Source organism: Mycobacterium shunyiense, assembly GCF_058270075.1.
Window position 1 is genome coordinate 1 of the sequence record NZ_JBZDPU010000026.1, and the last position, 53,741, is coordinate 53,741.

Below are 53,741 nucleotides of genomic sequence, written 5' to 3' on the forward strand. Positions count from 1 at the left end.
TGGGCACACCGCCAAACCACGCCCGACACCACGGCCGCTTGACAACTTACGGTCCTGGGATGTCTAGCCACCTGCCGAGCTCGATCGCTGGATAGTTCCGATGGCTCGAGGGCGTTCCCACGAGAAAGACAGGTCATTCGACATGTCTTCAGTGCGGCCCTCAGGAGGAACAGTATGAGTTTGGACAGCAGTGCACGGGTGGGCAGTCCGGTCGACGAGTTGGTTCCGTCGCGCTACGCGGTACAGGTCGGGGACATCGAGGTTCTGGTGATCAGCGACGGAGTGCTGCCCATTACGACCTCGACGTTGGCCACCAACGCCGACCCGACCGACCTGGCAGTCTGGCTGGGTGACAATTTCCTGCCGCCCGAGGTGATCGACTGGCCACTGAACATCGTGGTCGTCCGTAGTGGCGATCGGACCATCCTCGTCGACGCCGGGCTCGGCCTGGAGTTCCCGGACTTCCCCCGGGCCGGCCAGACGGTCCAGCGACTGGAGGCTGCCGGTGTGGATCTCGGTTCGGTGACCGACGTCGTGCTCACCCACATGCACATGGACCACGTGGGTGGACTGATCACCGAAGGAGTGAAGGAACGGCTGCGGCCCGATCTGCGGATCCACGCCGCGGCTGCCGAGGCCGAGTTCTGGGAGAAGCCTGATTTCTCCCGCACTGTCATGCCGCAGCCGATACCGGATGTGCTCCGGCGGGTCGCCTCGCAGTTCTTGGACGACTACCGGGGCCAGCTACGCACATTCGAGACGGAATACGAGGTGGCACCGGGCGTACTCGTCACCCGCACCGGCGGTCATACCCCCGGTCACAGTGTGGTCCGTCTGGATTCCGGCGGCGAGAAACTGACATTCGCCGGCGACGCGGTGTTCGCCCCCGGGTTCGACAACCCCGAGTGGCAGAACGGATTCGAACACGACCCCGAAGAGGCGGCCCGCGTCCGAATCGACCTGCTGCGCGAGTTGGCAGCGACCGGAGAAGCACTGGTGGCCACCCACCTGCCGTTCCCGTCCGTGTGCCACGTGGCGACCGCCGGCGACGTCTTCCGGTGTGTCCCTGCCGCCTGGGATTACTGATCGAGTCACCGGCTACCGGTCGTGATCGGCCGGCGTTCTCCACGGAGAGCGCCGGCCATCCACGTTCCGGACGGCGTGTACCGCTGCCTGCCAATTTTTGACATGCACGTCAAACTTCAAGGCGGCGTTGAAGTTTCTGTCAGCGAAGTCGCAGTTTCCACCCGCAGCAGGTGCGGAACTGCGAGCATGGCCGTAACGGCGCGACGTCGGCAAACGTCGAACCGCCGTGTTCAGCCGGAACGAAGGAGCGGAAGATGCGTTCGTTGATGACTTCTGAGGTGCGATGCCTGCTGACGAGATCAGCGGTGGCGGCAATCTCGGGGATTGCAGTGCTGGGCGCGGTCACTCCGGTGTCGGTCGCCTCGGCAGCACCCCGCACACCCGCCGCTCTCGATTCCCCCAACAACCCGGATGATCCGGCGTGCGCCACCGAGGGATGGAATCCCGCCTGCTGGGGAGGCATGTACGACCAGACGCCAGACGACGGGATACCAGGAGACAACGCCGCGGAGGGAGGCATTCCGGCCCCGGCAATGGTGCCGAACGTCGACGGGTCGATGAGCCCGCCCGGCACGCCCGGAGCCATCTAGTCGCATCACACGTCGTACAACTTCCTGCGGTATGCCGCCAGTGACCGCGGTCCCAGCGCTTCGACCAAAAACCTTTGCGGCAGTGGCACTCCCATCAGGAAGGAGCGGCCCTCTTCGGGGGAGGCGTAATCCAGCACCAGACCGCCGAGGAGGACGCCCCACCGTGGATGCTTGGCCAAGAACGACGCTCCCCGCTTGACTGCGATTCCCCACTCCCTCGGTGTCAGATACTCGACGATCACCGGCAACGCGTCACGTTCTTCATCGTCCAGGTGGACCAAGACCAGTTCGGACAGCTGGGCGAAGGCCTCCCTCATCCGGGCCGTCGTCGATCGCTGCACGAACTTCGTCCACGCCACACGAGCTGCTTGCACCTCCTCCAGCGCCGTTGCGATCTGCCCGTGCTGCGCTTGCATCCGCTCGATGTCCGATTTCCGATCCAACGCCCTGGCCGAGACGATCGGCCAGACCAGCTCGTCCTCGGCCGCGTGGTGGTGATGCAGTGCTTCTGTCATGAATTGCAGGTGCCTACCGACTACCCGCGCACGACGGTTGTCGCCGGGCTGCACCCTGGCGATCAGCCACGACAGGTCATCGAGCTCGCGACGAAACACGCGGTGGACGAGCAACATATCCAAGTCGTTGACCGGCATCGCAAGCTCCCTTCGATGAACGGCGTCAACCATTCAGGGCCAGCATGCGCCGGGCGCCGGGCGCCGCCACGAGTATGTGGCTACCCCACATTCTCAGTTCAGTAGTTTCTGAATTCAGGAACTGATGTACTGTTGGCCCATGGAGACGCTGACGCAGGTGGCGGTGCTGGCCCGGTTCGGTCATGCCCTGTCGGATCAGACCCGGTCCAAGATCCTGCTCGCACTCAAGGACGCCCCGGGATATCCGGCCGACCTGGCCGAGGCGGCGGGCGTCTCTCGGCAGAGCATGTCCAATCACCTTGCCTGCCTTCGTGGTTGCGGACTGGTCGTGGCTGTCCCGGAAGGCCGGCGAACCCGCTATGAACTCGCGGATCCCAAACTCGCCCACGCACTGAACGATCTGCTGAACGTGGTGCTGGCCGGCGACCCCGAGCAGTGCCCCGACGCGGCTTCGGATGGTTGCTGCTGATGGCAGCCGATGCCCCGGTTCCCGCTCCCCCGCCCCCCGCGAGACGGGCGTTGCTCCACCGGCGGATCCGATGGTTCGTCGCCGCAACCATCACCTACAACGTGATCGAGGCGATCGTCGCGATCGGCGAGGGCACCAGAGTGTCGTCGACCGCACTGATCGGCTTCGGACTCGACTCCGTGATCGAGGTGTCCTCGGCTGCCGCCGTCGCCTGGCAGTTCTCCGGCCCGGAACCGGAGGCACGCGAGAAGACCGCACTGCGGATCATTGCGGTGTCGTTCTTCGCACTCGCGGGCTACGTCACCATCGAATCGATCCGATCGCTCAGCGGGGCAGCCGAAGCCGGACATTCGGCGATCGGCATCGGATTGACCACCGCCAGCCTGGTCATCATGCCGCTGCTGTCCTGGGCCCAGCGCCGCACCGGCCGTGAACTCGGTTCCCGCTCAGCCGTGGCCGACTCCAAGCAGACGCTGCTGTGCACCTATCTGTCCGCGGTGGTCCTCGCCGGACTGGTCCTCAACAGCCTGCTCGGCTGGAGCTGGGCCGATCCGATCGCCGCACTCATACTCGCCGGCGTTGCCGTCAACGAAGGACGCGAGGCCTGGCGCGGCGAAACCTGCTGTGGAGACCGATAACCGAGGAGATGAACATGGCCGTGACCGCATTGATTCTCTACCTGATCTTCGCGGTATTGGGATTCGGTTGGCGTAGTTGGGTCCAGTACCGACACACGGGGTCGACGGGATTTCGTGGCATCGACGGACGGCCGGGCTCGCTGGAATGGTTGGCCGGTGTCGGCTTCATCCTGTCGATCATCGTCGGCGTGGCCGCGCCGGTGCTGCAATATCTCGGACTGACCGCACCGATCGCCTTCCTGCAGGCTTCATGGATCCAGTCGCTGGGTACGGTGCTCGCCGTTGCCGGAATCGTCGCCACCGTCTACGCCCAACTGGACATGGGTGAATCCTGGCGTATCGGGGTCGATCCCAGCGAGACAACAACACTCGTGCGCAACGGAGTATTCGGATTGGTCCGCAACCCTATCTTCACCGCCATGCTGGTCTTCGCCGGCGGCGTCACGCTGATGACACCGAACCCAGTGGCGCTCTTGGCTTTCGTCGTGTTGTCGACCACCGTCGAACTGCAGGTCCGTGTCGTGGAAGAGCCCTACCTGAGGCGGACCCACGGTGAGGCCCATCGTGACTACTGCGTCGCCGTCGGACGATTCGTGCCCGGTGTGGGACGCGATGGGGGCCGCCAGGAGCCGATCACACGTTCACGTTGAAACCCAGGTCGATATCGCAGGCGGCCTGTCCGCCACGAATACCCCAGTTCTGCAGCGGGCTGTCGCGTACGAGGATGGTGACATGGTTCGGTGGGATGCCCAGCGCCTCCAGACGATTGACGATCTGCCGGTAGAGATCTCGTTTGGCGTCCACTGACCGACCAGAAAAACAGTCGATCGTCACCAAGGTGTACAGCTCCGGTTGCGCCAGGCCCGGTGAATGCGAGAACCGATGCGGCTCATGGGCTATCAGGCGTACATGCTTGTCGCTCGCCGGGATCTGGAAGGCGACCACAAGTGCGTCGTGCACGGCGTCGATGATCGCCACCTCTTCGGACTGGCAGTAGGGCCGCCGTACCTCGATGAGTGTGCTGGGCATCCGGGAATCGTCACACACGGCCCGCGACGCGGTCATCCGAATTTCTCGGTCCACCTCACCTGCACTGACAGCCGACACAGCAGTGGGCCCCAGCCCGGAAACATCCGGCTGGGGCCCACTGACTGCTTCTGCGCTATGCCTGGACCTGCCCGAGGGTGACGTCGACGGTGCGCGAAGCGCCCGACGGGTCCTCGTAGGTCAGGGTCACGGTGTCCCCCGGCGCCTTGGATCGCACGGCAGCGACCAGGGCATCGGCACCGTCGATCACCTGATTGTCGACCTTGGTGATCACCGCACCATCGGGCAGACCGGCCACGGCTGCCGGACCCCCGGCGACCACACCGGCGACTGCTGCGCCGTTCGAATCGTTACCGGAGAGCTGGACACCCAGCGAGGCGTGCTGGACAGTTCCGGTCGAAACCAGTTCGTCGGCGATGCGTTTGGCCTGATCCACCGGGATCGCGAAGCCCAGACCGATCGAACCGGCCTGTCCACCGCCCTGCGAACCCTGGCCGCCGCCCAACGATGCGATCGCCGAGTTGACCCCGATCAGGTCACCGTTCATGTCGACCAGTGCACCGCCCGAGTTACCCGGATTGATCGCAGCGTCGGTCTGGATGGCGCTCATCACCGAGTGTTGGCCGCTCTGCTCATCGCCGGTGGCAACGGGACGATCGAGCGCGCTGATGATGCCGGTGGTCACCGTCCCCTGCAGGCCCAACGGCGAGCCCACGGCGACGACATTCTGCCCCACCTTCAGATCCTTCGAGGAACCGATGGCAATCGGCGTCAGCCCGGACACGTTCTGCGCTTTCACCACCGCGATGTCGTCGTCGGGGTCTGTCCCGACGACGGTGAACGGCACCGTGCGTCCATCCGACATGGTGACAGTCGCCCGCATCGCGCCACCGGCCCGACCAGAATTCCTGGCCGACGGTCCATCCGGCGAATACTGGTCGTCACCGGGGAACTGTCCACCCGGGTACATCCCACGCGGCAAGCCGGGGAATTGCCCGCCCGGCGACTCCTCGGCAGCCAACGGCCCCTGGCTACCGGTGCCGCGGGCGGCGGCCGCCACGACATGGTTGTTGGTGAGGATCAGGCCGTCCTCGCTGAGGACGATTCCGGATCCCTCCTCACGTCCCTGCCCGGTCTCTATCTGCAGCTTCACCACGCTGGGCAGCACCTTGGCGGAAACCTGTTCGACCGACCCGGCAGGTGCGGATGCCTTCGGCTGCACCGGAACGGATCCGGCGGCAGGCGATGGGATGCGGGCGTGGTCAGCGGCCGGCGCCTGCGCGACAGTCGCGGGCTTTCCGGACTGGTCCACCACGGCGACCGCTGCGACGGCACCGGTGGCCATCGCCACCGCGGCCGTGCCGGCAACCAGTACACCGACGCGGGACTTCTTCTTTGGCTGCGAAACGTCTTGCACCGGAGGGGCATCGAAACTGTTGGTCATCTCGGGATGCAGGCCATACGGCGGGGACGGATGCTGATATCCGGTCCGGCTCCACGGGCTTGAAGTTGTATTTCTTTGATCTGCCGCCTGTTTGGCGTCCCACTGAGGGTTACTACTCTGCGGTGACATCCCAGACCATTGATTCATTCGTGATGCTTCTTCCTTTGCGACACCGACATACATGCGCCGTGCCGGCGCCTACCTAGATGGTGCAGTGCGCTACTGAGGCTTTGCTGAGAGTTGGCTCGGTGCTGCCCAAGACTTTCTCGAAGCGTGAAAGCACTAGTGCCGCAGGAAGGCCCCCAGCCGAGCGGTGGCCAGCACCTGCTCGGCTTTGAATTGCTCGAATGCGCCGACTCGGGTGAACCCGATCCGGTCGGCGAGGCGGAGCGCCGCGAGATTTGCCCGGATATTGGCCTCAGCCCAGCGGATTGAGCACCAAGGTGCACAACCGCGGCAGGTTCCTCAGGGGGATCCAGACCATCACCTGACGACAGGCCCCCGAGGCCTGGCCGACCGGGCCGCCACACACCGGCCAGGCGCCAAGGCCTTGGGTCTGCATCACGTTGCGTGCCACCCGGATCTGCTCCTCGCGACTCGCCGCGGCGGGCGACCCGATTCCCCCGTTCGAGGACCATGTGGCCGGGGTGAACTGCAACCCTCCGTAGAAGCCGTTGCCGGTGTCCGCCGCCCAATTTCCGCCCGATTCGCACTGAGCCATCGCGTCCCAGTTCGGTTCGGCGCCGGCGTTCGGAACTGCGACGACTAATTGAGCCAGGGCGATCGCACCGACGAACCCGAATACGGTGACGACCTTGCGCACGCGCATGTCGATCCCTTCATGGCGGTGTGCACTGCGTGCACGCCGGTAATGGCGGGGCGACAGACCATTTTCAGCCCATCGTGATACAGAGTTTACCGATGGGGCGAAAGTAAAATACCCGTGCTAGAGAGTCTAATTATCTTCTTTGAGTTTATTTAATAGTTATGGGCCGTGTGTGGCCGATGGGAACAACCCGATCCCCCTTTCTGACCCTGAAACCGCAGTTCACACGCATCTCCGTGCAAGATCGGCAGCCCGCGCGGGTTCGCGTTCCGCCTCACAGAGTTGGCCATCGGCGGTGTGAAATTTGCAACCCATTGTGAATTCAGTTTCCAATGCGATAGCAGTGAAAGAATTGAATTCTGTTGCAAATGTGACTGATGGGATTGATGTGGCTGTTGTTACATCGCGGTGGCTGCGACGGCAGCAGGCCGCAGCCGGGCGATGATGCCGTCGAGGTCGACAGCGAACATGTCGGGGCGGAAGACGTGGCCCCCAGGCACCTCGTGCGCTTCGTACGGGATCCCGGCGTGGTCCAGCAGCCCCCGGAACTCGCGCTGGCCGGCGAGCACCTCCGTCTCGTTGGCGCTGTCGAACCAGTTGATCGGGTCCGGACTGGTGCCCGCGACGAGGAACACCCGCTTGTTGCGGTAGCTCTCGATCCGCTCGACCGGGTTGTCGGCGCTGACCCTGGCCTGGTCCCAGAGCGGCGCGCCGTACACCGTTCCACCGGCCAGATCCAGAACCGCCGACGTGATGTTCGCCCAGTGCACGACGAGGCCGAAATCGCGGCGCAGGCTCGCCGGGCCCGAATGGGCACTGACCGAGGCGAAGTGGCCGTAGTACTTGGCCGCGTACTTCAGCGCACCGAAGCCGCCCATCGAGAATCCGCCGACCGCTCGGCCGTCGTACTCGGCGTACGTCCGGAAGTTCGCCTCGATCCAGGGCAACAGCTGGGCGATATGGAACGTCTCCCAGTTTCGCGGTCCCACGAATGAAGTGACCGGGTTGGAGTACCAGCCGGCATGCCCACCGTCGGGCATCACGACGATGATCGGCTTTCCGGCGGTCCAGTCACGGATGCCCATGAAGTCGAACGAGCGGAAATCGTCGTTGCCGCCGTGGAACATGTAGAGCACCGGATAGGTCCGCCCGCTGGTGTGGTAATCGTCGGGAAGCAGGACGTTGACGCCGGGGTTCCAACCGATGGCCGCGGTCTGGAATCGGTAGTACCACAGGCGAGGATCGTTCTCGTTGCGATCCACGATCCGCAGACCGAAGCCGTCGCCGCGCCCGGTGAATATCACCAGCGTCTGCCCGGGGCTGATCGCGCCGGGGTCGGAGATGCCGTTCACGCCGGCGATCGGTGGATAGAACGTAGCGTCCCCGTAGAAGCGTGATGCCAACGCCGACAACGTATCTCCCGGAGCAACCTGGTACTTCCTGAGTTCCGGGATGATCAGTTGCCGGCCGGGATCGATACCGGCATCCGGGGCGATGCCATTGGCGGCGGCGATCAACCGCGACAGATCGGCCTGCCCATAGAAGCGCGACGCCAGAGCAGGCAACGTATCCCCCGCGGCCACGGTGTATCGCGCATAGTCGGGAAAGAGCAGCCGTTGCCCCACTTGGATGACGTTGGGATCCGGCACCCCGCTGGCCGCGGCGATCAGTCGGTACCGCTCGGCATCCCCGTAGAACCGCAATGCCAACGCTGACAGCGTTTCCCCCGGCACCACCGTATGAATCCTGACCATGGTTCCCCTCCTTCAGTCGCAACTAGCTCTGGTCCTGGCGCTTGTCGTAACGACGCCGGTTGCCCTGATGTCAACAAGTCTAGGCCCGCGGCCGACAGCGTGAAATGGTTGACTTCTAAGGCATTACGAGTTCCCGGCACGCATACTCACGTACGCTGCCCACGTGTACGTCGACGTGATGACCGTTCCCCAGCCGCTGTCTCGAATAGGTGACCTTGCCCGCCGTACCAAGTCCGCCGGATTCTCCGGACTCCTGCTCACCGAGACGGGCCGGACCGCGTATCTCAACGCGGCAGTCGCCTCGCAGTCCGCACCGGGCCTAGAGCTGTCGACCGGTGTGGCCGTTGCCTTTCCGCGAAGCCCGTTTGTCACGGCGGCGTCGGCGTGGGAGCTCCAGGAAGCCACCGGCGGCAAATTCCGGCTCGGTATCGGAACCCAGGTACGCACGCATGTCGTGCGCCGCTACGGAATGGCCTTCGAACAGCCGGGTCCGCGCCTGCGCGACTACGTCTTGGCGGTCAAGGCATGCTTCGCTGCTTTCCGCACCGGCAAGCTCGAGCATCACGGCGAGTTCTACGATCTCGACTTCATCACTCCGCAGTGGAACCCCGGGCCGATCGATGCTCCCGATCCCAAAGTCGACATCGCCGCGGTGAATCCGTGGATGCTTCGCATGGCCAGTGAAGTCGCCGACGGCGTGCACGTCCATCCGATCGGTGAGCCCGGCTACATCGCGCGGCACGTACTTCCCAACCTGGCCGCCGGTGCGGCCAGGGCCGGCCGCTGCGCCGCCGACATCGCCAAGATCATCCCCGTCATGACGATCGTCGGCGACAGCGACGAGGAACGCGCAAACGAGCGCGAGTTCGTGCGGACCAGCATGAGCTTCTACGGGAGCACACCGAACTACGCCTTCATCTGGGACGAGGCCGGCTTCGAGGGCACGACCGCCCGACTTCGGGAGAAGCAGAAAGCCGGTGATATCGCCGGCATGGCAGCCCAGATCACCGATGAGCACATTGCCGCCTTCGCCACCGAATCCACGTGGGATGGACTGGCGGATGCGTTGACCGCCAAATACGGAGGAATCGCCACCCGCCTCGTGCTCTACAACGCGCTCAGCGGGCCCGGACGGCTCGAGCGGTACGGCGAGATCGCCAAGCGGTTGTCGGCAGGATGATGCGCCGAGCCAACCTCGTAGCACTCTGCTACGCTTGTTTCAGAGTGCTACCAAGGAGGTTCTCATGACCGAGACCGCAGATCGGGTGACGCGTTTCGCCGCAGACCTCGTCGACAGTGCGGCCGCAGAAGGTGCACGTCAGAGCCGGTCGGCCAAGCAGCAACTCGACCACTGGGCGCGGGTGGGTCGCGCTGTGTCGAGCCGGCACAGCGCCGCCCGTCGGAAGGTCGAGGCCGCCCTGGCGGGCGATATCCCGCTTCGGGAGCTGACCGCCGAAGAAGGCGCGGTGTTCGACGCCGAGATCGCGGCCTCCATCGAGGAGAGTTTGGCCCGCGCCGACTACGGTGCGACGCTGGCCGCCCGCGGCATCACCACGGTCGCGCTCGACGAGCATGGCGACATCGTGCAGTACCAACCGGACGGCAGCACCACGGTGCTGACGTCGCAGCAGTGATCCCGACTCACGCTGACCCGGGCCATACCGTCGCGCAGTGAAGCGTCTCGATCTCGTCGTCGGATGTAACGGCGCCGGCAAGTCCACCTTCGTCGAACTCACCCTCTCCCGTCTGCTTCCGGGCAGCCCCTTCGTCAACGCGGACGAGATCGCCAAGCGTCGCTGGCCCGCGGATCCGGCCCCGCACTCCTATGAGGCCGCGCTGGTCGCCGCCAAAACCCGGACCAAGCTCATCGAACTCGGCGAGTCCTTCATCGCCGAGACAGTGTTCTCCCATCCCTCCAAACTCGAACTCGTCGACGACGCGCAGGCCGCCGGGTACACCGTGATCCTGCATTGCATCCTGATACCCGAAGAACTGGCGGTGCAGCGAGTGCACCACCGCGTGCAGGCGGGCGGCCACCATGTCCCCGAGGCGAAGATTCGTGAACGCTACCAACGGCTTTGGGATCTCGTCGCAATCGCCGCGACGCGGGTGGACTCGGCAACGTTCTACGACAACAGCGCGGTCACCGGCCCGCGGATCGTCGCTCAGATCGCCGGCGGGTTCGTCGTCGGATCACCCATCTGGCCGACGTGGACGCCGCCGACGCTCAATGCCCGATGGAACCGGTAGCGACCTCAGCTCGAGTCCACGGCTGCGAGGTGCTGGGTTGCCGAGAGTTCCAGCACCTGGCGGTTATGAAAGCGGTCGTCCTCGTACAAAGTAGTGATGCTGCCTGCTTTCCCCGCGAAGTTGACGTAGCCGACCGACGCCAGGGGCATCTTGATCCACGCCGCGATCACGAACGTCAGCGCAAATCCGTGTGTGACGATCACCTGATGGCTCACGTCCGCGGCGGTGATCGCCTCCATGGCCGCATAGATCCGGCGTGCGAACTCCTCTTTGGTTTCTGCGCCTCGGAGGCCTTCGCGGTGGGCCAGCCGATCGCCGCGCGCCGGCGGGGCGACGAACCGTTCATCGAGCCAGCGCTGCGGACGTCCTTCGGCTTCTCCGTATGACTTCTCCCGAAGTCGCGGATCCAAAACTTCGGCCGTGTGGAAGGTTTCGGCGATCACAGCGGCAGTTCGCTGCGCCCGCAGCAAGTCCGAGGACACGACTTTCACCGTGGTCGTCCCGGGAACTCGTGCCCGCAACGCCTCCGCGAGGGTGTGAGCGTCTCGCAATCCCTTCGCGGTCAAGTCCGAGTCGAACCATCCCCCGACCAGCCCATCGACGTGATGTGTGGCTTCGGGATGGGCGATCACATAGAGCTTCCGGCTCATCCTCCGACCGTATCGAAACGACCTACCGGCCGGCTCAGGCCCCCTCGAGGCGCGTCCGGACGTCGCGCATCCGCTGGGCCAGTGTCTCTTCATCGATGACATGTCTGGCCACCAGGGAATGCGTAAGTGCGACAAGCTGGTTCTCTGGATACGGCAGCGTCACGTAGACCTCTTGTACCAGCCGGTCCTCGTCGGTTCGACGAGTGAGCAGCGGCAGTGTGACCCCTTCGTGGTCAAGTGCGTCGCACATCCCGTCCAGACTCGACTTCCAGGGCGGAACCGGGTTGGAGACGCCATACTTCTGCGCCATGCGGGGCCACGACTGCCCCCGACCGACCAGCTGTTCCAACGTCCGGACCCTCACTGCGGTGACGTCATCGTCGTCGGTCATGCGCTGCCCTCAGTACCCCTCAGCCGGGCGGACGGCAGGATGCACCGGCCGGGGCGCGTTCGCGGTCACCCCGGGCTTGGGTAGGGCGACACCGATCATGCAGTCGCGGGTGACGATCTCGGCAAGTTGCTCCTCGGTCCAGTCCTCGGTTCCGGCGGGCCGGACCGGCAGCACCAGGAATCGACGTTTGGAATTGGAATCCTCGACACGGATTTCGACATCGTCGGGCAGGAAAAGCCCGAACTCACCGAGAACCTGACGGGGCCAACGCACAATTCGGCGTCGATAGTTGGGTGTCCGGTACCACTCGGGAGAATTCCCGAGCAACGGCCGTGGATAACACGAACACAATGTGCAGACGATCACGTGGTGCAAACTCGGCGTGTTCTCCAGTACTTCCAGAGCCGTGAAGTCACTGGGTGTACCGAAACCGGTCGGGTGCAACCAGTCGATCCCCACTTCCCGACTGGCGGCAATGGGATCTCTGAGCACCAACTGCTTGTAATCCGGATCGACCCAAGCCTTCGCGACGAGTCGCGAGCCCGGCGCCGGGCCGATCTGCTCGACGAACTCGGTGTAGTGCCGGTGGTCTTCCGCGGTGAAGAGGCCCTTCTCGATCGCCAATTCGCGGAGCGCGATTTCCAGGACCTCGAAATCGGTCACTTCCTCGACCATGGGTGCCGCGTGCCGTTCCGGTGCTTCGTGATGCGTGTGCGCCGCGTCGTCGTGCGTCATGTCGGTTTCCTGTTCGTTCCGTCGAATGAGCGGTCTAACCGAGCGGCCGTAACCACAGTTCGGAGATCTCGGCCTGAAGGGTGTCGCCCTCGGCGCCCGCATACGGATCCCACACGTCGGTCATGTTGAAGCGCACGATGTAGAACCACTGAGGCTTCTGCTCTTCACGGTCGAATGCCTCGTCCTCGGGGACCAGACTTTCGTAGGACACCTCGGCGATGGTCCCCGGTTTCCCGCGCAGGTACTCCTGGGTGCGCGTGTAGAAGATGGTCGGGAGATCCCGCACCTGCACCCGATCACCGACGGCGAATCGAGGAGCGCCGGCCTGGCCGGCGAACCGCTGGGGGTCGCCCTTGCCGAGCGCCTCGATGTGATGGCGGTTCCTGGAGACGGCCGGTGGATCGCCCACCCCGCGCGGTGCGGCCGACAGGGCGTCGGCAGCACCGGTGGCAACCCGTGCGCGCACCTCGTCGACGCGCTCGAGCAACTCGCGAAGCGTGATGTGATCCTTCTCGACGAGGCACCGGGCGATAGCCCACACCCAACGGCCGTAATAGGGAAAGCCGTGATAGATCGTCCGGCCGACATCGACGTTTCCGAGCCGCCGTCGTTCTTCGGACGTCCAGATGCCACGCCAGCCGAGAACCTCACACGTGACGAACGTATTGAGTTCCCACGCCTCTTCCTGCTTCTCCTCGAAGATCGCCGGCGCGTCGGGATCGCCGCCGACATCGTGCGGATTCTTCATGAAGGCGCTGAACAGAGTCCGATCGATCTGATCCGGATAGGGCCAGTCCTGCAACCGATGCAATGCCGGACGCAACTGGCTGACAAAATCACCCATGGAATTGTTGGCCATAATCCGTGTCCTCGGATGGATAAACGGTCTGCCTGCGGCGACGCTATCACGGGCAAACGCCACCCGATGCCTATCGGAGAATCTTTGCTCCTCCCGGCAGCGGGTATTTGAATTTTCACGATGAAGACGGGATTGGGCGGCGGTACTTTGTCCACCGAGGCGTCGTCATGCGGCTATCGGCAGGCATAACCCCGCGCCGCTGTAGCGTGGCGCGCATGAACTCCTTTCGTGTGCCCTCCACCGTTGCGCTCGTGGCCTGTGCCGCTTCGTTGACCATGACGCTTGCCGCATGCGGCTCCGACACGGACACTTCTGCGTCGTCGGCCTCGACGAGCACGCCCTCGGTCGCTGAGGTACTCACCCCCTCGATCGCCGAGACGGCAACCGAAGCCAGCACCTGCCCCACGGCAGCACCCCAGAACGCCGGCGCCCCCGAATGGACGGTGTCCGGGGCGACCGGCAGTGTCGCGGTGACCGGGTCCACCGACACGGCCGCACCTGTGGTGAAGGTGACCGGACCGTTCAGCGTGGCCGAAACCCAGGTACACACCCTGAAGGCGGGCGACGGGCCGGTCGTCGCACCCTCGGCGAACGTTTCGGTCTGCTACATGGGTGTCAACGGGCGCGACGGTTCGGTGTTCGACAGCAGCTACGAACGCGGCGAACCGGTCGACTTCCCCCTCAACGGTGTTGTGCCCGGCTTCCAGAAGGCCATCTCCGGGCAGAAGGTCGGGTCCACGGTGGCCGTCGCGATGACCTCTGCCGACGGCTACCCGCAGGGACAGCCCGCCGCGGGTATCCAGCCGGGTGACTCGCTGATCTTCGCGATCAAGATCCTCGACGCCCAGGGCTGACTCACACCGCCCGGCCGGGGCCCGGGCAGGCTTGCGACAATGCCTCCATGGTCGAGCGGAGCATCTGGATGCAGAAGGTCGCAGCCGATCCCGGGCATTCGGATTGGTACGTCGAACGATTTCGTGCCATGGAGCGCGCCGGTCAGGACCTGGCAGGCGAGGCACGTCTGGTGGACGCGATGGCATCGCGCAATGCCCGCATCCTCGACGCCGGCTGCGGCCCCGGCCGGGTGGGTGGATACCTCGCCGAGGCCGGGCATCAGGTGGTCGGCGTCGATGTCGACCCGGTACTGATCGAGGCGGCCGAGAACGACCATCCCGGTCCGCGTTGGCTCGTCGGCGATCTCGCCGAGCTCGACCTGCCGGCGCGCGGCATCGCCGACCCGTTCGACATCATCGTGTCGGCGGGCAACGTGATGACCTTCCTCGCCCCGAGCACCCGGGTTCAGGTTCTGACGCGGCTGCGCGCGCATCTCGCCGACGACGGCCGCGCGGTGATCGGATTCGGGGCAGGTCGCGACTACGAGTTCGGTCAGTTCTTCGACGATGTGGTGGCGGCCGGGTTCACCACCGACCTGTTGTTGTCCACCTGGGATCTCCGCCCGTTCACCGATAACTCAGACTTCCTGGTGGCCGTCCTGCGCCGCGGCTAGCCGGAACCGTTCGGGCTGAAGTTGAAATTAGCTATCGCAGTGGACAATCCGGTGCCGATCGGGCCCGACGTGTCGTACAGGCACGCGCTGGCCGTGGCCACGCCCTCGGCACTGGTGTGGGTCACCGCCGCCATGCCGATGTAGGGGCCCACCGGCAACCTGCTGAGGGCCAATGTGTAGTCGGCATTGATGAAAGCCAAACCGGCCGAACTGAAATTGCACATCGAGCTGGTGACGTCGACCGCCAGCGCTGCGCGCACGAACGGCGTGAGCTCTTCGCCGTCGACCAGCTGACGGACTTCGCGCAGCCACGCGTACCGAGGCCCACACTGCTGCCACGGGAACCCCTCACCCGACCAGTCCGGGTCCGGTCCATGCGCCCGGATGAACATGGGCACGGTGTCGTCGAATTCCGCCGGTTCCACGGGTAACGGCGGAAGCTCGATCGCGGTGGTCCAGAAGTCGCCGTCCGGTTGGGCGCCGCGTCTCAGATACAGCGCCGAAGCCCGGGCCACCACGTCACCGTCCTGGGTCATCACCGCATCGACCGCTTGCATCCGCGAGCCCGCTCGCACCACCGACGCAGAGACACGAACCGCGGCGCTGGCGACCCGACGCAGTATCTCCACGGTGAATCGCGCCGGTTGCAGATCCGCGTCGCTGACGAGTTCTTCCACGGCCCGGGCCAGCAGACCGCCGACCACCTGACCGCCCAGCGTCGGCCCCCATCCCCCGTGGGCGATCTCGTTGGGCACGAACCCGTCGTCAGTGCTCACAAAGTACGGCGTCATCGCAGTGCGCTCCACACGTACACCTCTCGTCCGGCCATCCGACCGCTACGGACTCTATTACAGAGTTGACTACAGTTGGCGTGACGATATGGGTTGCCGGGTCAGAGGTCGAACACCGACCGCCGCCGAGTGGCCATATATGACACGCAGACCAGTGATTCGCGTGCCATAAGCGGCCGCCGGCATGAGGGACCAGGTCAGCCCTCGGCCACGAACCCAGGCCGGCTATTGCCACCACCGCCCCATCGTTCTACTATCGGTTGTAGTAGACGACTTGGGGTCCTATGACGGCACCGACAATCGTTCAGACACAACGCTTTCTGCGCCTGACGGCCTACACGTTCCTGCTCGGCTGGGGCCTGCATGTGATCGACCACCTGCTCCGGGGAATGTCGGCGTCACCGATGTTCGTCATGGCCGGCGGCATGATTCAGGGCGTGATCGTCATCATCGCGATCGCCATGACCCTGCGCGGACATCCCCGGGCGCCCGACCTCGCGATCTTCACCGGTGTCGGCAGCGCCGTCATATTCACCTACGCACACCTGCTACCGAATTTCTGGCCGGACTTCCAGGACAGCTATCTCAGCGGTCCTCGCCTCAACGTCACCTGGTTCTCCTGGGTGACAGCACTTTCCGAGATCGGTACCGGCCTGTTGTTCGCCTACGCGGGTATGCGGGCCAAGCGGGCCGCGGCATAGGTGCGATTCTGCGGGTAACGTCGGCCGATGGGATTGGTGTACTCCAGCATCGTCGACGCCCCGCAGGAAGAAATCTTCGCCTGGCACGGCCGCCCCGGCGCGTTCACCAGGCTGTCACCGCCGTGGCAAGCCATGACGCTCAGATCCGAGGCGACCTCGCTGCGTGACGGCCGCGCCGAACTCGCACTGCCCGGCGGTCTGCGGTGGGTGGCTCAGCACCAGGCTGACGGCTATGACCCACCCCGGCGCTTCGTCGACGAGATCGCCCGCGGCGGGCCCGCCTCGCTACCCGCCGCGTTGGCAGTGCACTGGAAGCACATTCATGAGTTCGACGCGATCGATGCGGCCCACACCCGGATGACCGACCGCGTCGAGACGCCGGTGCCCGGTCACTTCCTTCGCCCGATGTTCGTCTACCGTCACCGCCAACTCGCCGACGACCTCGCCGCCCACCAAAGGGCCCACGCACAAGGCCTGGCGCCGCTGACGATCGCGGTCACCGGGGCGTCCGGACTGGTGGGGTCGGCGTTGACCGCTTTCCTGAGCACCGGCGGCCACCGGGTCATCCGGCTGGTGCGCCGCGCAACAACCAAACCTGATGAGCGGCAATGGGACCCGGACAACCCTGACCCCCAGCTGTTCGACGGCGTGGACGCCGTCATCCACCTGGCCGGCGCGTCGATCGCAGGCCGGTTCACCGAAGGACACCGCCGCGCGATCCGCGACAGCCGCATCGAGCCCACCCGCCGGCTCGCGGAACTGATCGCCGACACCGACCCCGGTCCACAAGTGGTCGTCAGTGCCTCGGCGGTCGGTTTCTATGGATACGACCGCGGCGACGAGGTTCTCACCGAGGCCAGCGAGCGCGGCGACGGCTTCCTCGCCGATGTGGTGGCCGACTGGGAGGGCGCCCTGGCCCCGGCGCAACGATCAGGCACCCGCGTGGTGCGCATCCGCACCGGAATCGTCCAGTCCCCGAGCGGCGGCACGTTACGGCTGCTGCGTCCGCTGTTCGCCGCCGGACTCGGCGGCCGCATCGGCGACGGGCAGCAGTGGTTGCCCTGGATCGGTATCGACGACCTGGTCGACATCTATCACCGCGCGTTGTGGGACGAGCAGCTGTCGGGCCCGGTCAACGCGGTGGCACCGGAGCCGGTGCGCAACGCCGAATACACCAACACGCTCGGCCACGTTCTGCGCCGACCGACGATTCTGCCGGTGCCCACCCTGGGACCACGGCTACTGCTGGGCGACCAAGGTGCCCGCGAACTCGCCTGCGCCAGCCAGCGGGCGGTTCCCGCGGCCCTGACGGCCGCCGACCACAGCTTCCGCCATCCGCGCCTGGAGCAGGCACTGGGCCACGTACTGGGACGCCCGGCTACGGCGTAGGAGCCGCCGGCGGCGCAGCAGGTTGGCGCCCGGGCGAGTTGTACTCGTATCCCGGCGGCGGTGGGCCGTTGAGCGAGTAGTACCCGGGTGGCAGCGCCGGGCCCGCGGGTGCGCTACCCGGAGCAGGAGCGGTGACCGGCGTCTCGGAGCCGGGAGCGTTGATCGACACGTAACCAGGCGGCAGCGGCGGCGCCGGGCCGGCGCCGGGAGGCGGTGCGACCCCTTCGGGTGCTCCCCCACCGCCCTGGAAGCCGCCCGGGTCATGGGCCTGATGCCAGAGATCCCTGAGCGTGCCGACCGGGCCGCCGCCGTACTGGCCCGAGCCGTACACCGGGTTGGCGATCTCGGGCACCTGCGGCGGACCGGCCGGTGCCGGCGGCGGGGGCGCTGCCAGGGCGGGATCCGCCGGTGCGGGCGCTGGATCAGGCACGACGGGGTCCGCTGCAGCCTGTCCTGCCGCGGCCAGCACGGCACCGACGGCGGTCAGTCCTGCGATCGCGAGCTTGGCCCCCTTGATGGCGAACGTGGCGCCGTGCGCTTCGGTCATCTATCCGGTGGTCCTCTCTCGATGCACCCGCCAAACTCCTTCGGGAGTCAGGGCGGTCCGTGCATCGTCGCATACCGCCTCGGTGGCGCGCTGGGTTGGAGCGCCGCCGGCAGGACTTCTTCGAGGCGTCCGGACGACCCCGGTGCGCCCCGCGTGGCAGGCTGAATCCGTGTCTCGGGTACTGGTCGTCGGATCGGGTTTCGCCGGGCTGTGGGCAGCGCTCGGGGCCGCCAGACGCCTCGACGAACTCGGAACGGCGGCACAGGGCGTGCAGATCACCGTGGTCAGTGAGCGTCCCTTTCACGACATTCGCGTGCGCAACTACGAGACCGATCTCGACGACTGCCGAATCCCTCTGCACAAGCTGCTGGATCCCGTCGGTGTGGATCACGTTGTCGCCGAGGTCACGGCAGTCGACGTCGAGGCCCGGAATGTCACCGCACTGCAGGATGGCCGAACACGCGTCATCGGCTATGACCGGCTGGTGCTGGCCGCCGGCAGCCGGGTCGCACGACCGAATGTTCCCGGGCTGGCCGAATTCGGTTTCGACGTCGATACATTCGACGGTGCCAGGCGCCTCGCCGATCACCTCGACACGTTGGCCGCCAATCCGCAGATCTCGGGCGCCGGCACGGTCGTCGTCGTCGGAGCGGGGCTCACCGGTATCGAGACCGCGTGCGAACTGCCCTCACGGCTCTCCGCGCTGTTCGAAGGTCGCGTCACACCGAAGGTCGTGCTCGTCGATCACAACCCGCAGGTCGGCTCGGATATGGGCGACTCGGCGCGTCCGGTGATCGAAACCGCATTGTCCGACAACGGAGTTCAGGTGATGACCAGTGTCGGCGTGTCCGCTGTCGACATCGGTGCCGTTACCTTGTCGTCCGGCGCGGTGGTACCGGCGGCAACCGTGGTGTGGTGTGCGGGAATGCGGGCCAACCCATTGACGGCCCAACTGCCGGTGACGCTGGACCGGTTCGGTCGACTGCCCGTCGACGAGTACCTCCGCGTCGAGGGTGTGCCCGCGGTGTTCGCGGCCGGCGATGTGGCCGCCGCGCGGATCGACGACAGTCACCCGTCGGTGATGTCGTGCCAACACGGCAGGCCGATGGGGCGCTACGCCGGGTACAACGTGATCGGCGACCTCCTCGACCAACCCATGCGCGCGCTGCGAATCCCCTGGTATGTCACCGTTCTCGATCTCGGTCCGGCCGGCGCGGTCTACACCGAGGGCTGGGACCGACATGTCGTGGCAACCGGCACGGTGGCCAAGGCCACCAAGAAGGCCATCAACACCGAACGGATCTACCCGCCGTTGACGGGCGATCGTCAGGCCCTGCTTGCAGCCGCCGCACCCGACCTTCAGACCAGGCCGGCCAAAGGCGGGTAACGCCCGCCCCGGCAGGTCCTAGCGGTCGTTTCCGTCCGGCGTCGTCTCGGCAGGCGGCGGTGTCAGCGCGTCCCACGTGGTCCACGTATAGCGCTGCTCGGGCAGGCCGGTCGCGCCGAGCATGAACGCCCGGTGCCCACGGTTCTCGCGGGCGATGGTGGTCAGCCAGGTGGTCACCGTGCTGACGCGGTTGCGTACGCCGGTGAGGAACGCGATATGGATGAAACCCCAAGCCAGCCAACCGAAAAAGCCGGCCAGCTTGACCGGGCCGACCTGCAGCAGTGCCTGTCGGCGCGCGATGTAGGCCGCCGAGCCGAGGTCTCGGTAGCGGAACGGCCGCCGGGGTTTTCCGGCGAGTTCCCGGCGGACACACGAGGCCACGTGGAGCCCGCCCTGCATCGCGTTCTCGGCGACGCCCGGCAGGTTCTCCCGGCCGGCCAGATCTCCGATCACGAAGATCTCAGGACGGCCGTCGATCGAAAGATCAGGCCCCACAGTGATTCTCCCACTGCGATCGGCCTCGACTTCCAGCACCTGGGCGAGGTGCCGGGCAAATGGCACAGCTTCGACCCCGGCCGTCCACAACACGGTTCGGGCCGCGTACTGCTCGTCGGGCCCACCGGACTTCGGGGTGACGGTCACCCCGTCCCGGTTGACGTCGGTCACGTGGACTCCCATGTGCAGTTCCACGCCCAGTTTCTGCAGCGACTTCGTCGCCTTCTCCCCCAGCTCGGAGCAGAAAGCCTTCAGCACCCGTTCCCCGCCGTCGAACAGCAGCACCCGGGCTTCCTTGGGCTCGATGCTGTGAAACTCGTGAGCCAAGGTGCGCGTGGCCATCTCGCGGATCTGCCCGGCCAGCTCGACCCCGGTCGGACCGCCGCCGGCGACAGCGAACGTGAGCCAACCGTCACGCTCGGGGCCCGCTGGCAGTGTCTCGGCGATCTCGAAAGCCGTGAAAACCCGTTGCCGGATGTTGAGTGCGTCGTCGAGTGTCTTCATTCCGGGCGCCCACTCCGCGAAATGTTCTTTGCCGAAGTAGGACTGCTGCATTCCCGCGGCCACGACGAGGACGTCGTAGTCGAGGGTGAACGTCGTCTCATCCGGCCGGCGGGCCGTAACCCGGCGCAACTCGGGGTCGATGTCGATCGCGTCGCCAAGCAATGTGGTGACGTTGCGGTGACGCTCGAACTCCTCGCGCAGCGGTCGGCTGATCTGGCCGAAGCCCAAGGTCCCGGTGGCGCATTGGTAGAGCAGCGGCTGGAACAGGTGTCCCGCCGCCCGATCGAGCAGGGTCACGTCGACGTCGACTCCGCCCAATCGACGCGCACAGAACAGCCCGCCGAATCCCCCACCGATGATCAACACTCTCTTCCGACTGTTGCCCACAACTAGGAGGTTAACCGTCGTCGCCAGAAATGCGACCGTGCAGCGCGGATGCGCGCAAGGTGAGGTGGTTGCGCTCGGCCAGCGAATGCGCCTCGGCCGCGGCCTGCACGTACAGCCGTGCCGCCGTTGAGATGTCCCCTGCCCGCTCGTGAAGGTAGGCCGCCGCAGCGGTGTGGCGCGGCAACGCCGGGTCCAGTTCGGCGAGCGCGGCCAGACCTGCCTGCGGCCCATCGGCTTCACCTAACGCGACTGCGCGGTTGAGGCGTACCACCGGGCTGTCGGTGAGTGCGACGAGTTCGTCGTACCACTCGACGATCTGCACCCAGTCTGTCTCCTCGGCGGACTGGGCGTCGGCGTGCAGCGCTGCCACCGCCGCCTGGGCCTGATACTCCCCGAGCCGGTCGCGTGCCAGGGCGGCTTGCAGGACGTACACGCCCTCGGTGATCAGATCGCGCCGCCACAACGTGCGGTCCTGCTCCGCGAGAGGAACCAGGGTCCCGTCGGACCGGGTACGCGCCGGGCGCCTGGCGTGGTGCAGCAGGAACAACGCCAGCAGACCGCCGACTTCCGGATCGTCGGTGGTTCGGGCCAGCTGACGGGCGAGCCTGATCGCCTCGGCTGCCAGGTCGACATCGCCGCTGTAGCCCTCGTTGAACACCAGATACAGCACCCGCAGCACGGTGCGCAGGTCGCCGGGACGATCCAGCCGAACGGCGGCCACGGTGCGCTTGGCACGGCTGATCCGTTGCGCCATCGTCGCTTCCGGCACCAGATAGGCCTGCGCGATCTGGCGGGTGGTCAGGCCTCCGACAGCCCGCAGGGTCAGGGCGACAGCGGCCGAGGAGGTCAGGTTCGGGTGCGCACACAGGAAGTAGAGCTGCAAGGTGTCATCCACCGCGCCGGCCGGCCCGGCGGCCGGCTCCGCAGAAACCCTGGCCTCACGGTTGCGCCGAGCAGCATCGGATCGGGTGAGGTCGAGGAACCTGCGCCACGCCGTGGTGATCAACCAGCCCTTGGGATCGTCGGGCCGCCCGTGCGGCCAGGTCTCCCACGCCCGGACCAAGGCCTCCTGCACGGCGTCCTCTGCCGTCGCGAAGTCCGCACCACGGTGGACGAGGGCGGCCAGGACACCGGGAATCAGATCCCGGAGCCTGGCCTCGTCCACCGCACCGGGCGCCATCAGTCGGTGACAGTCGGTGGGGCGGTCAGGAACGGGCGCACCTCCAGCCACTCGTGGATGGGCCGCCCGCCCGCACCCGGTGCCGCGGACAGTTCTCCGGCCAATGCGACCGCGCGGTCGTAGGAATCGACGTCGACGACCATCCACCCTGCGATCAGGTCCTTGGTCTCGGCGAAGGGGCCGTCGGTCACCGGTGGCTTGCCCTCGCCGCCGTACTGGACCCACGTGCCTTCCGGGGCCAGGGCCTGGCTGTCGACGTACTCACCGCTGTCCTTGAGCCGATCCGCGAAATCGTTCATGTACTGGATGTGGGCCTGGATCTCGTCCGGGGTCCACTGGTCCATCGGAATATCGTTGACCGACGCGGGGGCACCTCGGTAGTGCTTGAGGAACAGGTATTTGGCCATGGGATTCTCCCTTCGGATTCGCAACCCGGGTTGGTCGCTCACAACGGGGACGGAGCCGTCACGATGTTCTCGACATCGAGGCCCTAAATATTTCTGATCTCATGTCAGGCCACGTCACACGGGTCCAGGATGACCTATAGGCCCGTCGTCCGACCTCAGGTGCACAACCGATCAGTTCGATTGGCTAAGCTTCGACTATCCAAGTTCAGATTCGAGCACCGAGGTGGCATTCATGTTCCTGAGCAAGGCAGCCGTGGCGACCTTCGCGGCCGCAGGCCTGATCGGGGCCGCACTCGGCCTCGGCGTGGCCACCGCGAGCGCCGATCCCGATCCGAGCCTCCCGCCGCCGCCGAACGCGCCGAAGAAGCCGGCCGAGACGTGGCAGGGTCACCCGATGGTCTGGTGGAACCTGCCCGCGGGCGGTCACTGGGGTGTCTGGGTCAACGGCGACTTCCTTCCGTTCACCTGATCCCGCCGGGCCCGACGGCCCGATGACGTCGACGGGATCGGTTACGGTCGGTACGCCGATCGCCTGACTCAGCTGTCGGGCTCTGCGGTCTCGTCGTCCTCGGGCTCCTCTGCCGGGGCTGCTTCCAGGGGGACGCTTTCCGCGCGCGGAGTGCCGACAGCCGACGTGTTCTCGGCCGGTTGGAGGCGGACCACCTGGCCCACCGCCCGGCGCAGGCCGGGCGGTCCTTCTTTCCGGAAGAACTCACCGATGCGTCCGGCGCGGTACCGCAGCGGGGAGCCGAGCAGCTCACCCATCACTACGCCGCTGCCGAGTGCCAACGCCGTCGCTGCCGCGCTCAGCAGGTGTGCGAGCCCCTCTCCGAACTTCTCGTCCACGGCGAACGCGAACACCGCCCAGAACACCGAGAGGCCGGGCAGCATCGGCATGATGCCGGCGGTCGCCGTCACGAGCGCGGGAGACTGCCGGCGAATGGAGATCAGCGTCGCCAGGAAACCGACACCGACAGCCGCGATCCCGGTGGCCGCCCACTGGCCGAAGCCGGCCGTCCCGAGCCCGATCAACGTCAGCTCGGCCAGCCCCGCTGCCAACCCGGCGGTGGGCAATGACCGCAGCGGTGCATAGCTGGCCATGGTCAGGCAGATCCCGGCCAGCGCCGCACCCACGACCGCCAGGACGATCGGCAGCGGTCCTCTCGGCGTGATGAAGGTGCCTGCCGTGTTGACGTGCAGTTCGATCTGGATCCCCAGCAGGGTGGCGGCCTGCAGGGCACCGGTGATGCCCACGACGATTCCCGCGGTGAGAAACACGGCGTCACCGAGTCGCGCGACCGCGGTGACCATGTAACCGGTCAACGCGTCCTGCACGGCACCGACCAGCGTCATCCCGGACAGCAACAACACGATCCCGGTGGCGACGAGCGCGCTGAGACCCTGCCCCGTGTAGCGGTAGGCCGCCAACGCGATCAATGTCGCAATCGCCGCGCCGACCGCGTGCTGAAAGAAGAACGGCGTGCCGATCCGATTCAGCAGACGGCCGACCCGGTCGATCAGCGCAGCCGTCACGGTGGCCAGCAGGCAGGTCAACCAGTTGCCGCCCAGCAGCATCGCGATACCGAGCGCGAACCCCGCCCATCCGGCGGTCGCGAGCCACCGAGGGAACGGATGCGGGCTCTCGGTCAGCTCGTCCATGGCCTCGTGCGCCTCGTCGACGGTGATACCGCCGGAGGTGATGCGCCGGACCAGACGATCGAGTTCGGCCAGCCTGGTGTAGTCGGTGGACCTGGTCCGCACCGCCCGCATGATCGTGACCGGAGGACTGTCCGTGGTGGGCAGTGCCGACACGATGATGGTCGCGACGGTGATGTCGACGACGCAGTCGGTCAGCCGGTACGCCTGCGCGACGTCCTGGGTGGTGGCGACGACGTCGGCGGTACCCGACCCCGACGAGAGCATCACCTCGGCGAGCCGAATGGTCAGGTCGAGAACCTTGCGGGTGTGCACATCACCCATGCCGGCCGACGCGCGACTGCGCCGGCCGGCCACCGGTGCCGGATCACGACGTCCACGCAGGGCCATGCGCAGCCCGCCACGCAAGCGGTCCCTGCCGTTCAATCCTTCCTCAGCCATTTGTGTGCAGCGTAGTCATGAACCGCCGCGGGCCGGTGGAAGCCGGGCTGCCGGTCGGTTCAGGTCACCCGGCGCGGTCGGCAGCCCGGATCACGTCGGACCCGACGAAGGTGAAGATCTGGGCGGCCGGTGTCACCGGTTCGGGTGACCCGGTGAAGCGGTGGGCTCCGACGCCGTAACTCACATCCGGCTGCGACACCCAGACCAGATCGAAACCGCGCTCGTCAAACCAGTTGAGGATCAATGGAATCCGGTCGGGAACGGTGCGGCCGCGAGTCCACAGCACCGTACCGCCGGTTCTGGTCAGCTGAGGCAGGAAGCCGATGGTCCGCTCGATGTCCTCATCGGTGATGTTGCCGAAGATGCCGCACGCCACGACGATGTCGGCGGGGACCAGGTCCTGGTACTGGTCGATCAGAGCGGCGTCACCCGTTACCACCTCGACCCCGGTCAGCCCGTACCGGTCCACGGTTTCGGCGGCGATCTCGGCGTTGCGGGGATCCAACTCGACCAGGCGCGCCCGAACGTCGTCGCGTCGCGGATGGTCGGTCAACACCTCGAGCAGATCGCGCCCCTGCCCGGCGCACAGGCTGACGACCCGCAGCGGGCCTGCCGGAGCCTCGTCCAGCGCCTGCCGGATCAAGGTCTGCACCGCGCGAAGCCGGTGTGCCAGTGCCGAATCCGGCTGGTCGTAGTCGTCGTGCCAGCTGTGCCAATCCACGACCGAACCGTAACGCCACGGTGCTGTTGGTGGCGCCGCCCGCCGGCGGCACCATCCGAAAGTGCTTGATTGCGCCCTGCTTCGCGCAGGGTGAATCACGCAGGTAACGAACGGTATTCGGTCACACGAGCGGGTGCCTTCGGAGCGCGGCGAGAGTTTACCGCGGCGTGATGAATACTGGCGGCTAACGCTGGAACCGCACGTAGCGGTCCACGGCGGCCGCATCGCCTCGGGAGTACGTGACGCTGTCCACCTGGGTGCCATGATCATCGACCAGCAGAAGGTTTCCCCCGGAGTTGCCGAGCTGTGCGCCTGACCCGTCGAGCACGACGACTGCCGATGCACCACCGGCCAGGTCGGCATCCAGTTTGCTCTCCCGACCGTTGCGGTCGACCAGGCGCCAACCGTGCAGTGACACTGCCTCGGTGGCGTAGTTGCCGATCACCACCGCTTCGTGTCCGGGGTCCGGGCCGGTGGGATTGATCAGCGCCCGCTCCAGATACGCCAGGCCCGGGGTCACCTCGCCACCGCCCCCGGCCGCCCCCACCAACCGGGAGAGGGGCTGTGCACCCGGTGCCGCGTCGCCCTGTGGGTCGGTAGGTACCCGCTGGGTCTGGAAGGCGAGCAGGATGCCGACGACACGATCGGGAAAGGCCAGCAGAAGACCGCCGTCGTGGAAGGCCCCGTTGTCCCCCGCGTGCGCGCCGACATTGCCCTGGTTCATGTGGATGTCGTGAACACCATGCAAACCGTCGGTGTTACCGAAGTCGGCATCGATCGGCTTGTGCAGGTTGCGGTCGAATTTCGCACCGAAGGCATAGAGTTCGCCGCCGGCGGTCTGGCACTGGGTCAGGTACAGGCTCAAAAGATCCTGCAGGTCATCTGCATTCGCGTTGCCACTGGGCGGAAGCGCCCGGCCGAGCGTGAAATCGAACAGCGGCGCCTTGACGTAGTCCAACGAGGACGCTGACGTGCCGGGGGTGACAGAGAAGCCGGACGCCACCGCGGCCAGTCCGTTGACGACGGGATGTCCGACCAGCGGATCCACCACCCAGAAGACGACCTCGCTGCCGTCGTTGGATTCGACGTTGACCGCGACCCGCCACGGTTGTCCGGAGTCGTCAACCGCCCGGATCTGCAGGTGCGGGGTGGACTGCCCGTCTTCCCTGACGAACCGGTCCGGTCGTGCGCGCAGAACCCCATAGGTGATCGCCATGATCGACTCCTGTCGTTTCGGTGCCGACACAAGGACTTTCATGTGCCTGCATCCGCAGAAACTATCGGCCCGGCGTGGTGCGGACACGCGTAGCGGACTACCCGAAACGGAGAACCGCGGTCATCTGCCGTGGGAGGCGAAGAACTGCCCGGACGCATCCGAGGCGTCGAAGGCGTGGCTGGCTGCCCCGACAGACTGCACGGGAAGGATCTCGGGTACGCCCGGCCAGGTGTGCCCGCCCCCGTCGACCCGCATGAACACCACCGATGTTCCGCCGGCACACCCGTCGGAGGCGATGCGGTGGGTTTCGGTGCCGTCGCCCGTGCTGGGCAGCACCTCGTCCGACGGAGCCGGGCAGCCGTTGATCTGACGCCACCGGTCCACCATCGCCGGCCCCGACACCACGGTGCTGCCTCCGCCCCGCCCCGTCATCGGCCCACCGTTGAAAGGCACGACAGGGTCGGCCGTCCCGTAGGTGGCGAGGACCGAAACGGGCCTGGACGGATTGCAGCCGACATTTGTCCCCAGCGTGCCGGCCACCGGGGCGATCGCGGCGAACAGGTCGGCGCGATCACACGCCAGTCGATTGGCCATGAATCCACCTGCCGACAAACCCGTGGCATATACCCGGCCGCGCGGGATGCCGTTCTCGGCGACGAGGCGATCGACGAGGGTCGAGATGAACCCGACATCGTCGACCCCTTGACGGTCGGGCACCGAGGCGCCGCGGCCGTCGGCCCAGCTGTAATCGATGCCATCGGGGTAGACCACGGCGAACCCGTGGGCGTCGGCCACCCCGTCGTAATGGGTGAGCGCCGCCTGATCGGCTCCGGTCGCGCCGGCAGCGTGCAGATTGACCACCAGCCCGGATGGTGGGCCCCCGGCCGGTAGGTGGAGCCGGTAGGTGCGCATCGTGCCGCCGAAATCGATCTGCGCCGACGGTAAGGGCGCAGCCCACGCGGGTGTTGGCGCGGCCGCGCATCCCAAGAGCGCAACGAGCGCTACGGACACCACTGTTCTGAGCCGTCCCGGCGTGAAAAGCACCGGGGCAGAGTAGATATCACGGGCGAACTCTTGGGCAACGCCAGGTGACCTACCGGAGAAAACCCTGCCGGCAACCGTCGCCATCCGCTTCCACGCCATTCCGGCCCCCACCGATTCGTCGTCCAGCAAACGAAGTTCCGACGCTACCTGTTCGCTGTGACCAGTGGGGCGAGAAAACCGGATTTCGACCGTCGATCAGATGGTCAGGACCATGCGGTAGCGCGCCTGTCCCTGCTCCATGGCGGCGTAGGCGCTCGACGCCTCAGCCAGTGGGCGCTCCTCGATCCGGGCCCGCACCCCCGACAACACCGCGAAGTGCATGGTCTCTTCGACGTCACGTGCGGTTCCAGACGGGTGCCCGGAGATGGTCAGCGCGGGCTGGATCAGTTGCACCGGGCTGATGGGCAACGGATCGGCCGACACCCCGATCGCCACCAACTCGCCGCGGGGCGCGAGTCCGCCCACCGTCTCGGCCATGGCCTGCGAATTCCCCACCGTTGCCAGAACCACCGCCGCGCCGCCCAGGTCCCGCAGGGCTGCGCTGACGTCGCCTGCGGTCGAGTCGATGTAGTGCCGGGCCCCCAACGTCCGGGCGTCGGCTTCTTTGCCGGGGCCGCGGGCGATCGCGACGGTCTCGAAACCCATCGCGCTGGCGAACTGGAGCCCGAGGTGTCCCAACCCGCCCACGCCCAGGACCGCGACCACGTCGCCGGGCAGGGCCCGGGTGTGTCGGAGCGCGTTGTACGTCGTCACCCCGGCGCACCCCATCGGAGCGGCCTCGGCGAAGGACAGTTCGTCGGGTATCCGCGCGAGCGCGTTGGCCGGCACCGTCACGGATTCCGCGTAGCCGCCCGGATAGTGCAGGCTCGGCACCTGACCCTTCTCGCAGACGATGAAATCGCCCTTCCGGCAAGGAATACAGACTCCGCAGTGCCCGCCGAACCAGCCGATCGCCACCCGGTCCCCCACCTCGAAATCGGTGACGCCCGCGCCCACTTCGGCGATGGTGCCGGCGATCTCATGGCCCGGCGTCACCGGCCACGCGATGCCCGGGAATCCGCCGTTGAGAATGGCTCGATCGGTGCCACAGACCCCACAGGCGGCCACGGCGACCCGGACCTGTCCCCGATCGGGCGAGAGGGTCTGAGCGTCAACGAGTTCCAGGGTGCCGCCAGCTGACTGGACGTGAACAGCTCGATGAGTGGCCATTTGAATCCTTACTGTCACCGTCGGGATGTCTCGCCATCATGGACCGTCGACGGCCCGCTTGGCCAGGGTCTGCGCTCAGCCCAGGATGAACGGCAGCTGTGCCGCCGTCTCTCCGAGAGCGGTCAGCTCCAGGTCTGTCGGCGCCCGCCTGCCGGTCCCCAGCCGGAGGGTGTCGTCATCGGAGAACTCCGCGGGGAACCGCGCGCCCGTGATGTCCCCCAACATCGCGCGTGAGCGGGCCAGCCCCGCCGCCGGTGGGCTCGGTACCCCCGGCAGGTGCGCGACCAGATCAAGGTGGTGCAGTGTCCATTCCAGGACGTAGGCGTCGAGGTAGTCGCCGACGGTGAGAACCTGTCCCTGCGTGCCCACCCGAGCGTGCGGGTCGGCAAGGTCAGCGGCTCGTTCCGCGGCCGAGCCCACGTCGTCGAGATGAAACTTGAGCAGGGCCGGATCCCCGTATGCCGCTGCCAACCTGACGGTCAGCGCGTCCAAGGGATCCTTGCCCGTCGGAGGCGTTCTGCTGACCTCCCAGTAGGTCAGCGCGTTACGGGTCGATTCGGCGTCGGTCGGGGTGACCAGGGTGATCAACACATCCTGGGCATCAATGACGAGGTGGCACACCAGATCTCGAACCAGCCAACCGGCACAGCCGGAGGGCTGAGCGAAATCCTGGGGATCCAGCGCGGCCACCGCAGCGCGCAGCGCCGCCCACGAGTCTGAGAACTGGCCCACGACTGCAAACTAGCAGCGGACCACTCGCTCGGCCGCAGTCCAGTCGTAGGGCAAGAATTTGCCGTCGAACGTCACCACCACGCGGTCTCCGGCAGGGTGCGGCTTGCGCTGCACATCGACGCTGAAGTTGATGGCGCTCATGATGCCGTCACCGAACTGTTCGTGGATGACTTCCTTGAGCGCTCCGCCGTAGACCTGGAGCGCCTCGTAGAACCGGTAGATGGTGGGATCGGTGGGCACGGCCGTCGGCAGTCCACCTCGCATCGGGACCGCAGCCAGTACCGGAATCACCGACTCGTCCAGCCCGAGGAGGTCCACGATGATCCTGCCGGACTCGGCCGGTACCGGATGTTGCCCGAGCAGGGCGGACACCGTCCACACCACGGGTCGGTCGATGGCGTCGGCCAGCTGCTGCCACGTCAGGCCCTTGGTCAAACGGGCTTCTACGATCGCGGCGGTGATCTCGTCTCTGCTCATACGAGCCAGCATGCCCGCGGCGAACGGTCACCGCACGCCCAACGTGCCTTCCAGATACTCGCCGCGACAAGCCACGCGGGCCAGCTTGCCGCTGGTGGTCCTCGGAATCGCGCCTGCCGGCAGGAATCGCAGATCCGCGACGGTCAATCCGTGTCGGTCGGCCACTGCCGCGCGGATGGCCGCACCGGCTTCCTCCGGATCGGCCTGTTTGGTGCGGGCGGCGCGTTCGGCGATCACCACCAACCGCGCACCGTCCCCGTCGCCGTCGGGAGTGACGGTGAACGCCGTGACATAACCGCGCCGGACCAGTGGCGACGCGTCCGCCACGGTGGCCTCGATGTCCTGCGGGTAGTGACTGCGACCGCCGATCCGCACCAGGTCGGCCATCCGCCCGGTCACATAGAACTGCCCCTCGAAATACACCCCGAGATCGCCGGTCCGCAGCCAGGTGGCGTCCTCCGGCAGCCCGGCGGCGTGACTGCCGGAGGCGAGACGCGAATGCAACGACACCCCGAACACCTTGCTCGTCTCCTCGGGGCGGGCCCAGTAACCCCGGCCAATGTTGTTGCCGTGCAACCAGATCTCCCCGACCGCACCGTCGGGAACTTCCGCGGAGGGGCCGTCGGCAGTCGCGGGGTCGACGATCACCGCCCACAAGCTGCGGGCCGGATGACCGCACGACACATGTGGGACGGCACCCTCGGCGTGGGCGTTGACGCGGACGGCCCGACCCAGGGTCAGCTGTTCGCGGTCGAAGTAGACCACCGACGACTGCTCGCCCGGACCGATCGTCGAGATCAGCAGCGTCGCCTCGGCGATGCCGTAGGACGGCTTGAACGCTGTGGGCGGCAGCCCGTACGGCGCGAACACCTCGTTGAAGGCCGTGATGACCTCAGGGATTACGGGCTCGGAACCGATGATGAGCACCACATTGCTCAGATCGACGTCCTCCCCCGCGGCGGGAACGCCGCGCTGCGCGGTCCATTCGTAGGCGAAGTTAGGTGCGGCGGTGATCACGCGGCCGTGTTTCGAGGCGTCGGACATCGCACGGATCCATCTCTGGGGCCGGCGGATGAACGCTGTGGGTGACATCAGCGTCGAGTGTCCGCCGTAGACCGCGGGAAATCCGATCATCGACAGGCCCATATCGTGATAGAGCGGTAACCAGCTGAGGCCGTGGGTGTTTCGGTTCAACAGATCGATGGACAGGATCATCTGCAGCAGGTTGGTGCCGACCGCGCGGTGGGTGATCTCCACCCCGACCGGCGGACGCGTCGAGCCCGACGTGTACTGCAGGTGGGAGATGTCGTCGGGATCGACCGAGATCGGGGTGAAGGTGTCCCCCGCCGAATCGGGAATCTCGTCGATGAGCTCGACCCGGGGACGCAGCGTATCCGGCATCGTCGCGAGGAACTCCCGTACCGCGGCATCGCCCGCGGCGGTGGTGAGTACCGTGGTCGGCCGGGAGTCCAGCAGCGCGGTCTCGAGGCGTTCGGCATGCCCCTGCAGTTCCGGTGCGAACAGCGGCACGGCAATGTTGCCGGCCTTGATCGCCGCGAAGAACCCGACGACATAGTCCAGCCCTTGGGGCGCGAGGATGGCGACACGCTCACCGCGGCCGGCCACCTGCTGCAGCCGCGCTGCGACGGCCCGCAGCCGCACGCCCAGCTGCGTCCACGTCAGCTCGATGACCTCTTCGGCGGCCTGGCTGTGATCGAGGTAGCGGTAGGCGACCAGGTCTGGAACGTGGGCGATGTTGCGGTCGATCAGCGATATCAGGGTGGTGCCCGGGGGCAGCACGATGCCGCCGTTCTCGTCCAGGCAGTCCTCGATGCGGAGCAGGCCTGCCGGGGCCTCGTACTGAACCTGAGTGCCGCTGTCCATGCCCGCAGTCTAGGTCGCGGCGCCTTCGAGGCGGGCCGCCAGTTGCTCGAACGTGAGGGTCCACCCGCTGTGGAAGTTGTCGAATTCCTCTGGCGGCAAAAGGGAATGCTCGATCGACATCATCGTCTGCCCGTCGCCGGCCGGCTCGAATTCGACGTTGACGATGCTGACCACGGTCGGGTCGGACCAGTCCGAGTTGCTCCAGGTGAATCGCAGCACCCGGGGCCGGTCGATGGTCAGGAACTGTCCGGTGATCAGCACGCTCGAACCGGAATCGTCGATGTCGAAGCGCACGATCCCACCGACGCGAGGCTCGACCGCCACTTCGACGCAGTACACCGGCCGCGGGCACATCCATTCCCGCAGCGACTCGGGGTCGAGCCATTCGTCGAACACCACATCGGGCGCCGCGGGCATCAATCGCCGCACACGGACCGTCGGCGCGTCGGTCATCGGGAATCTGCCTTCCGCCGCAACCGGGCGGCCAGCGCATCCGCGCGACTCGACCAGAAGTCCGTCTGCTCGGTCATCCACTGCTGAGCCATGGTCAACCCGTCCTGTTTGAGCGAGACCCAGTGCTCTCGACCTCGGATCTCGCGCTGTACCAGACCCGCGGCCTCCAACACCCCGATATGGCGCGAGACACCGGCGAAGGTCATCGGCAACGGGGCAGCCAGGTCGCTGATGCGGGCGTCGCCCGCACGGAGTGCCTCCAACAGCCGGCGACGGGTCGGATCGGCCAGCGCCGAATACGCGCGGTCCAGAACTTGATCTTCAACCACCTTGTTGACTATAGCCGCGGACCGTGGTTACCTCGAGGAACATTATTCAACTGATTTGTTGAACGATTGAAGAGCGTTGCAACGGACTGACGACGGGAGCAACCATGAAGAATCCACCGATCGTGCCGGCCGCCGACTGGCAGACCGCACTCGACGAAATGCTGGTCAAGGAAAAAGAATTCACCCACGCACGGGACCGGCTCGCGGCGTTGCGCCGACGCATGCCATGGACGCCGGTGGACAAGGACTACGCGTTCGAAGGCCCCGACGGCAGCGCCACACTGCTCGACCTGTTCGCCGGACGACGCCAGCTGATCGTGTACCGGGCGTTCCTCGATCCGGGTGTGGACGATTGGCCGGAACACGGTTGCGTCGGCTGCTCGTTGATGGCCGACCACATCGGCAACCTGGCCCATCTCAACGCGCGCGACACCACTCTGGTCTACGCCTCGCGCGGGTCCCAGGCCGACATCGCCCGGATCAAGACACGCATGGGGTGGAGTCATCCCTGGTACACCATGGTCCCCAGGCCCGGCGCGGAGTTCGACGTGGACTTCGGGGTCGACGAGTGGCACGGCACCAACGCGTTCATTCGCGACGGTGACCGGATATTCCGCACCTATTTCATCGACAACCGGGGCGACGAGGCTTTCGTCAACACATGGAACTTCCTGGACATGACCGCACTCGGCCGACAGGAAACCTGGGAGGATTCCCCACCAGGATACCCGCAGACCAAGGCATACGAGTGGTGGTCATGGCACGACACCTACCCCGAGCATGAGCCCTCGCGGTGGTTCGGCGATCCCGACCCAGACAACCCGCGCGATCCACGCCCGCCGCGCGACGACTGCGCGGCCTGCGGAAGCCACTGACCCACCGCGGTCAGGCCATCGCCCGCCATTGAGAAGATGGGCGGGTGACGCAACCCCCGCTGACCGTCCCCGCCCTCCTGCGGCACAGTGTCGCCGAGTTCGGTGAGTCCGTCTACCTGACCACCCCCACCGAACGGCTCACCTACCTCGAGGCCGAGCAACGGTCGGCGCGCCTGGCGCGGTGGCTGCTGCACCAAGGGGTGGGCAAGGGCAGCCGCGTCGGCCTGTTCTTCCCCAACGGTGCCGAGTGGGTGACGTGGTGGCTCGCGGTATCCCGGATCGGCGCAGTGGCCGTGCCGCTCAGCACCCTCTACACCCCCGCCGAGATCGCAAAGGTGTTGCGGCTCGCCGACATCGGGCTTCTCATCGCCCCCAACACGGTGCTGAACATCGATGTTGCCGACCGGTTGGAAGCCGCGCTGTCCGAGCTTGTCGATCACTCCGGCAGTCGACTCGCGCTGACCGCCGCCCCCTTTCTGCGTCACATCGCGGTGATCGGCGGCAGCCCCCGGCCGTGGGCGTCGAGCGGGTGCGATGCCGCCGCCGACGTCGTATCTGCCGACGTTCTCGCCGCCGCGGAGACCGAGGTATCCCCCGCCGACCTCGCCATCATGGTGCACACGTCGGGCTCCACGGCCGATCCCAAAGGCGTCCTGCACACCCACGGCACGCTGGTGCGGCAGACCTCGACCTGGACCGCCGCCATCCGAGCGATCACCGGGTCGCAGGACCGGTCCCGAATCCTGTGCGCCATGCCGTTCTTCTGGATCGGCGGACTGCTCGCTGTCACCGGCGCCCTACACGAGCCGGTCACCCTGGTGGTCATGCCGAAACTCGATCCGGAGACTGCACTGGATCTTGCTGAGCGGGAACGGATCACCGGGATCGTGGGCTGGCCGGCATTCACCCAGCGGCTGCGTGACCACCCGTCGTTCGCCCAGCGCGACCTCAGCAGTGCACCGATGCTGCGCGACGGCCCGCTGGACATCGCCATGACCGACGTGCCCGACGGATTCCCGGTGCACCGCACCATGTCTGAGACCGCGGGCGGGTTTGCCTTCACCGACATGGCCATCGTCGACGAAGACGGCTCCCCGGTCGCTTCCGGGGAGACCGGCGAACTGCTGGTCCGAGGAATCGGGGTGATGGCCGGGTACAACAAGCGCGAACGGTCGGAAACCTTCGACACCGACGGCTGGTACCACACCGGCGACAAGGTGTACCGGCGCGACGGCGACCCCCGACTGTTCTACGTCGGGCGAACCACCGATCTGATCAAGGCTGCTGGGGCCAACGTCTCTCCGTTGGAGGTCGAGGCCGTCATCGCCGAGTCGGCCGACGTGGCTCACTGCGTGGTCGTCGGCATCGACGATCCGCAGCGCGGCGAAGAGGTCTGTGCGGTGGTGGTGAGCAACGCGAACCTCGACCTTGGAACCCTGGCCGCCTATGCCCGGGAACAATTGTCGGCCTACAAGGTCCCGACCAGGTGGGTGCTGACCACCGCCGACCGGATACCAACCCTGCCCAGCGGCAAGTTCGACCGGAAAACCCTGCGGCAGCTGGTTGTCGACGGCGAACTGGAGTCCGCCCGCCTCACGCCGCGCTGAACCGCACCGGCATCGAGTGGATACCGTTCATCAGATTCGAACGCACCCGCTCCACCGGCCCGCTGACCTCAAGATCCTTCATCCGGTACAGGATCTCGGGAAAAATGGCTGCCGCCTCCACCCGGGCCAGGTTCGCGCCGAGGCAGAAATGTGTTCCCCCGCCGCCGAAGGCCAGATGCGGGTTCGGGTCGCGGCCGATGTCGAGGCGGTCCGGGTCTCCGAAGCGCGTCTCGTCGCGATTGGCCGAGGGGAAGAACATCGCCACCCGCTCCCCTTCGGCGATGCGCACACCGCGCAACTCGGTGTCTTTCGTTGCGGTGCGGGCGAATACGTTCACCGGGCTGACGTAGCGCAGCATCTCTTCGACTGCGGTCGGGAGAAGTTCCGGATCGGCCGCGAGCCGGACTTGTTCGTCGGGATGCTCGATAAGGGCAAGTGTTCCCGCCGCGACCAGGTTGCGGGTGGTGTCGCCACCGGCGTTGATCAGCAACAGGAAGAACAAGTTGAACTCCAGGTCAGTGAGGCGTTGACCATCCACTTCGGCCTGCAGCAGCGCACTCGCGATGTCGTCGGCCGGGTCGGCACGCTTGCGTTCGGCAAGTGCCGACGCGTATTCGAACATTTCGCCCAACGCCTGCATCGCCGACTCCGTGGGAGTGCCGACCCGCTCCGTATTCATGATTTCGGTCAGCTCATAAAGCCGGCGACCGTCCTCATGCGGGATCCCGAGCAGTTCGGCGATCACATACGACGGCAATGCGCCCGCGACGTCGGACACGAGATCACATTCGCCGCGGTCCAAAACACCGTCGACGATCTCGGCCGCCAGGTTTGCCACTCGAGAATTCAGTCGCGCCACATGCCGCGGGGTGAACCCCTTGCTCACCAGCTTCCGCAAGGCGGTGTGTCGCGGCGGGTCCATCGTCAGCATCATCAAGCTGAGCTGATAGGCCTCCTCCGACCGAGGAACGTCGAGCATGACCCCGGTCTGCTGTGAGGACCACGTTGCACTGTCGCGCGACACGGCGAGAATCTCGTCATAGCCGGTGAGCGCCCAGAAACCCGTATCACCGTACGGGTGCCACGCGACGGGGGCCCGCCGCCGAAGTTCACGGAAAGACTCGACCGGGATACCGGCCTGGTAGACGGCAGGATCCGTCAGGTCAACACCGCTGATGCCGACCGCATCGTCGCCCATGCCGGTGACGGTAATGCAGCAGGGCGCTCGGGTATTCAGAACGAGGCGATCTGGTCCCGGAAACCGGCGGCCGGTCGCACGAGCGCGCCCGCGTCGCGGACCCTCGCGGCCAGCCCGCCATCCGATGTCACGACGGTGATCTCACCGGGTCGCGAATCCGCCTGAACCAACCGCACGATCTCGTCGTCCGCCGAGTTCGCGTGCGCCCGTGGGGCATGGCCGATCTCGATCACCGCAGACTCCATCGGCGGCGACGTGGGCCCTTCGAACACCACCGTGACCCGGTGCCCCCCGGCCACGGCCCAGCGCTCGAGCACCTCGACCAGACCGGCCATCGCGCTGCGGCGATCCTTCCACCAGCCGTCTGGCTTGGATCCGATCACGTTCATCGCGTCCACGATCCACCGCATTCGATCGACGTTACGGGCACACCGCATGCAGAACCTGCCGAATCGGGGTTGACTGGACGGTCTCAGCCGAGCGCGGAGGAAGGGGCACCGACATGGTCGTCGAATCAAGTGGTGCATCCGCGGAGCCGACGAAGGCAAGGCATATCCGGTTGACGTCACACAGTGCCGTCGCGGGTACCCCGACCATTCACTGGGCCGCGCCGACTGCAGCCGAGCGGGGTCCGGTGATCGGTACCACCACCACCCGCGCGCACCGCAACGTGATCGGCACCCACAGTGGCTCTTACAGCGTGTACCGGGCTCTGGCCGTCGCCGCGGGCGCCCTCTCCCCGGAGCACCGTGCCGATCTCACCAATACCTCCCCCACCGATGTGATCGGGCCCTACCCCCAGTGGAGCCAACCCGAGACGATCGTCAGCCTGGATCCGTGGGGCGCGATGGTCTCTGACGCGTTCGCCGCGGAACTGGGCGCCGGCTATGACATCCGGCCGACCATCGCGGTGACCAAGGCCCATGTGATGGTGCCGGAGGTCGCCACCGCCATCGCCACCGGCCGACTGCATCCCGACGGCCAGATACTCCTGGAAAACGGTGCGGCCCTGGTGACGAAGGCAGCCATCGAGCCGGTGTGGTTCCTGCCGGGCGTCGCAGCCCGGTTCGGCTGCACCGAGACCGCCCTGCGCCGGGTGCTGTTCGAGGAGACCGGCGGGATGTACCCCGAACTCGTGACCCGTGGTGACCTCGAGGTGTTCCTGCCGCCGATCGGCGGGCAGACCGTGTACATCTTCGGCGCACCACACGATTTGGCCGATCCGACCGTGGAACTGACCGCCCGGGTGCACGACGAGTGCAACGGTTCGGACGTCTTCGGCTCCGACATCTGCACGTGCCGGCCCTATCTCACGCACGCCATCGAGGAATGCATCGCCGGTGCCCAGCGTGGCGGGGTCGGCTTGGTCGCCTATTCACGCAAGGAGGGCCGCGCACTCGGCGAGGTGACGAAATTCCTGGTCTACAACGCACGCAAGCGCCAGGACGGCGGCGACACCGCCGATCAGTACTTCGCCCGCACCGAATGCGTGGCGGGGGTGCAGGACATGCGGTTCCAAGAGCTCATGCCCGACGTCCTGCACTGGCTGGGAATCCGCAAGATCCACCGCCTGGTGTCCATGAGCAACATGAAATACGACGCCATCACCGGTTCCGGGATCGAGGTCGGCGAGCGGGTCAACATCCCCGACGACCTGATCCCGGCCGACGCCCGGGTGGAGATCGACGCCAAGATGGCCGCCGGCTACTTCACCCCCGGGCCGGTGCCGGGCGCCGACGAACTGAAGATCGCCAAAGGCCGCGGACTCACGCCATGACCACGACCACGGTCGGCGCGGCCGCAGTCGCCACGCTGCGCACGACCACCGCGATCCGCGAACGGGCGCAGCACCTTCTGCAGCGCGCCCGGGTCGGCAACTCCGCCTGGTTCCTGGTGGATGACGATGCTCTGGACCGGGCAGCCGCCGAGGTCGCAGACGTCACCCGCAGCCGCTACCCGACACTCGCCATCCCCTACCACGGCAGGTGGCGTCATTTCGAGGCCGGAGGTGTGGATCGTCGGTCCGAGTTGGACTCGCGCACAGCCGATTCAGATGCCGCGTCGCGTGCTCGATCGATGATCGACCTGGCCGTGGTGAGCGTGTTGCTCGACGCCGGCGCCGGACCTGATTGGCACTACACCGAGCCCGGCACCGGCCTTCGCCTGACCCGCTCCGAGGGCCTGGGGGTCGCGAGCTGGCACGCGTTCGGCAGCGGATTGTTCTCGAGCGATCCTGCCGATCCGCTGCGGGCAGATGCCGGCGCACTTCGCGGCCTCGACGACGAAATCCTGGCGGCCGCTTTTCAGGTGGATCTCGGAAATCCATTGCTCGGCCTCACCGGCCGGGTGCAGCTGCTCCGCCGCCTGGGCACCCAATTGGCCGCTCGCCCTGATGTATTCGGGCCGGACGGCCGTCCCGGCGGACTGTTCGACAAGGTGACCGGCCCGACGGTCACGGCCCACGACCTACTCTCGGCGGTGTTGGACGCACTATCGGGAGTGTGGCTCACCGACAACGCCATCGGCGGTCAACCACTCGGCGACTGCTGGCGGCATCAGGCGACTCCGGGCCCCGGCCTGTCACGCGGCTGGATGCCGTTTCACAAACTGTCCCAGTGGCTGACCTACTCCCTGCTGGAACCGTTCGAACGAGCCGGCGTCGCCGTCACCGAACTCGATGCCCTCACCGGCCTCCCCGAGTACCGCAACGGCGGTCTGCTGCTGGATACCGGAGTGCTGCGGTTACGTGATGCCGCGCTCGCCGAGAAGAACTGGGCGGTGGGCGACGAACTCGTCGTCGAATGGCGGGCACTGACCGTCGCGCTGCTCGATGAGCTGGCACCGCTCATCCGCGACCATCTCGGCGCTCCACGACTGCCGCTGGCGTGTGTGCTGGAGGGCGGAACCTGGGCGACAGGCCGCGCGCTGGCCGCACGCCTGCGCGACGGCGCACCGCCGTTGTCCATCATCAGTGACGGCACGGTCTTCTAGGAGCGGCGATATGGGCAACCTGCACGTCATCGATCATCCGTTGGTGCAGCACAAGCTGTCGCTGATGCGGCAGAAGGACGTGTCCACCAAAGGATTTCGCCAATTGCTGAACGAGATCTCGATGCTGATGAGCTACGAGGTGCTGCGTGACATCCCAGTCCACGACGTCGACATCGAGACACCCCTGGAATCCACTACCGGAGCCGTGATCGACGGCAAGAAACTGGTGTTCGTGTCCATTTTGCGGGCCGGAAGCGGCATCCTGGACGGCATGCTCAGCGTGATGCCCAGCGCCCGCGTCGGCCATATCGGCCTCTACCGGGATCCGAAGACCCGCGTGGCCGTGGAGTATTACTTCAAGCTGCCGGGAGATCTGCACGAACGTGACGTGGTGGTCGTGGATCCGATGCTTGCCACCGGCAATTCGGCGGTCGCGGCGATCGACCGCATCAAGGAGTACGCACCGCGCTCCGTCAAATTCGTTTGTCTGCTGACCTGTCCCGAAGGCGTTGCCGCGATGCAGCAGGCACACCCGGACGTGCCCATCTACGCCGCGGCACTGGACCGGGAACTCGACGAGCAGGGCTACATCGTTCCCGGCGTCGGCGACGCGGGTGACCGCATCTTCGGAACCAAGTGACCGCACATCGCTGGGGCGTCGGCGCCTTCATCGCCGTCGAGGCCGTCTATCTGCTCATCTCGGCCGCGTTCGGTATCTTCGCACCCCCGGGGCCGCCGCCGCCCTGGTTGATCACCCTGGCGATCGGGGTACCGACACTCGTCGCCGCGACTCTGGCCGTTGCCATCGCGAAATGGCGCGGCAACGGCCCCCGCATCGACTTTCGATGGCAGTGGTCCTGGCGTGCCGCCGGTCTCGGGTTGGCGTTCGGCATCGGGGGCCTGTTCGTCACACTGCCCGCCGCGTTGCTGTACCAGGCGATCGTCGGACCCGACGCGACCTCCACGGTCGGCGGGGTCTACGAGGGCGTTCGAACCGGCTGGCCGTTGGCGGTTGCCGTCCTGCTCCTGGTCGCGTTCGTCGCACCGATCTGCGAAGAGGTGGTGTACCGCGGACTGCTGTGGGGTGCGCTCGAGCAACGGTGGGGACGCACCGTCGCGGTGATCGTGTCCACCCTGGTGTTCGCACTGGCCCACCTGGAGCCCGAACGGGCCCCGCTACTGCTCGTCGTCGCCATCCCGATTGCGTTGGCGCGGCTCTACTCCGGAAGTTTGTGGGGCGGCATCGTCGCCCACCAGGTGACCAACCTGCTGCCGGGCCTCGTGATGATGTTCGGACTGCTGGGGATGATGCCGGACCGCTGAGGTACTACCTCTTGCGGTCACGCACCTTGTACGTCGAGGGCCACGACATTCTGGATTCATCGCCCACCAAGGGCGTCGCCGATCCACCGACCCGGACGTCGTAGGCTTCCTGCCCGGCGCCGACCTCGCGATTGGCGTGCTCCTGCGCCAGATAGTAGAGCTGGTCGATCTCGGCCTCGGAGAACGCCACGAAAGTGGTTTTGCGCACGATGTCGTTCATGCCCGCCGTCATCCGGTCGGGCAGTACCCGCGAGGCCAGTGCCGCCAGCCCGAGCAGCGTGAACGGGATGACCCAGTAACAGACGAACGACAGCGGCGTCTTGGTGTCCAGGATCGTGGCATCACCCTGCACCAACGGCGGTATCGCCGCGGAGATCGTCATCCCGGCGAACGCGCCCACCCAGATCCAGGTCAGGATCTTCACAATCCGTTGGAACAGATCACTTTCCACAACTCCGGGCGGCTGGCCCGCTGCGGCGAACTCCAGCACGAACGGCTTGCCGATCAGCTGACCGATCAGGGCGACCAGGAAGATCCCCGCGGTACTCAGTGGCTGTATCCAGCGCTCCATCACATCCTGGCTCAGCACCAAGGTGAGGATCGTCAGCACGATGAAGGTCGCGAGTGCACCGACCTCCAAGGTGCGCCCCGGTGCCCCGGAGATCCGGCTGATCGTGAATGTCGCGATGGCCGTGGCCAGCGCCACCAGCACGGCGACCAGGAACGGCACGTTGCCGACGAGAACCCAATAGATGATCCACGGCGCGAAGCCAAACAGGATGCCCACGAGCGCCTAGTCTAGGGGCTTACCGTTGTTCCGACGGCAACTACCCGTCGGTCGACTGTTCGTCACTCAGCCGGGTGTTGCGGCGCCATTCGGAGATCTTGCGGCCCATCGAGTCTGCCGCATTCGTCGCGGCCTGCCCCACTCCGTCGACCACCCCGCCCAAGCCATCCCGGATGCCCCGGATCAGCGGGTCGTTGGACTGGTCGAAACCGTCCTTGTAGTGGCGTGCCGCCGCGCTGACGTCGTCAGCCCAACTCGCGTTCGCATCCTCGGACCGCAGCGGATAGTTGCCGGCCATGATCGCGCCGTATCCGCCGGTGTCGACCCACTTGGTCAGTGCCGCCGCCCGGAGCACCGAGAACGGATGCGTCTGCATTTCCAGATTGAGCAGTTTGAGCACCCCGTCGCGCATGTCGCCGGTCGCGTCATAATCACGGGCCTGGGCCAGGAACGCCTGCGAGTCGAGCTTGTCGAGGTGCCGGCCGGCCGCCAGCTTCAACTCGACCCGAATCGCCATGTCGAAGTCCTGTCCGCACAGCAGGCCCGCGCGATCGCCCGAAAGCTCGGATTTGCGTTGCCATTCCTGCAACGCCGCGACGATCGCCCGCAGCGCCCAGCCACCGATCGGGACGAAGCCGAACGACGAGGCCAACCGCAGCAGGTGGTGGAGCATCGTGCGGTACACGGCATGGCCGCTGAGCGCATGTCCCAGTTCGTGACCGATCACGAAGCGCATCTCGTCATGTGTCATCAGCTCGTACATGCCCGAGGTGATGACGATGAACGGGTCCTCCATGCCGATGCAGTACGCATTGGCTTCCGGCGACTGGATGATGAACATCTCCGGGCGTACCGGAGCGTCGAGCACCTGCACGCACTCGTCGAGCAACGCGTCGAGGTCGGCGAACTGCCGTGGACCCACCCGTGCCGAACTGGCCAGGTACAGCAGCCGGTGCTTGCGTTCGCGCAACATCCCCGACAGCACCTTGAGGACCTGATCGAATCCCTTCAGCCGACGCAGGGCGGTCAGCGCGGTCCGGTCCGCAGGATGCTCCCAGGCACGGGAACTGATACCGGGAAATACGGTCCGCGTGGTCGCAGGTGTCTGGTCTGTCAATGCAGTGCGCCTTCCTCGTCGTCAGCTCAGAGCCTACGGAGGATTGAGCCGCCTCGGACGCACAAGATCTCAGGTGTCAGGCGATGATGCGGACCAGATAGGGCGTCATCCCCTGGGCGCGCACCGGCGTGACCGCGACAGCCGGCTCGGTGCCCTGGATCATCTGGTTGTTGCCGAGGTAGAGCGCCACACTCTGGGTGCCCTCGGGGCCGTAGAAGATCAGGTCACCGGGTAACGCCTGCGCCGGGAGCACCTTCTGTCCGACCTTGTACTGCTCGCCGGACGACCGTGGCATCTTCACCCCGACTCCGCCGAAGGCATACACGATCAGACCAGAGGCGTCGAATCCCACCACGTTCGCCGACGGGTCCGGCGCCAGGCCGAGACCCGGGGTCAGAACCGGAGCGACCGGAGCGGTCACCGCCGGAGTCGAAAGGCCCGGTGTCAGTCCACCACCCACCAGCGGCGGAGTGGCAGGAGCCAGGCCCGCGGCGGCGGGCAGGGAGCGGGCGACGCCACGGGTCGGCCCGTTCACGTCGCCACCGCCGTAGCTGAAGGGCACACCGCGCTGTGACATCGCGCGGGCAATCACCAGATCGACATAGCGTTGGTTGCCGGTCGGGCGTTCGATCGGCGCGGCGCCGGCCAGTCCGGGAGCCGCTACCAGGAATGCCAGACCGAACAGCAGGGCAAAGGTACGTCTCATCGAACATCAACTCTCTCGACCACCGGAGGGTGACACCGACTGCTGGTCGCTGTCAGCCGGGTCAACCATTTGTACCGCTCAGTAACAGGTTTGCCCAATTAGATTGGGGCACAGACTCGATCAGATACAGGACCGTGACCCAACAGTTACCGGAACGGTCCTGGGCGGCCGTTGTGCGGGCCACTTCGGCACCGCCGGGAGCACCGCGCGCCGCGGTGGGTGCCCTCCCCCTCGGCAAAGGGTCGGGGGGAGTTCCGATTTGGCCATGACCGGGGCGAAAATCGTTGTGGTGCAGGCCGGCCGAGAGGGCGCACCACGTTTGCGGATGACCTGACACCATGGTGGCATGCATTCCGACGCGTATCCGCAATCCTGGTCTTCCCGGCTCTGGGAGCCGATCGAGCCGACATTCACCGCGATCCTCGCGCACCCGTTCCTGACCGGCCTGACCGACGGCAGCCTGGACGACGCGGCCTTCGCCCACTACGTGGCACAGGACGTGCACTATCTGCGTGACTATGCCCGCGCGTTGGCCATCGTCGCCGCCAAAGCCCCCACGCTGGCCGACACCGCGATGTTCTCCCGGCACGCCGCCGAGGTCTTCGATGTCGAGTTGGGCCTACACAGCGAGCTGCTTCCCGAATTGGGGCTGGACGTCGAGGCGCTGAACGCGACGCCGATCACCCCGACCACACGCGCCTACACGAGTTATCTGCTGGCCGCTGCCTACAGCGGCACCTTCGCCGAGGGGTTGGCGGCGGTCCTGCCCTGTTACTGGATCTACGCCCGCGTCGGGGCGGCGTTGCTGGATCGGGGTTCGCCCGATCGGCGTTATCAGCGTTGGATCGACAGCTACGGGGGCGACGAGTTCGCCGCCACTGTTGCCGAGGTGCTCGAGCTGACCGATCGGCTGGGACCGACACTGGGCGGGGCGGACGAGGCCGCCGCACGAGCCCATTTCGAGGTCACGGCCAAATACGAATGGATGTTCTTCGACGCGGCGAATCGCCGCGAGCAGTGGCCGATCTGAGCGCCGGCCGGTTCCTCACCGGCGCGGGGCGCGCCGGTGAGGAGGGATGACGACGATCAGAGTGCGGCCAGCGCGGCGTCGTAGTCGGGTTCCTGAACGATCTCCGGCACCAGCTCGGTGTAGGCCACCTTGCCGTCGGCGCCGATGACGACGACGGCGCGTCCCAGCAGACCGGCCATCGGACCGTCGGACATGGTGACTCCGTAATCCTCTCCGAAGCTGTCCCGGAAAGCCGACGCGGTGATGACGTTCTCGATGCCTTCGGCCCCGCAGAAACGGCTCAGCGCGAAGGGCAGGTCCTTCGACACGCACAAGACCGTGGCTCCGGCGGCAGCGGCCCGTTCGTTGAAGGTGCGCACGCTGGCGGCGCAAATCCCGGTGTCCACCGACGGGAAGATGTTCAGCAGCACCGACTTGCCCGCGAACTGGTCGTTGGTGACGGCACCGAGGTCGGTACCGGTGACCGAGAAGCTCGGGGCGGAGCTACCGACTGCCGGCAGGTCGCCGACCGTGTTGATGGGGTTTCCTTTGAAGGTGATCTGTGCCATGGGGCACAGTCTGTCAAAACCGTATGCCGAGCGGGCGGGCCGGGGTGCGACGATGGACCACGATGATCGATCTGCCAGGAGGCGTGCGTGCGATGGGCACGCGGGGACCGCAATGGCAATCATGGGTCGATGGCCTGCCACGACTGATCCGGACCCAGTTCGACGAATGGGACCTGCACGCCGACGGGCCCGCCGATCACGGCTACTGCTCGATCGTCCTACCGGTACGTACCGACGAGGGTGTGCCCGCAGTCCTCAAGGCCGCGTTCCCGGATGACGAGTCCGAACACGAACACCTCGCGTTACGACGGTGGGCGGGAGCCGGCGCGGTCCGGTTGCTGCGGGCCGATCCGCACCGGCGGACGATGCTGCTGGAACGGTTACACCACCGAAATCTCAACGAGCTCTGGGACATCGAGGCGTGTGAGATCGTCGCCGGGATCTACGGCCGGATCCATGTACCGCCACTGCCCCAGCTGCGGTCACTGGCCGACTACACGTCCCGGTCGACAGCTGACCTGGCACGTCTCCCCCGCAACGCCCCCGTTCCACGACGACTCGTGGAACAGGCGATCACCCTCGGCAGGGACCTGACCGCCGATTCCGGCGCCACCGGCACCGTGATCCACGGCGACCTGCACTACGAGAACGTCCTCGCCGGTGACCGCGAGCGATGGCTGGCGATCGACCCCAAGCCGATGAACGGCGACCCGCACTACGAGGTTGCGCCGATGCTGTGGAACCGATGGGACGAGCTGGCGGGTTACGTCCGCGACGGGGTCCGGCGCCGGCTGTCGGCCCTGGTCGACGCGGCCGGCCTGGATGCCGACCGGGCCCGGGCCTGGACCATCGTGCGGGTGATGCAGAACGCGATGTGGGAGCTGACCGAGGCACCGGCACCCGACATCGACGAGCTGACCCGATGTGTGGCGATCGCCAAGGCCGTTCAGGACTGACGTTCGGGATTGAGTGGTCAGATGACCTTGTACGTGAGGTCGTAGAGTGCGCCTGCGCCGCTGAACTGCTGGGTGAGCTCGCCTCTACCCAACTCGTCCGAGCGGATGAATATCGAGCCCACGTCCTGCATCTCGTCGGTACGCAGGTCCACCTCCCTCAACACGATCTCCAACTGGCCGTCGAACGGCAGCAGTCGGTCCAGATCCACCACATCCCCCTGGCACATCGACACAGCCTTGAACTGAAACCCGTCAGCTCTGCTGATACTGAGCTCGTCGGTCCCCGCGGAGTCCTGGGTCTTCACGGCCCGGAGTTCCGACAGCTTGGCGAACAACGACATGGCATCCTCCGTTGGATCTTCCTGCCAGCGGTAGCTGACCACGTCGATTCTCGAGTCGCCGCCACGCCGCACACATGCGTAGTGCGCTACTTGAATCTGTTCGGCGGAGGGTGCTGCGCTCAGCCCCGCGATACCCCGTCCGGGGTGGTATCAGAGCAGTTCACGATGCGGAAATGGCACACTGCAGACGCTCGCGCCACCACGCCACCCGGGCTGGGTCGGTGACCGCATACTGCTCGAGTCGGTCGGGCTGCGGCGCGGGCGGCATCGGCGCCACAGGCAGGTAGCCATCGACGGCGACCAGGGACCGCGAATCAGCGACGACATCGCCGGCGAGGAAGCCCCTGGTGCCCAACTCACACGCGAACGCCAACTCGGGTAAAGCCCCCGCCAGCGCAAGCCCCGACCCGAGTCCGATGGTGGTCTCCAGCGTCGAGGTGACCACACACGGCAACCCGCACGCCTCGGCGACGCGCAACGCGCGCCGGGCCCCACCCAAGGGTCCGGTGGCGAGCACGGCGATATCGGCCGCCTCACCGAGGCTCAGGCCCATCGGGTCGTCGGATTCGCGGATCGACTCCCCGGCCGCGATCGGCACCTCGACCCTCCTTCTGACCTGCGCCAGCTCGTCGATCGTCGGGCACGGCTGCGTGACGAACTCCAGTCCGCCGGCCACTCGATCGAGAGCGGCGATGGCGCTGACCGCGGTGTCCGGATCCCACCGTCCCTTGGCGTCGCACCGCAGGACGCCACCCGCACCGAGCCCGTCGCGCACGGCACGCACCCGCTCAAGGTCCTCGGCCAATCCCCCGACACCCACTTCGACCGCCGCGGTCCGACAACCCGATGCGGCGGCAATCTCGCGCGCCCGTGCGGCGTCCACGGCGGGAATGGTGATCGCGATGGGCACTCGGCCGCGCACCGGATCGGGCCAGCCGACGGTTCCCGGCTCGGTGGCTGACGTCAGCCACCGGCCCAGCGCGCCCTCGTGCGGCAGCGGGCTGAACTCCCCCCACCCCTGCGGGCCTTCGATCAGCATTCCCTCGCGCACGGTGAGCCCACCGACCGGCTCGATGGTCGGGATGGCGAAAACCGGCGCACGGTCGAAGTCGATGAGGGTCTGCACAACCACGTGACGCTAGCGGACCGAACCGGGCGTGGGCAGACAACCCGCGGCTTAGACTGCGCCCGTAGGTCCGAAAGAGGTGCAGCTCATGAGGAGACAGCCAATGACGAGCGCAGTGTGGCGCGGGGTGTTCACCGTGGTGTCGGCCGCGGTGCTGTCGGCCGGTTCGATGGCAGTGGCCACGATCGTGACGCCGGCCCCGAGCTCAGCCTGCCCGCCCGGGGAAACCGGCGTCACCAACGGTTGTTCGCCTTTCTGCATACCGGGCAGACAGCTCGACACCGCGACCGGGCTGTGCCTGCCCGTGCCGCCCTCCCCGCCGTCCTCGAATGGCGTTGCGACACCGCTTTTCTAAGCCGATACGCTGGGCGTCATGGCGCAGGTACTGACGGTCAACGTGGCCCATCCACGACCCAACACCGCCGAGGGCCGGGCAGTCACCGGCATCGACAAACGTCCCGTCGACGGGGCGGTCGCGGTACGCGCGCCCGGCCCGATGCACGGCGGGCTCGGTAGCGGCCTCGTCGGCGACACGATCGGCGACCAACAGTTCCACGGCGGCGACGACCAGGCGGTGTACGCCTACGCCCGCGAGGATCTCGACAGCTGGCAGACCGAGCTGGACCGCGAGATCGCCAACGGCGTGTTCGGCGAGAACCTGACGACCGCGGGCATCGATGTCACCAACGCCGTCGTCGGTGAACGGTGGCGGGTCGGTTCCCACGGGCTGGAGCTCGAGGTGTCCCGGCCGCGCATCCCCTGCCGGACGTTCGCAAACTGGTTGCAGATCAACGGTTGGGTGAAAACCTTTACCAGGACGGCGATCCCGGGTGCGTATCTGCGCCTGGTGACGCCAGGACCGGTATCTGCCGGCGACGAGATCGTGGTGACCGATCGTCCTGACCATGGCATCACCGTCGGGTTCGTGTTCCGGGCGCTGACCTTGGAGCCACAGCATCTGCCCACGATCCTGCAGGCTCCTGCTCTGCCGGAACCCCTCCGGGACCTCGCCGAACGCCGCACCTCCTCCAGCTGATCGACTCGGGTCCGCCTGTGGGACAGGCTATTCCGGCCACTTGTTGGCGAGGATCACTTCGACGAAGTCCTCCCGCACAAAAGTGTCGTCGAAGTGGGACAGCACGTCGGCGTTGACAGTGCCGAAGGTCGACCCGGGGCGCTGCCGTACCCCGTCGGTGAATGCCTGCAGGATGCGGTTCTTGAAGTCGGGCCGCGGATGCGCCGCGGTGACGGCACTCAGAACTTCCGGTGTCAGGTTGTCGAGGCCGATCCCGAGCACATCGGTTTCGACACCGGCTGTCACCAGCGCGATCTCAGGCTCGAGGAACTCGGGCACCCCCGGCGTGGTGTGCAGCGCGATGCCCAGCCAGACTTTGCGCGCGGCGGCCTCGTCGACCCCGCGCTGCAGCAGGAAGTCCCGTGCGGCGTCGGCGCCGTCGACCTCGAAGCGCAATTGTGACGACGTGCGGTACGCGTCGGTCAGCCCGATGTCGTGGAACATCGCACCGACGTACAGCAGCTCCAGATCTGGCTGCAGCCCTCGGCGCAGGCCCTGTAGCGCACCGAAGTAGAACACCCGGCGGGAGTGATGGAACAGCAGGTCGTCCTCGACGTCGCGGATGTACTCGGTGGCCTCGCGCACCAGCGCGGTGTCCGGCAGTTCGATCCCGCCGATGTTGCCGGTCAGTGATGTTGTCATGGATGTCTCCTTCGGACTCGACTCAATGGGTGGGTGGGTTGAGGTGGTAGCGGGCCACGATGTCGTCGAACCATTCCGGCACCCCGTAGGTGAGGCCGTACTTGTTCGAGAGTTCGATGAACTCGGCGGTGGTGTGCAGGCGTGGGCCGTCCGGCCCGGGTTCGCCGGCGGAGGTCAGTAGCTCACCGAGTTCGCGGAAGTAGTTCTCGAATCCGTTTCCCGGCGTGATGACTTCGATGATGCGACCCGGCGTCGAACCCGCGTTCCACATGGCGTGCATCTGCCCGCGCGGCTTCGTGATGTAACCGCCCGGTCCCAGAACCACTTCACTGTCATCTGACCGGAACCCGATCTCGCCGGACAACACGATCGAGTGCTCGTCCTCGTTGGTATGGCGGTGCGCCGCGGTGATCATGCCCACCGCGAAAGGATGCTCGACAATCGAGACCAGGCCTCCGGTGGTTCGGCCGGTGAGCTTGAAAACCGCCCCGAAGCCAGGGATTTCAGCCGAATCCCCGGCCCCGGGCTGGACCACTGTGACGGTTGCACCTGCGGTGAATGACATGCGAACCTCCTTGTCGGCGTGCAACCAGTCTGCGCCGCGACCCAACCCTTCGAGAATGTCCGATCTGCCATCTTTCCCACAAAAAGCGACACAATGGATGCATGGCACAGGGTGGGGAACCACGGAAGATCGTGATCGTCGTCTTCGACGGGATGAAACTGCTGGATGCCGCCGGACCAGCCGAGGTCTTCGCCGAGGCCAACCGGTTCGGCGCCGACTACCGACTGCGGTTCGCGTCGGTCGACGGCGCCGACGTCATCACCTCGATCGGCACGAGGTTCGCGGTGACCGATCGAATCGCGCAGATCGATGGCGTGGACACCGTATTGGTCTCCGGCGGAGACAATCTCGTGGGCCGGCCGATCGATCCGAGCCTGGTGGCAGCACTGCGAGATGTGCCCGCACGGGCCCGACGGCTCGCGTCGATCTGCACCGGGTCCTTCATACTCGCCGAAGCCGGCCTGCTCGACGGCCGCCGGGCCACCACGCACTGGCGGCATGCGCGGCTACTGGCGCGTGCCTATCCCACGATCTCGGTCGAACCCGACGCCATCTTTGTCCGGGACGGGGCTGTCTACACATCAGCGGGAGTATCGGCGGGCATCGATCTGGCGTTGGCACTGGTGGAGTCGGACTACGGCGCTGAACTGGTGCGCGACGTCGCCCGGTCACTGGTCGTGTATCTCAAGCGAGCCGGCGGCCAGTCACAGTTCTCGACGCTGGTCGAGGCCGACGCGTCGGCAGAGTCGGCGCTGCGTCAGGTCACCGACGCGATCGCGGCCGATCCGACGGCCGACCACAGCGTGAAAAGCCTTGCGGCACTGGCTTCGTTGAGTACCCGACAGCTGACCCGGCTGTTTCACGCGGAGCTGGGCACCACACCGGCGCGTTACGTCGAAACTGTGCGGGTCGATGTCGCACGAGCAGCCCTCGACGCGGGACGCCAGGTGGGAGAAACCGCCCGCCTGGCCGGTTTCGGGAGTGCCGAGACCCTACGGCGGGTGTTCGTCAACCACCTCGGGGTGTCACCACGGGCCTACCGCGACCGGTTCCGCACCACCTCCGGCGGCTGAGCTCCGCGCTCAGACCCAGCGCGGAAGTTCCTTGCCGATCAGCGGAGCGATCTTGTCCGCCATGTAGGCGTGGCCGGCGTCGGTCGGGTGGATGCCGTCCGCCCCGATCAGCTCCGGGTTGTCGAAGAACCAGCGTTCGGCGATCGGATCGACGAACATGGCTCCCACCTGCCGGGCCTGATCGCGCAGGATGTCGCGGACGCCGAGCAGATTCGGCGGAACATCGGCGTTCACCCATGGCGGCCCGATCACCAGCATCCGAGCGGTGGGAGCGGCCTGCCGGGCCATCGTCAGCGCATCGTGGCTCAACCGTGTCACCGCACCCAGGTCGGCATCCTTGTCGTTGCGTGACCCGAAGAAAACGATCAATGCATCGTCGGGCTGCACCGCCCGTGGGGTCAGGTCGGCGAAGACGCTGCCGCGGTTACCGCGCGCCTCATAGCCGGCGCCGCCCTCGGCCACCACATCGGCGTCGACCTGCACACCGCGCTGTGCCAATTTCTGCCAGGCCAGCGGAGCCCAGTTCCTCGGCCCCATGCCACCCTCGGCGGGCATGCCAGTGGTGTAGGAGTCTCCGATCACCGCGATGTGGCTGATCTGGGGATCCAGGCCGGAGGTGACAAAGCGCCGCTGAGGGGCCTGCGCGAACAGCCCCACCAGGAGGGCGAGCGAGACGATGAAAGTGGTCAGACGACTCACTGCAACCTCCACTGCCGGCGAGACCCAATTCGTCCCGGACCGCGATACCGAGACAGCCTAAGGTGTGAACCTGGGCCGTAGATAGGCGGCTGGTGACGCAGCGATAACAAGGGCATAACAACCTGTCGCGCAGCGGGTTTGGATGGTTACAACGGTCAGCCGGCGCGGGCTGGAACCTCGTCGGACCGGTCTGCGGAATCCGTGTCGATACGGTGCAGTTTCGTGTTCGTCGAGTCGACCGGCCGGATGTCGACCATCCGGCGCATCCAGCGTCTGGCAGGCTCCTCCACGAGGTGATAGAGCGCGATCGCGCCGATCACCGAGATCACGAACAGGCCGAGCAGCGTCGCCTTACCCGAGAGCGTGGGTGTCAAGGTCAGCTCGAATTGCCGGGTGGTCCAGATCCAGGCGGTATGGACCAGCTCGTGCACCATGTACAGGCCGAACGAGATTTGTCCGCCGTAGACAAGCAGTCGGGTGGACAACAATGCCGGCAGGCTGCCGACTCCGACCGCCAGGGCGACCACCTGCGGGACGAAGAGAATGTCGACCATGCCGCCCGCATCGCCGACGGTGTTCAACGGGTGCTTGTCGAAGAAGTACAGTCCGCCGACGATGGCGGCGCCCAACAGGATCGAGAGATAGCCCGCACCCTTCTGGGTCCGATCTGTCAGATGAAGCTTGCGCACCGCCGCACATGCCAGTGCGCCGGCGGTGAACTGCATGACGATGCGGGGCAGCCAACTCCACGGGGTGTAGAAGTGGCCGGTGGCCATCAACAGCACGACCGGTGGGACCGCGGCGGCGATGGCCAGTAGGACCAGACTGCGCGCCCGGGTCGCGCGGGCGATCCGGAAGATGACCAGGATCAGCGCACCGAACAGCAGGTAAGCCAGCCACTCGGCGCTGATCGACCACGCCGGCCCATCCCAGCTCGAGCCGTCGAAGTACGGCTCGAACCACAGCTGGACGAGGAACAGCTGCCGCACATAGCTGACGGCGTTGTAACCGCTCGTGTCCTCCGGCGGGATATGCCCGACGTTGAGGGTGAAGATCAGCCACAGTGCTGCCAGGTGCAGCGTGACGAGGTACACCGGCCACACCCGCGACAACCGAAGCCAGAGGAAGTGCAACGTGGCCCGGGTGGACCACGTCGGCCCCATCCGGTCGATGTAGTTCCAGGTCAGGACGAATCCGCTGAGGATGAAGAACAGGTCGACGCCCTGGGCGCCGCGGTCGAGTACGGGGGCCAGGGCCTTGGTGACATCGGGTGCCACCTGGTAGAGGAGGGGCCGGAAGTGGAACAGGACCACCCACACCGCTGCAACGATGCGCAGACCCGTCAGGGCCTTGATCTCTGCGCCGCGCACAACACCCTTTTCCGTATCCACCGAGCTGTTTCGTCACGTTCCCGCCGCGGCTGGCCGGGCGGATCGACCCGCGATTCGCGCAACCGGCAGCTCTCGCAGACTAGCAGCGCGCCCGTGCGGGTTGCGCTTCCCGCGCGGTGTGCATCTGCTGGACGACACGCCGGGCTGCCCGAACACCGGCTCGGGTGATCTTGTGCAGCAAAGCAATTGCCCGCGTCGACGTCCTCGCGGATCCTCGTGGCCGGCGCCGACCCGGCGTGTCCGATTCCTGGCAGTCCGCTCAGTGCGCCGATAGGCTCGAATCACGTGATCTCTCGGGGAGGTGTGAGATGACCAGCATCATCGGCCGCTGCGCTGCGGGTATCGGCGCGGTACTGGCGCCGTTCGGTCTGATGGCAGTGGTTACGGTCGCCACACCAGCGGTCAGCTGGGCCGACTGCGGTGCCGGAGAATGGTGGGATCCGGTGGCGAATGTGTGCCGTCCGCCGGTCGTGCCGCTCGGATGTGAGAACGGCGCCTGGTGGGACCCGGTGGCCAATACGTGTCGCCCGCCCGTGGTTCCTCCACCGCCGATGTGCGACAACGGCTGGTGGTGGGACCCGACCGGCAATGTCTGTCGGCCGCCGCTGATTCCGCCGGGCTGATCCTGCCGGGCAGGTCATCGAGCCCGAGCTGTCAGGGCATCGGCACCGAGGAACCGTCGTAGTTACGGGCATTGTTGTTCAGGCTGTCCATCCACGCGCGCAGTTTGGCGCCGCCCACCAAGGCCGGGATGGTGCCGTTGGCCGGGGTGTCGGGGGCTGCGTCGGTTGGCTGCCACGGCTGGCAACCACTCGTCTTGAACGCCTTGTCGGTCGCCTCGA

At 66.5% G+C, this 53,741-nt stretch carries 63 protein-coding genes (1 of these 63 running past the window's edge); 26 read left to right on the plus strand and 37 right to left on the minus strand.

Features of this window, described 5'->3' with window-relative positions:
* The first annotated feature begins 174 nt into the window (after window positions 1-174).
* Window positions 175-1,086 (plus strand): MBL fold metallo-hydrolase, encoded by a 912-nt coding sequence (locus tag AC4ELH_RS26550; protein ID WP_448448733.1) that lies wholly within the window; start codon window positions 175-177, stop codon window positions 1,084-1,086.
* Between the two features lie 254 nt (window positions 1,087-1,340).
* On the plus strand, window positions 1,341-1,676 hold the full coding sequence (locus AC4ELH_RS26555) for a hypothetical protein (RefSeq protein WP_131811668.1): 336 nt from the start codon (window positions 1,341-1,343) through the stop codon (window positions 1,674-1,676).
* 5 nt (window positions 1,677-1,681) lie between these two features.
* Here the strand turns inward: AC4ELH_RS26555 and AC4ELH_RS26560 are convergent, their stop codons facing one another.
* Window positions 1,682-2,329 carry a hemerythrin domain-containing protein gene (locus AC4ELH_RS26560; protein WP_448448732.1) on the minus strand — a complete coding sequence of 216 codons (648 nt, stop codon included), beginning with the start codon at window positions 2,327-2,329 and terminating at the stop codon, window positions 1,682-1,684.
* Window positions 2,330-2,468: 139 nt separating this feature from the next.
* Here AC4ELH_RS26560 and AC4ELH_RS26565 point away from each other — a divergent pair, with 139 nt between their 5' ends.
* Genes AC4ELH_RS26565 through AC4ELH_RS26575 form a run of 3 tightly spaced genes read left to right on the plus strand, consistent with a single transcriptional unit; the run spans window position 2,469 to window position 4,086 of the window.
* Window positions 2,469-2,798 (plus strand): ArsR/SmtB family transcription factor, encoded by a 330-nt coding sequence (locus tag AC4ELH_RS26565; protein WP_448448731.1) that lies wholly within the window; start codon window positions 2,469-2,471, stop codon window positions 2,796-2,798.
* On the plus strand, window positions 2,798-3,436 hold the full coding sequence (locus AC4ELH_RS26570; protein ID WP_498887712.1) for a cation efflux transmembrane domain-containing protein: 639 nt from the start codon (window positions 2,798-2,800) through the stop codon (window positions 3,434-3,436). The genes AC4ELH_RS26565 and AC4ELH_RS26570 overlap by 1 nt, the downstream gene beginning before the upstream one ends.
* 14 nt (window positions 3,437-3,450) lie before the next feature.
* On the plus strand, window positions 3,451-4,086 hold the full coding sequence (locus AC4ELH_RS26575; protein WP_448448729.1) for a methyltransferase family protein: 636 nt from the start codon (window positions 3,451-3,453) through the stop codon (window positions 4,084-4,086).
* On the opposite strand, the gene AC4ELH_RS26580 is transcribed toward AC4ELH_RS26575, so the two are convergent.
* The 4 genes from AC4ELH_RS26580 to AC4ELH_RS26595 form a co-directional block, all read right to left on the minus strand.
* Window positions 4,070-4,465, minus strand: a complete 396-nt coding sequence (locus AC4ELH_RS26580; protein ID WP_448448728.1) for a tautomerase family protein — start codon at window positions 4,463-4,465, stop codon at window positions 4,070-4,072. The genes AC4ELH_RS26575 and AC4ELH_RS26580 overlap by 17 nt on opposite strands.
* Before the next feature lie 133 nt (window positions 4,466-4,598).
* Complete coding sequence (locus AC4ELH_RS26585; protein WP_498887816.1) at window positions 4,599-5,855, minus strand: S1C family serine protease; 1,257 nt, start codon at window positions 5,853-5,855, stop codon at window positions 4,599-4,601.
* 490 nt (window positions 5,856-6,345) lie between these two features.
* Window positions 6,346-6,756 (minus strand): transglycosylase family protein, encoded by a 411-nt coding sequence (locus AC4ELH_RS26590; protein WP_064885250.1) that lies wholly within the window; start codon window positions 6,754-6,756, stop codon window positions 6,346-6,348.
* Between the two features lie 395 nt (window positions 6,757-7,151).
* Window positions 7,152-8,507 (minus strand): alpha/beta hydrolase-fold protein, encoded by a 1,356-nt coding sequence (locus AC4ELH_RS26595; RefSeq protein WP_064958745.1) that lies wholly within the window; start codon window positions 8,505-8,507, stop codon window positions 7,152-7,154.
* A 163-nt stretch (window positions 8,508-8,670) separates the two neighbouring features.
* Between AC4ELH_RS26595 and AC4ELH_RS26600 the strand changes: the two genes are divergently transcribed.
* The 3 genes from AC4ELH_RS26600 to AC4ELH_RS26610 all read left to right on the plus strand — a co-directional run bounded on the left by AC4ELH_RS26600 (window position 8,671) and on the right by AC4ELH_RS26610 (window position 10,757).
* A complete protein-coding gene (locus AC4ELH_RS26600; RefSeq protein ID WP_498887715.1) occupies window positions 8,671-9,687 on the plus strand; it encodes a TIGR03617 family F420-dependent LLM class oxidoreductase in 1,017 nt (338 codons plus the stop codon).
* 64 nt (window positions 9,688-9,751) lie between these two features.
* Window positions 9,752-10,141: a TA system antitoxin ParD family protein gene (locus tag AC4ELH_RS26605; protein ID WP_448448725.1), complete on the plus strand. Its 390-nt coding sequence runs from the start codon at window positions 9,752-9,754 to the stop codon at window positions 10,139-10,141.
* A gap of 37 nt (window positions 10,142-10,178) precedes the next feature.
* On the plus strand, window positions 10,179-10,757 hold the full coding sequence (locus AC4ELH_RS26610) for an ATPase (RefSeq protein WP_498887717.1): 579 nt from the start codon (window positions 10,179-10,181) through the stop codon (window positions 10,755-10,757).
* A 5-nt stretch (window positions 10,758-10,762) separates the two neighbouring features.
* Here AC4ELH_RS26610 and AC4ELH_RS26615 read toward each other — a convergent pair whose 3' ends face one another.
* The 4 genes from AC4ELH_RS26615 to AC4ELH_RS26630 are packed head-to-tail and all read right to left on the minus strand — an operon-like array spanning window position 10,763 to window position 13,392.
* Complete coding sequence (locus AC4ELH_RS26615) at window positions 10,763-11,407, minus strand: histidine phosphatase family protein (RefSeq protein WP_064885259.1); 645 nt, start codon at window positions 11,405-11,407, stop codon at window positions 10,763-10,765.
* Between the two features lie 34 nt (window positions 11,408-11,441).
* Window positions 11,442-11,798 carry a hypothetical protein gene (locus tag AC4ELH_RS26620; protein ID WP_064958749.1) on the minus strand — a complete coding sequence of 119 codons (357 nt, stop codon included), beginning with the start codon at window positions 11,796-11,798 and terminating at the stop codon, window positions 11,442-11,444.
* 9 nt (window positions 11,799-11,807) lie between these two features.
* A complete protein-coding gene (gene scnC / locus AC4ELH_RS26625; RefSeq protein ID WP_463794198.1) occupies window positions 11,808-12,533 on the minus strand; it encodes a thiocyanate hydrolase subunit gamma in 726 nt (241 codons plus the stop codon).
* Between the two features lie 34 nt (window positions 12,534-12,567).
* Entirely contained in the window at window positions 12,568-13,392 is an 825-nt protein-coding gene (locus AC4ELH_RS26630; RefSeq protein ID WP_498887720.1) for an SH3-like domain-containing protein, read from the minus strand.
* Between the two features lie 215 nt (window positions 13,393-13,607).
* Between AC4ELH_RS26630 and AC4ELH_RS26635 the strand changes: the two genes are divergently transcribed.
* Both AC4ELH_RS26635 and AC4ELH_RS26640 read left to right on the plus strand, forming a co-directional pair.
* Window positions 13,608-14,246, plus strand: a complete 639-nt coding sequence (locus AC4ELH_RS26635; RefSeq protein WP_174554243.1) for an FKBP-type peptidyl-prolyl cis-trans isomerase — start codon at window positions 13,608-13,610, stop codon at window positions 14,244-14,246.
* 47 nt (window positions 14,247-14,293) lie between these two features.
* Window positions 14,294-14,899 carry a class I SAM-dependent methyltransferase gene (locus AC4ELH_RS26640; protein WP_498887722.1) on the plus strand — a complete coding sequence of 202 codons (606 nt, stop codon included), beginning with the start codon at window positions 14,294-14,296 and terminating at the stop codon, window positions 14,897-14,899.
* Here the strand turns inward: AC4ELH_RS26640 and AC4ELH_RS26645 are convergent.
* Window positions 14,896-15,690, minus strand: a complete 795-nt coding sequence (locus AC4ELH_RS26645; protein ID WP_448448760.1) for a thioesterase family protein — start codon at window positions 15,688-15,690, stop codon at window positions 14,896-14,898. The two genes, AC4ELH_RS26640 and AC4ELH_RS26645, sit on opposite strands and share 4 nt — an antisense overlap.
* Before the next feature lie 284 nt (window positions 15,691-15,974).
* Here AC4ELH_RS26645 and AC4ELH_RS26650 point away from each other — a divergent pair, with 284 nt between their 5' ends.
* Both AC4ELH_RS26650 and AC4ELH_RS26655 read left to right on the plus strand, forming a co-directional pair.
* Entirely contained in the window at window positions 15,975-16,391 is a 417-nt protein-coding gene (locus tag AC4ELH_RS26650) for a hypothetical protein (RefSeq protein ID WP_448448714.1), read from the plus strand.
* Between the two features lie 27 nt (window positions 16,392-16,418).
* On the plus strand, window positions 16,419-17,780 hold the full coding sequence (locus AC4ELH_RS26655) for a TIGR01777 family oxidoreductase (RefSeq protein ID WP_498887724.1): 1,362 nt from the start codon (window positions 16,419-16,421) through the stop codon (window positions 17,778-17,780).
* Here AC4ELH_RS26655 and AC4ELH_RS26660 read toward each other — a convergent pair.
* Window positions 17,770-18,297 carry a hypothetical protein gene (locus AC4ELH_RS26660; protein ID WP_165609175.1) on the minus strand — a complete coding sequence of 176 codons (528 nt, stop codon included), beginning with the start codon at window positions 18,295-18,297 and terminating at the stop codon, window positions 17,770-17,772. The genes AC4ELH_RS26655 and AC4ELH_RS26660 overlap by 11 nt on opposite strands.
* A gap of 199 nt (window positions 18,298-18,496) precedes the next feature.
* On the opposite strand from AC4ELH_RS26660, the gene AC4ELH_RS26665 reads away from it, so the two are divergent.
* Window positions 18,497-19,714 carry an NAD(P)/FAD-dependent oxidoreductase gene (locus tag AC4ELH_RS26665; RefSeq protein WP_498887725.1) on the plus strand — a complete coding sequence of 406 codons (1,218 nt, stop codon included), beginning with the start codon at window positions 18,497-18,499 and terminating at the stop codon, window positions 19,712-19,714.
* 18 nt (window positions 19,715-19,732) lie between these two features.
* Here AC4ELH_RS26665 and AC4ELH_RS26670 read toward each other — a convergent pair whose 3' ends face one another.
* The 3 genes from AC4ELH_RS26670 to AC4ELH_RS26680 are packed head-to-tail and all read right to left on the minus strand — an operon-like array spanning window position 19,733 to window position 22,687.
* Window positions 19,733-21,100 carry an NAD(P)/FAD-dependent oxidoreductase gene (locus AC4ELH_RS26670; RefSeq protein ID WP_064885277.1) on the minus strand — a complete coding sequence of 456 codons (1,368 nt, stop codon included), beginning with the start codon at window positions 21,098-21,100 and terminating at the stop codon, window positions 19,733-19,735.
* Between the two features lie 10 nt (window positions 21,101-21,110).
* Window positions 21,111-22,280 carry an RNA polymerase sigma factor gene (locus AC4ELH_RS26675; RefSeq protein WP_448448710.1) on the minus strand — a complete coding sequence of 390 codons (1,170 nt, stop codon included), beginning with the start codon at window positions 22,278-22,280 and terminating at the stop codon, window positions 21,111-21,113.
* Window positions 22,280-22,687: a YciI family protein gene (locus tag AC4ELH_RS26680; RefSeq protein WP_064934612.1), complete on the minus strand. Its 408-nt coding sequence runs from the start codon at window positions 22,685-22,687 to the stop codon at window positions 22,280-22,282. Before AC4ELH_RS26680 ends, AC4ELH_RS26675 begins: the two co-directional genes overlap by 1 nt.
* Before the next feature lie 232 nt (window positions 22,688-22,919).
* On the opposite strand from AC4ELH_RS26680, the gene AC4ELH_RS26685 reads away from it, so the two are divergent.
* Window positions 22,920-23,156, plus strand: a complete 237-nt coding sequence (locus AC4ELH_RS26685) for a hypothetical protein (RefSeq protein WP_064885309.1) — start codon at window positions 22,920-22,922, stop codon at window positions 23,154-23,156.
* A 68-nt stretch (window positions 23,157-23,224) separates the two neighbouring features.
* On the opposite strand, the gene AC4ELH_RS26690 is transcribed toward AC4ELH_RS26685, so the two are convergent.
* The 10 genes from AC4ELH_RS26690 to AC4ELH_RS26735 form a co-directional block, all read right to left on the minus strand.
* Window positions 23,225-24,784, minus strand: coding sequence for a threonine/serine exporter family protein (locus AC4ELH_RS26690; protein WP_064958763.1), 1,560 nt, complete (start codon window positions 24,782-24,784; stop codon window positions 23,225-23,227).
* A gap of 64 nt (window positions 24,785-24,848) precedes the next feature.
* Window positions 24,849-25,505 carry a class I SAM-dependent methyltransferase gene (locus AC4ELH_RS26695; protein WP_448448709.1) on the minus strand — a complete coding sequence of 219 codons (657 nt, stop codon included), beginning with the start codon at window positions 25,503-25,505 and terminating at the stop codon, window positions 24,849-24,851.
* 184 nt (window positions 25,506-25,689) lie between these two features.
* Window positions 25,690-26,721 carry a DUF2278 family protein gene (locus AC4ELH_RS26700; RefSeq protein WP_448448708.1) on the minus strand — a complete coding sequence of 344 codons (1,032 nt, stop codon included), beginning with the start codon at window positions 26,719-26,721 and terminating at the stop codon, window positions 25,690-25,692.
* A gap of 120 nt (window positions 26,722-26,841) precedes the next feature.
* Window positions 26,842-27,765 (minus strand): extracellular catalytic domain type 1 short-chain-length polyhydroxyalkanoate depolymerase, encoded by a 924-nt coding sequence (locus tag AC4ELH_RS26705; RefSeq protein WP_064885314.1) that lies wholly within the window; start codon window positions 27,763-27,765, stop codon window positions 26,842-26,844.
* A gap of 195 nt (window positions 27,766-27,960) precedes the next feature.
* A complete protein-coding gene (locus AC4ELH_RS26710; RefSeq protein ID WP_498887729.1) occupies window positions 27,961-28,974 on the minus strand; it encodes an alcohol dehydrogenase catalytic domain-containing protein in 1,014 nt (337 codons plus the stop codon).
* 75 nt (window positions 28,975-29,049) lie between these two features.
* On the minus strand, window positions 29,050-29,706 hold the full coding sequence (locus tag AC4ELH_RS26715) for a maleylpyruvate isomerase N-terminal domain-containing protein (RefSeq protein ID WP_064885289.1): 657 nt from the start codon (window positions 29,704-29,706) through the stop codon (window positions 29,050-29,052).
* A gap of 9 nt (window positions 29,707-29,715) precedes the next feature.
* On the minus strand, window positions 29,716-30,183 hold the full coding sequence (gene cynS, locus AC4ELH_RS26720; protein WP_055114307.1) for a cyanase: 468 nt from the start codon (window positions 30,181-30,183) through the stop codon (window positions 29,716-29,718).
* Between the two features lie 27 nt (window positions 30,184-30,210).
* Entirely contained in the window at window positions 30,211-32,067 is a 1,857-nt protein-coding gene (locus tag AC4ELH_RS26725) for a fatty acyl-AMP ligase (protein WP_448448705.1), read from the minus strand.
* Between the two features lie 9 nt (window positions 32,068-32,076).
* On the minus strand, window positions 32,077-32,520 hold the full coding sequence (locus AC4ELH_RS26730) for an SRPBCC family protein (RefSeq protein ID WP_448448703.1): 444 nt from the start codon (window positions 32,518-32,520) through the stop codon (window positions 32,077-32,079).
* Window positions 32,517-32,849 (minus strand): ArsR/SmtB family transcription factor, encoded by a 333-nt coding sequence (locus AC4ELH_RS26735; RefSeq protein WP_064878118.1) that lies wholly within the window; start codon window positions 32,847-32,849, stop codon window positions 32,517-32,519. The genes AC4ELH_RS26730 and AC4ELH_RS26735 overlap by 4 nt, the downstream gene beginning before the upstream one ends.
* Before the next feature lie 104 nt (window positions 32,850-32,953).
* Here AC4ELH_RS26735 and AC4ELH_RS26740 point away from each other — a divergent pair, with 104 nt between their 5' ends.
* Both AC4ELH_RS26740 and AC4ELH_RS26745 read left to right on the plus strand, forming a co-directional pair.
* Window positions 32,954-33,724, plus strand: a complete 771-nt coding sequence (locus AC4ELH_RS26740) for a DUF899 domain-containing protein (protein ID WP_064958769.1) — start codon at window positions 32,954-32,956, stop codon at window positions 33,722-33,724.
* A 44-nt stretch (window positions 33,725-33,768) separates the two neighbouring features.
* Entirely contained in the window at window positions 33,769-35,331 is a 1,563-nt protein-coding gene (locus AC4ELH_RS26745) for a class I adenylate-forming enzyme family protein (protein ID WP_448448702.1), read from the plus strand.
* On the opposite strand, the gene AC4ELH_RS26750 is transcribed toward AC4ELH_RS26745, so the two are convergent.
* Entirely contained in the window at window positions 35,318-36,529 is a 1,212-nt protein-coding gene (locus AC4ELH_RS26750; protein ID WP_448448700.1) for a cytochrome P450, read from the minus strand. The genes AC4ELH_RS26745 and AC4ELH_RS26750 overlap by 14 nt on opposite strands.
* 35 nt (window positions 36,530-36,564) lie before the next feature.
* The gene (locus AC4ELH_RS26755; RefSeq protein ID WP_448448699.1) at window positions 36,565-36,939 is read right to left on the minus strand and encodes an NYN domain-containing protein; all 375 of its coding nucleotides are present in this window, start codon (window positions 36,937-36,939) and stop codon (window positions 36,565-36,567) included.
* A 92-nt stretch (window positions 36,940-37,031) separates the two neighbouring features.
* Here AC4ELH_RS26755 and AC4ELH_RS26760 point away from each other — a divergent pair, with 92 nt between their 5' ends.
* From AC4ELH_RS26760 to AC4ELH_RS26775, 4 genes are read left to right on the plus strand one after another with little or no spacing between them, the layout of a single operon-like run.
* On the plus strand, window positions 37,032-38,306 hold the full coding sequence (locus AC4ELH_RS26760) for a GTP cyclohydrolase II (RefSeq protein ID WP_448448697.1): 1,275 nt from the start codon (window positions 37,032-37,034) through the stop codon (window positions 38,304-38,306).
* A complete protein-coding gene (locus tag AC4ELH_RS26765; protein ID WP_498887733.1) occupies window positions 38,303-39,520 on the plus strand; it encodes a URC4/urg3 family protein in 1,218 nt (405 codons plus the stop codon). The genes AC4ELH_RS26760 and AC4ELH_RS26765 overlap by 4 nt, the downstream gene beginning before the upstream one ends.
* Window positions 39,521-39,530: 10 nt before the next feature.
* Window positions 39,531-40,160, plus strand: a complete 630-nt coding sequence (gene upp / locus AC4ELH_RS26770; protein ID WP_055114326.1) for a uracil phosphoribosyltransferase — start codon at window positions 39,531-39,533, stop codon at window positions 40,158-40,160.
* A gap of 56 nt (window positions 40,161-40,216) precedes the next feature.
* A complete protein-coding gene (locus AC4ELH_RS26775) occupies window positions 40,217-40,843 on the plus strand; it encodes a CPBP family intramembrane glutamic endopeptidase (protein ID WP_448448758.1) in 627 nt (208 codons plus the stop codon).
* 4 nt (window positions 40,844-40,847) lie between these two features.
* Here AC4ELH_RS26775 and AC4ELH_RS26780 read toward each other — a convergent pair whose 3' ends face one another.
* The 3 genes from AC4ELH_RS26780 to ripD all read right to left on the minus strand — a co-directional run bounded on the left by AC4ELH_RS26780 (window position 40,848) and on the right by ripD (window position 43,453).
* Window positions 40,848-41,630, minus strand: a complete 783-nt coding sequence (locus tag AC4ELH_RS26780; RefSeq protein ID WP_448448693.1) for a hypothetical protein — start codon at window positions 41,628-41,630, stop codon at window positions 40,848-40,850.
* A gap of 40 nt (window positions 41,631-41,670) precedes the next feature.
* Window positions 41,671-42,747, minus strand: a complete 1,077-nt coding sequence (locus tag AC4ELH_RS26785; protein WP_498887735.1) for a M48 family metallopeptidase — start codon at window positions 42,745-42,747, stop codon at window positions 41,671-41,673.
* A gap of 76 nt (window positions 42,748-42,823) precedes the next feature.
* Entirely contained in the window at window positions 42,824-43,453 is a 630-nt protein-coding gene (gene ripD, locus AC4ELH_RS26790) for an NlpC/P60 family peptidoglycan-binding protein RipD (RefSeq protein WP_064879784.1), read from the minus strand.
* A gap of 346 nt (window positions 43,454-43,799) precedes the next feature.
* On the opposite strand from ripD, the gene tenA reads away from it, so the two are divergent.
* A complete protein-coding gene (gene tenA / locus AC4ELH_RS26795) occupies window positions 43,800-44,483 on the plus strand; it encodes a thiaminase II (RefSeq protein WP_498887736.1) in 684 nt (227 codons plus the stop codon).
* A 56-nt stretch (window positions 44,484-44,539) separates the two neighbouring features.
* Here tenA and tpx read toward each other — a convergent pair whose 3' ends face one another.
* Entirely contained in the window at window positions 44,540-45,031 is a 492-nt protein-coding gene (gene tpx, locus AC4ELH_RS26800) for a thiol peroxidase (RefSeq protein ID WP_055114335.1), read from the minus strand.
* 62 nt (window positions 45,032-45,093) lie between these two features.
* Between tpx and AC4ELH_RS26805 the strand changes: the two genes are divergently transcribed.
* Window positions 45,094-45,987 carry an aminoglycoside phosphotransferase family protein gene (locus AC4ELH_RS26805; protein WP_498887739.1) on the plus strand — a complete coding sequence of 298 codons (894 nt, stop codon included), beginning with the start codon at window positions 45,094-45,096 and terminating at the stop codon, window positions 45,985-45,987.
* Between the two features lie 17 nt (window positions 45,988-46,004).
* On the opposite strand, the gene AC4ELH_RS26810 is transcribed toward AC4ELH_RS26805, so the two are convergent.
* Together AC4ELH_RS26810 and AC4ELH_RS26815 are read right to left on the minus strand one after the other, a co-directional pair.
* Window positions 46,005-46,328: a hypothetical protein gene (locus AC4ELH_RS26810; RefSeq protein ID WP_131812687.1), complete on the minus strand. Its 324-nt coding sequence runs from the start codon at window positions 46,326-46,328 to the stop codon at window positions 46,005-46,007.
* A 160-nt stretch (window positions 46,329-46,488) separates the two neighbouring features.
* Window positions 46,489-47,454, minus strand: a complete 966-nt coding sequence (locus AC4ELH_RS26815) for an o-succinylbenzoate synthase (RefSeq protein ID WP_064958778.1) — start codon at window positions 47,452-47,454, stop codon at window positions 46,489-46,491.
* Between the two features lie 103 nt (window positions 47,455-47,557).
* On the opposite strand from AC4ELH_RS26815, the gene AC4ELH_RS26820 reads away from it, so the two are divergent.
* A complete protein-coding gene (locus AC4ELH_RS26820; RefSeq protein WP_082941542.1) occupies window positions 47,558-47,809 on the plus strand; it encodes a hypothetical protein in 252 nt (83 codons plus the stop codon).
* An 18-nt stretch (window positions 47,810-47,827) separates the two neighbouring features.
* Window positions 47,828-48,490: an MOSC domain-containing protein gene (locus AC4ELH_RS26825; protein ID WP_064879774.1), complete on the plus strand. Its 663-nt coding sequence runs from the start codon at window positions 47,828-47,830 to the stop codon at window positions 48,488-48,490.
* Window positions 48,491-48,517: 27 nt separating this feature from the next.
* Here the strand turns inward: AC4ELH_RS26825 and AC4ELH_RS26830 are convergent, their stop codons facing one another.
* A complete protein-coding gene (locus tag AC4ELH_RS26830; protein ID WP_498887742.1) occupies window positions 48,518-49,171 on the minus strand; it encodes an HD domain-containing protein in 654 nt (217 codons plus the stop codon).
* A gap of 22 nt (window positions 49,172-49,193) precedes the next feature.
* Window positions 49,194-49,736 carry a cupin domain-containing protein gene (locus AC4ELH_RS26835; RefSeq protein WP_498887744.1) on the minus strand — a complete coding sequence of 181 codons (543 nt, stop codon included), beginning with the start codon at window positions 49,734-49,736 and terminating at the stop codon, window positions 49,194-49,196.
* A gap of 101 nt (window positions 49,737-49,837) precedes the next feature.
* Here AC4ELH_RS26835 and AC4ELH_RS26840 point away from each other — a divergent pair, with 101 nt between their 5' ends.
* On the plus strand, window positions 49,838-50,809 hold the full coding sequence (locus tag AC4ELH_RS26840; RefSeq protein WP_498887746.1) for a GlxA family transcriptional regulator: 972 nt from the start codon (window positions 49,838-49,840) through the stop codon (window positions 50,807-50,809).
* A gap of 9 nt (window positions 50,810-50,818) precedes the next feature.
* Here the strand turns inward: AC4ELH_RS26840 and AC4ELH_RS26845 are convergent, their stop codons facing one another.
* Together AC4ELH_RS26845 and AC4ELH_RS26850 are read right to left on the minus strand one after the other, a co-directional pair.
* Entirely contained in the window at window positions 50,819-51,508 is a 690-nt protein-coding gene (locus tag AC4ELH_RS26845; protein ID WP_055114347.1) for an Rv0518 family GDSL lipase, read from the minus strand.
* A gap of 155 nt (window positions 51,509-51,663) precedes the next feature.
* On the minus strand, window positions 51,664-52,878 hold the full coding sequence (locus AC4ELH_RS26850) for an acyltransferase family protein (RefSeq protein ID WP_448448756.1): 1,215 nt from the start codon (window positions 52,876-52,878) through the stop codon (window positions 51,664-51,666).
* 329 nt (window positions 52,879-53,207) lie between these two features.
* Here AC4ELH_RS26850 and AC4ELH_RS26855 point away from each other — a divergent pair, with 329 nt between their 5' ends.
* A complete protein-coding gene (locus AC4ELH_RS26855; RefSeq protein ID WP_064879766.1) occupies window positions 53,208-53,522 on the plus strand; it encodes a hypothetical protein in 315 nt (104 codons plus the stop codon).
* A gap of 31 nt (window positions 53,523-53,553) precedes the next feature.
* On the opposite strand, the gene AC4ELH_RS26860 is transcribed toward AC4ELH_RS26855, so the two are convergent.
* Window positions 53,554-53,741 carry the final stretch of an Rv1352/Rv1906c domain-containing protein gene (locus AC4ELH_RS26860; protein WP_064879764.1) on the minus strand. The gene runs 385 nt beyond the window's last position, so only the last 188 of its 573 coding nucleotides appear in the window; the start codon falls outside the window, past its right edge; the stop codon is at window positions 53,554-53,556.

Excerpts from the sequence above, each read along its gene's own strand:
- AC4ELH_RS26550 (WP_448448733.1), top strand. The coding sequence starts at position 175 with ATGAGTTTGGACAGCAGTGCACGGGTGGGCAGTCCGGTCGACGAGTTG.
- AC4ELH_RS26555 (WP_131811668.1), top strand. The coding sequence starts at position 1,341 with ATGCGTTCGTTGATGACTTCTGAGGTGCGATGCCTGCTGACGAGATCA.
- AC4ELH_RS26560 (WP_448448732.1), bottom strand. The coding sequence starts at position 2,329 with ATGCCGGTCAACGACTTGGATATGTTGCTCGTCCACCGCGTGTTTCGT.
- AC4ELH_RS26565 (WP_448448731.1), top strand. The coding sequence starts at position 2,469 with ATGGAGACGCTGACGCAGGTGGCGGTGCTGGCCCGGTTCGGTCATGCC.
- AC4ELH_RS26570 (WP_498887712.1), top strand. The coding sequence starts at position 2,798 with ATGGCAGCCGATGCCCCGGTTCCCGCTCCCCCGCCCCCCGCGAGACGG.
- AC4ELH_RS26575 (WP_448448729.1), top strand. The coding sequence starts at position 3,451 with ATGGCCGTGACCGCATTGATTCTCTACCTGATCTTCGCGGTATTGGGA.
- AC4ELH_RS26580 (WP_448448728.1), bottom strand. The coding sequence starts at position 4,465 with ATGCCCAGCACACTCATCGAGGTACGGCGGCCCTACTGCCAGTCCGAA.
- AC4ELH_RS26590 (WP_064885250.1), bottom strand. The coding sequence starts at position 6,756 with ATGCGCGTGCGCAAGGTCGTCACCGTATTCGGGTTCGTCGGTGCGATC.
- AC4ELH_RS26595 (WP_064958745.1), bottom strand. The coding sequence starts at position 8,507 with ATGGTCAGGATTCATACGGTGGTGCCGGGGGAAACGCTGTCAGCGTTG.
- AC4ELH_RS26605 (WP_448448725.1), top strand. The coding sequence starts at position 9,752 with ATGACCGAGACCGCAGATCGGGTGACGCGTTTCGCCGCAGACCTCGTC.
- AC4ELH_RS26615 (WP_064885259.1), bottom strand. The coding sequence starts at position 11,407 with ATGAGCCGGAAGCTCTATGTGATCGCCCATCCCGAAGCCACACATCAC.
- AC4ELH_RS26620 (WP_064958749.1), bottom strand. The coding sequence starts at position 11,798 with ATGACCGACGACGATGACGTCACCGCAGTGAGGGTCCGGACGTTGGAA.
- scnC (WP_463794198.1), bottom strand. The coding sequence starts at position 12,533 with ATGACGCACGACGACGCGGCGCACACGCATCACGAAGCACCGGAACGG.
- AC4ELH_RS26630 (WP_498887720.1), bottom strand. The coding sequence starts at position 13,392 with ATGGCCAACAATTCCATGGGTGATTTTGTCAGCCAGTTGCGTCCGGCA.
- AC4ELH_RS26635 (WP_174554243.1), top strand. The coding sequence starts at position 13,608 with ATGAACTCCTTTCGTGTGCCCTCCACCGTTGCGCTCGTGGCCTGTGCC.
- AC4ELH_RS26640 (WP_498887722.1), top strand. The coding sequence starts at position 14,294 with ATGGTCGAGCGGAGCATCTGGATGCAGAAGGTCGCAGCCGATCCCGGG.
- AC4ELH_RS26645 (WP_448448760.1), bottom strand. The coding sequence starts at position 15,690 with ATGACGCCGTACTTTGTGAGCACTGACGACGGGTTCGTGCCCAACGAG.
- AC4ELH_RS26650 (WP_448448714.1), top strand. The coding sequence starts at position 15,975 with ATGACGGCACCGACAATCGTTCAGACACAACGCTTTCTGCGCCTGACG.
- AC4ELH_RS26655 (WP_498887724.1), top strand. The coding sequence starts at position 16,419 with ATGGGATTGGTGTACTCCAGCATCGTCGACGCCCCGCAGGAAGAAATC.
- AC4ELH_RS26675 (WP_448448710.1), bottom strand. The coding sequence starts at position 22,280 with ATGGCGCCCGGTGCGGTGGACGAGGCCAGGCTCCGGGATCTGATTCCC.
- AC4ELH_RS26680 (WP_064934612.1), bottom strand. The coding sequence starts at position 22,687 with ATGGCCAAATACCTGTTCCTCAAGCACTACCGAGGTGCCCCCGCGTCG.
- AC4ELH_RS26685 (WP_064885309.1), top strand. The coding sequence starts at position 22,920 with ATGTTCCTGAGCAAGGCAGCCGTGGCGACCTTCGCGGCCGCAGGCCTG.
- AC4ELH_RS26690 (WP_064958763.1), bottom strand. The coding sequence starts at position 24,784 with ATGGCTGAGGAAGGATTGAACGGCAGGGACCGCTTGCGTGGCGGGCTG.
- AC4ELH_RS26700 (WP_448448708.1), bottom strand. The coding sequence starts at position 26,721 with ATGGCGATCACCTATGGGGTTCTGCGCGCACGACCGGACCGGTTCGTC.
- AC4ELH_RS26710 (WP_498887729.1), bottom strand. The coding sequence starts at position 28,974 with ATGGCCACTCATCGAGCTGTTCACGTCCAGTCAGCTGGCGGCACCCTG.
- cynS (WP_055114307.1), bottom strand. The coding sequence starts at position 30,183 with ATGAGCAGAGACGAGATCACCGCCGCGATCGTAGAAGCCCGTTTGACC.
- AC4ELH_RS26725 (WP_448448705.1), bottom strand. The coding sequence starts at position 32,067 with ATGGACAGCGGCACTCAGGTTCAGTACGAGGCCCCGGCAGGCCTGCTC.
- AC4ELH_RS26730 (WP_448448703.1), bottom strand. The coding sequence starts at position 32,520 with ATGACCGACGCGCCGACGGTCCGTGTGCGGCGATTGATGCCCGCGGCG.
- AC4ELH_RS26740 (WP_064958769.1), top strand. The coding sequence starts at position 32,954 with ATGAAGAATCCACCGATCGTGCCGGCCGCCGACTGGCAGACCGCACTC.
- AC4ELH_RS26750 (WP_448448700.1), bottom strand. The coding sequence starts at position 36,529 with ATGGGCGACGATGCGGTCGGCATCAGCGGTGTTGACCTGACGGATCCT.
- AC4ELH_RS26755 (WP_448448699.1), bottom strand. The coding sequence starts at position 36,939 with ATGCGGTGGATCGTGGACGCGATGAACGTGATCGGATCCAAGCCAGAC.
- AC4ELH_RS26760 (WP_448448697.1), top strand. The coding sequence starts at position 37,032 with ATGGTCGTCGAATCAAGTGGTGCATCCGCGGAGCCGACGAAGGCAAGG.
- AC4ELH_RS26765 (WP_498887733.1), top strand. The coding sequence starts at position 38,303 with ATGACCACGACCACGGTCGGCGCGGCCGCAGTCGCCACGCTGCGCACG.
- upp (WP_055114326.1), top strand. The coding sequence starts at position 39,531 with ATGGGCAACCTGCACGTCATCGATCATCCGTTGGTGCAGCACAAGCTG.
- ripD (WP_064879784.1), bottom strand. The coding sequence starts at position 43,453 with ATGAGACGTACCTTTGCCCTGCTGTTCGGTCTGGCATTCCTGGTAGCG.
- tenA (WP_498887736.1), top strand. The coding sequence starts at position 43,800 with ATGCATTCCGACGCGTATCCGCAATCCTGGTCTTCCCGGCTCTGGGAG.
- tpx (WP_055114335.1), bottom strand. The coding sequence starts at position 45,031 with ATGGCACAGATCACCTTCAAAGGAAACCCCATCAACACGGTCGGCGAC.
- AC4ELH_RS26805 (WP_498887739.1), top strand. The coding sequence starts at position 45,094 with ATGATCGATCTGCCAGGAGGCGTGCGTGCGATGGGCACGCGGGGACCG.
- AC4ELH_RS26810 (WP_131812687.1), bottom strand. The coding sequence starts at position 46,328 with ATGTCGTTGTTCGCCAAGCTGTCGGAACTCCGGGCCGTGAAGACCCAG.
- AC4ELH_RS26820 (WP_082941542.1), top strand. The coding sequence starts at position 47,558 with ATGACGAGCGCAGTGTGGCGCGGGGTGTTCACCGTGGTGTCGGCCGCG.
- AC4ELH_RS26825 (WP_064879774.1), top strand. The coding sequence starts at position 47,828 with ATGGCGCAGGTACTGACGGTCAACGTGGCCCATCCACGACCCAACACC.
- AC4ELH_RS26830 (WP_498887742.1), bottom strand. The coding sequence starts at position 49,171 with ATGACAACATCACTGACCGGCAACATCGGCGGGATCGAACTGCCGGAC.
- AC4ELH_RS26835 (WP_498887744.1), bottom strand. The coding sequence starts at position 49,736 with ATGTCATTCACCGCAGGTGCAACCGTCACAGTGGTCCAGCCCGGGGCC.
- AC4ELH_RS26840 (WP_498887746.1), top strand. The coding sequence starts at position 49,838 with ATGGCACAGGGTGGGGAACCACGGAAGATCGTGATCGTCGTCTTCGAC.
- AC4ELH_RS26855 (WP_064879766.1), top strand. The coding sequence starts at position 53,208 with ATGACCAGCATCATCGGCCGCTGCGCTGCGGGTATCGGCGCGGTACTG.